This is a genomic window from Capnocytophaga cynodegmi DSM 19736 (assembly GCF_000379185.1).
Taxonomy (GTDB): Bacteria; Bacteroidota; Bacteroidia; order Flavobacteriales; family Flavobacteriaceae; genus Capnocytophaga; species Capnocytophaga cynodegmi.
On sequence record NZ_KB900734.1, the window covers coordinates 98,840 to 156,510 of the forward strand.

The following is a 57,671-nucleotide window of genomic DNA, read 5'->3' on the forward strand; positions in this document are numbered from 1 at the left end:
GAAGATGGAACCAGTGCGGAAGAAACATTAAGCGAAGGAGAAATCACATTTATTACTTTTCTATATTACTATCAAAAAATAAAAGGAGGTGATACGGCGGAAGAGGTCAATGAAGACCGAATTTTGGTTATTGATGACCCCATTTCAAGTTTAGATAGTAATATATTATTCATTGTAAGCACTTTGATTAAGGATTTAATAAAAGAAATGAAAAGAGACGATTATGTTGGAAGTATAAAGCAGATTCTAATACTCACGCATAATGTTTATTTTCATAAAGAGGTCTCTTTTATGGATAAAGGTGCTGATTCTGATAAATTGAATTTCTGGATTTTGCGCAAAAATGGCAATGTTACCAATATTCAAGCCTATGGGAAACAAAATCCTATCCAGTCCTCCTATGCAATGCTGTGGAATGAATTGAAAAATGAAAATTTATCATCAACTTTAACCATACAAAACATAATGCGTAGGATTTTAGAGAATTATTTTAAGGTATTGGGTAACTACAAAAATGAAGAAGATATAATACAGCTTTTTCCCAATATACAAGAACAACAAATTTGCAGGTCTTTATATCATTGGATAAATGATGGCTCTCATTGTTTTTCTGATGCTTTGGAAATAGATGACCAAAATGTTACAATTGATGTGTATAAAAAAGTATTCAAAGCTATTTTTGAATATACAGAGCAGGAAGGACATTACAAAATGATGATGGGAAATTAATTTATTATAAAAATTTTTCTTACCTTTACAATCAAATAATTCACATTGATAATCCAATATTATTTTTTTTCAAAATAACCTTAGTAGGAAAGAAAATAACCTCTATAGAAGTCAATATTAACCACGTAGGAAACAAAATAATTCCCGTAGAAGACAAAATTATCCTCGTAGGAAGCAAAATTAACTCTGTAGGAAAGAAAATGAACCTCGTAGGAAACAAAATAAAGTACATAGAAAAGAAAATGAACTAATTTATCAATATAAAACATTAAATAATTATGACAAATCGTTATGTAACCCTTGAAAACTTCCGTAATTACGGAATTATTTTCAAAAATATCAACGAAAATGATATTTTGAAAACTGAATTAGCTGAATATGGCTATGATGATACCGAAATTGCCAAAGGAAAAGCCCTTTATGATGAGGCTTCACAAAAGTTAGATATCAATAAAACCGAATCTGCTGAAGAAAAAATGGCTTATGAGGTCTTTGACAAACTATTTGAAGAACTCAAAAAGACCTATGCTACCGACCGTAAGAAGGTAAAAATCATTTTCAAAGACGATGAACGTACCCTAAGTGCTTTAGCAGTGAAGGGAGCTGCAAGTATACGCATCACAGCGTTGCTCAACGATATGGACACGCTGTACAAACAACTCAAAATGAAGGAAACACTCCTAACACCTCTCAAAAGGCTGAAAATAGACGAAGCTCACATCGACACACAACTTGCTAAATTTGCTCAGGTAGAAAAAGCATACGCCAATTATATCAAAGAAAAAGGCGAAAGCCAACAAGCTACCAAAGACAAGGATAAAGCCTTCTCTGAACTTGAAAAATGGGTGCGAGAGTTTTACGCCATTGCTAAAATCGCTTTGGAAGACAAACCACAACTTTTGGAAAGTGTTGGAAAACTCGTCAGAGGATAATCATTCTAACTTTGTCAAAGCCCAAAAATTTTAACAAAGGATTAAACTATCAAAAGAAGAATCACACTAAATAACAGAAAATGCAACAATATCACGATTTATTACGACACATTTTAGAACACGGACACAAAAAAGAAGATCGCACTGGAACAGGAACTATTAGCGTATTCGGCTACCAAATGCGGTTCGATTTAAGCAAGGGATTTCCCGTTGTTACCACCAAAAAACTACATTTAAAATCTATCATTCACGAACTTCTTTGGTTTTTAAAAGGAGATACCAACATTAAGTATCTCTCTGACAATGGCGTTCGCATCTGGAATGAGTGGGCTGATGAAAATGGTGATTTAGGTCCTGTGTATGGGCATCAGTGGCGTAATTGGAACAACGAAGATATTGACCAAATCAAGCAAGTAATCGAAACCATCAAGAAAAACCCTGATAGTCGTCGTATTATTGTGGCGGCTTGGAATCCTTCTGTATTGCCCGACACTTCAAAATCCTTTTGTGAGAATGTTGCCAACGGAAAGGCCGCTTTACCTCCGTGCCACGCCTTCTTTCAGTTCTATGTGGCAGACGGAAAACTTTCCTGTCAGCTTTATCAACGTAGTGCTGACGTGTTTTTAGGGGTACCTTTCAACATAGCCTCGTATGCCTTATTAACAATAATGGTGGCTCAAGTTTGTAAGCTAGAAGTTGGCGAGTTTGTACACACTTTTGGAGATGTTCACATTTATAACAATCATCTTGAACAAGTAAAATTACAACTGAGTCGTGAGCCACGTCCTTTACCTACAATGAAGCTCAATCCAGAAGTAACCGACTTGTTTTCTTTTAAGTATGAGGACTTTACACTGGAAGGTTACGACCCTTATCCTGCCATAAAAGGAGAAGTTTCTGTCTAAAAGCAAATTACAGAAAAATAATAAAAAATGTATTGAGAAAGATTGTTGTCATTTCCCAATACATTTTTTAGTAATTACTATCTTTTATTCTGTTTTCTAAAAATTTTTATTACAGGTCGAAGCCAATATCTTTTCGGAAGTACATCTTATCAAAGTGAATTTTTTCAATATTTTCGTATGATTTCTGCAATGCTTCCTTAAAGTCTTTCCCGAACGAAGTAACGGCAAGTACTCTCCCTCCTGAAGTTTGTAATTCGCCCTCTTCTATAGTGGTTCCTGCGTGGAAAACAATACTTCCTGTCACATTTTCTATTCCCGAAATTCGTTTTCCTTTTTCGTAATCTTCTGGATAACCTCCTGAAACCATCATTACCGTAGTTGCACTTTGCGGAGTGATAGCAAGAGAGACCGTATTTAAGGTTTGTGTTTGTAAAGTTTTAAAGATTGGCACTAAATCACTTTCAATACGAGGCAGAACTACTTCTGTTTCAGGGTCACCCATACGAACATTATATTCAATCACGTAAGGTTTGTCCTCAACTTTAATAAGCCCAATAAAGATAAATCCTTTGTATTCAATGTTATCCTTCTGAAGCCCTAAAATAGTCGGTTTTACAATACGAGTTTCTACTTTTTCCATAAAACTGGCGTCAGCAAAAGGAACAGGAGATACAGCACCCATTCCGCCTGTATTTAACCCTTGGTCGTTCTCTCCAATACGTTTATAATCCTTGGCAGTAGGCAATAATTTGTAGTTTTTGCCATCGGTAAGCACAAAACAACTTAATTCTATTCCGTCTAGGAACTCCTCAATAACAACCTTTTGACTAGCGTTACCAAACTTTTCATTGAGCAACATATTTTTCAGCTCGGTTTGGGCTTCATTTAAATCGTTAATAATCAATACTCCTTTACCAGCTGCCAACCCGTCTGCTTTCAAAACATAAGGAGGTTGCATCGTTTCCAAAAACTTACATCCTTGTACTATAGTTTCTTTGGTAAAACTCTCATATTTAGCCGTTGGAATACTGTGACGTTGCATAAATTGCTTAGCAAATTCCTTACTTCCTTCCAATTTGGCTCCTTCTCGTGATGGCCCCACTACCTGAACGTGTTGTAGTTGTGCATCCGTTTTGAAGAAATCATAAATTCCCTGTACTAAAGGGTCTTCTGGACCTACCACAACCATTTCAATTTGTTTGTCCAGCACTAATTGCTTTACTTGCTCAAAATTAGTAGGATTTATATTTATGTTGGTAGCTATTTGGTGTGTTCCGCCATTTCCAGGTGCAATATATAAGTTCTTGCATTGATTACTCTGGCTAATTTTTAGAGCAAAAGCGTGTTCACGTCCGCCAGAACCCAAAATTAATATATTCATAGTATTTTTATTAAACAGATTAATGGTTGAAAAATATAAAAATTTGAAATAATTAAAGAAAAACTAATCTTTATCTTCTATTTTACAAATAGGAATAGGATTCATTTTATGTTGATTGTTCTTATTCAATCGTTTGTAAATCTGAAAGACTTCTTTCTCACGTCCTGAAAAATCATCAGTAGTTTTGCCTTTCTCATCTTGTAACATTGCCCATTCCAGCTCATCATACGAGGCTTTGAGTTGGTCTTCGTCGCTTCTGTCATCGCCAAAAAGCCCATCGGAAGGTTTTGCCTGAAGAATTGATTTCGGAATATTCAAATATTTTCCTAAAAGATAAACTTCACTTTTCATTAAATCAGCAATCGGGCTAACATCTACGCCTCCATCGCCATATTTGGTAAAAAAGCCAACGCCAAAATCTTCTATCTTATTCCCTGTCCCTACAACGATATATCCTTCTAACCCAGCAAAGTAGTAAAGTGTAGTCATTCTTAGTCTTGCTCGGGTATTTGCCAAAGCCATTTCGTAAGACGATTTGTCCGTCGGTGGAATTTGGGTTACGAATTGGTCAAAAACGGGAGTCAAATCTACTTCAAGGCTGGAAACATTGGTGTAGTTTTTCTTCAAAAAATCGATGTGTTGCTTGGCTCTTGATACGTGACTTTCAGCCTGATGTATAGGAAGTTCAAGACAAAGTGTAGGCAGACCTGTTTCAGCACAAAGCGTGGAAACCACTGCGGAATCCACCCCGCCTGAAATCCCGATAACCAGCCCTTTAACACTCGCATTTTCAGCATAATCTTTCAGCCACTTAACAATGTGTTTTGCTACTTTTTCTACGTTCATTGGTTTATTATTAAAAATTTCCCTTTTGGGAAAGGTCAAAAGTACAAAATCTTTTTGGTATCACAAGTTTGTAAGGAACTTCAACTCAACAAATTTTTATTTTTATGACTAATTTTTCTGTTTATTAGCTCTATTTTAAAAATAAAGTTTATTTTTGTTAGCAAATCATATATTTTAACTTATGAAAAAGGCTTTCTTACTACTCATTTTATTTTCAACACAAATTTTTGCACAAAAAACTTCTTTTGTTGTGGAAAATATTGAGATAAATTCACTTCTGAATGGAAGTTTGTACACTCCAGAAATTCCCAAACAGACAGATTTAGTTATTTTGATTGCTGGTTCAGGACCTACCGACCGCGATGGAAATCAACCTATCTTGAAAAACAATTCACTTAAGTTTTTAGCTCAGGAATTAGCTGAAAATCAGATTTCTGTATTCAGTTACGACAAACGTATTTTTGGATTGATGAAGCAAAATAATCTTAAAGAGGAAGAACTTTCTTTTAATGACTTTATTGAAGACGCCATTTTAGTAGCTGAATTTTTCGTAAAACAACAAAAGTACAAATCAATAACCATTGCTGGGCATTCCGAAGGTTCTCTTATCGGAATGATTGCTTCACAAAAAGCAAATGTTGACAAATTTATTTCCATTGCAGGAGCTGGTAACACAATTGATAAAGTTATTGAATATCAGATAGAAAAAAATTCTTCTTTTCTACTCAAACAAAGTCAAGAAATTCTTTCCGAACTGAAAAAAGGAAACATTGTAGAAGTACAAAACCCTATGTTACAAGGTGTTTTCAGAAAAAGTGCTCAGCCGTATATGATTTCTTGGCTAAAGTATGACCCAAAAACTGAAATTCAAAAACTAAAAATACCTATACTTATCACAAATGGAACTTCCGATTTGCAAATTCCTGTTTCTGAAGCAGAAATTTTAAAAGAGGCTTCACCTAATGCTAAATTCTGCATTATTGAACAAATGAATCACGTACTAAAAACAATAACTGATGATATTCAAAATATGCAATCTTACGGGAATCCTAATTTGCCTATTAATGCAACGTTAGTAAAAGAAATTACAACTTTTGTGAAACAATAAATAAAAAGTAGTGGGGCTTTTTCCTCAAATTGAATTCATTTATAAAATGTATTATCTTTGTCGCAAAGAGTTAGAATAAAAAATAAAATTTAGCATTAAGTAATCAAAAAAGATACTATAAATCAATACCATACAAATATGTCAATTCATAATTCCTTAAAAACCAATCTCCCTGTTATAACACCAGAAACTTCTGTTTATGAAGCTGTGGAATTACTGAAGCTACATCATTTGTCGCATTTACCGATATTTAATTTCGAAAATATGATTGGTTTGCTACCTCGTGAGGTTATCCTTTCTGCCCCTCACAATGAAAAAATCATTGATTATCTGTATGATATGGATATATTTTTCGCTAAGAAAGATGCTCGTTGGGAGGAAGTGATGGAAATTTTTGTAAAATATGATAGTAATATCGTTCCTGTCTTGAACGAGGAAAATCAATATTTAGGTTATTATCAGTTAGTTGACTTTATTCATTTGTTTTCAGAGACTCCTTTTTTAAGAGAGGTCGGTAGCTTTATTGTTCTGGAAAAAAATCAGGAGGAATATTCTTTCAGTGAAATTTCACAAATAGTAGAATCGAATCACGCCAAAATTTTAGGAATGTTCATTTCAGAAATTGCTAACGGAAAAGTTCACATAACGTTGAAAATCATTAGTAGTTCACTAACTGAAATTCTACAAACATTTCGTCGTTATCAGTATGCGATATTGGTTGAAAAAGAAGATGATTTTTATTTGCAGGAATTGAAAGAAAAATCGAATTATTTTGATAAATATTTAAACATATAGCAAAAATTACTTCCCATAATATCAAAATGAAAATAGCAATTTACGCACAACAATATTCCGAAAACTATAAAAAAGTATTTAAAGATTTGTTCGCTCATATTGAGCCTTCCGATGTTGTTTATATAGAACAAAAACTTTTTGATAGTTTACAACAAGAAGCAATACTTAATGATAGATATAAGTCTTTTAGCTGTTTTTCAGACCTTGACGCCTCTTTTGATGTAATGCTCACCATTGGAGGTGACGGAACTATTTTACGAGCAATTACTTTTGTTCGCAACTTGAATATTCCTATTTTGGGAATTAATGTTGGGCGACTTGGATTTTTAGCAACAGCCCAGAAAGATGAAATCCAAAACGTGTTTTCTGCTTTACGCACAAAAAATTATAAAATAGCAGAACGTTCTGTTATTGAAGCTGTTGTAAGTAGCGATGGGAAGCCTGTGAGTGAAATTAACTTTGCTTTGAATGAAATTACCGTAACCCGAAAGAACACAGCCTCAATGATTACCATTAACACAGAACTCAACGGAGAATTCCTAACCTCGTATTGGGCGGACGGACTGATTATTTCAACTCCTACAGGTTCAACAGGTTACTCACTAAGTTGTGGAGGACCTGTGATTATCCCAAATGCAAAAAATTTTGTAATTACTCCCATTGCTCCACACAACCTAAACGCCCGTCCGTTAGTTATTCCTGACGATACAGAAATTAAGCTAACTATCTCAGGAAGAGAGAAAAAATATCTGATTTCGTTCGACTCTCGGATTGAAACACTATTCAACAAAGTTTCTGTAACAATTCGCAAAGCTGATTTTTCGATAAAAATGATTCGATTGGAAGGAGAGAGTTTCATCAACACACTCAGAAACAAGCTCTTATGGGGAGAAGATAGCCGAAATAAAAATAATTAATCACAATCTATTATAACAAAGTATGCTCGAAAAACTAAAAAAACGTTGGAATCTTACTTCAAACACACAAGTTTGGCTCATTCTAATCACTTTTACAATTACAGGTTCGCTCTCTGCTAAAATATCACGACCTTTTTGTGATTACATTGGATTGAATTTTAATGATTTAAACCCTGTTTTGGCTTGGATTTTACGATTAATCATCATACTACCCATATACCAAATCACTCTGTTAATCGTAGGGACACTTTTAGGACAATTCCGATTTTTTTGGGAATTCGAAAAGAAAATGCTTGGAATCAGAAAACAAAAAATGTCAAATCAAAAACACCAATAACCGATGAAAAAATACCTTTCAATTTTATTTGTCCTAACTTCTTTCATTATTTTAGGACAAGGGAAAAAAATTTCCATACAAGATGCCGTTTATGGTTACATAACCGATAGCGATTCTCCTCAGGGATACTCTCTCCTTTATCCAGAAAATTACAATTCATTACAATGGATTGAAGGAACAAGTAACTACATCTACAACAGTGGTTCATCTTTCGAAATTGTTTCAGCAATGGGGCAAAAAACGAAATCTATCTCTGGTGAAGATATGGTAGCTGCATACTCAAAATTAAGGCAATTGCCATCAATTACGCACATTGACCAAAGCGAACTAATTTTTGAATTAGATAATGCCTTTCAGATTTATGATTATCTAAATAACAAACATTTAACTTCAATTAATTTCGCTTCTGGAGCGGAAAACAAAGATTTCAACAAACACAAAAAAGCCATTGCTTATACCATTGAAAATAATCTTTTTGTAGCTACTTCAGGTAATGAAAAAATAGAAGTTACAAACAATTCTGATAAAAATATTGTATCGGGACAGGCAATCCATCGTAGCGAATTTGGCATCAAGAAAGGAACTTTTTGGTCACCTAAAGGTAACTTTTTGGCATTCTACCAGAAAAACGAAACTAATGTTACTGACTATCCGTTAGTAGACATCAATACAACTCCCGCAAGTTCAAAATTAATAAAATATCCAATGGTAGGTCAAAAAAGTGAACAAGCTTCTATAGGTGTTTTTGATATTAAAACACACAAAACCATTTATTTAGATATTGACACTACCGATGAACATTATCTTACAAATCTTTCGTGGTCGCCCGACGAAAAATATATTTTGATAGCAGAAATTAATCGAGACCAAAATCATTATTGGCTCAACAGATATGATGCTTCTACAGGAAAAAAGATAAATACACTTTTTGAAGAAAAAAACAACAAATGGGTTGAACCTGAGTATCCTGCAACCTTTTTACCTAACAAAAATGATGAATTTTTATGGATGAGTGAACGCAACGGATTTATGAATATTTATCATTATAATGTCAACGGAAAGTTAATCAAACAAATAACTGATTTTAAATGGGTTGTACAAGATATTTTAGGATTCGACCCGAAAGCAAAGTTTGTATTTATCTCAGGAACAGGTAAAGATCCACGCGAAAAACATACGTACAAAATAGAATTAAAAAATCCGAAAAAAATTACAGTTTTAACGAAAGTTGCGGGAACACATAAAACGCAATTAAGCTCTGATACTAAATTTCTATTGGACTCATACAGTAGTATTTCAATTCCACAAAATATTGATATAATCAACACAGAATCAGGAATAAGTCAAAATATTTTAACAGCAAAAAATCCACTTGAAAATATTGCCATAGGCACTACTGAGCTTTTGGAAATTAAAGCCACTGACGGAACCACATTGTATGGCAAAATTCATAAACCTCAAAATTTTAATCCTACAAAAAAATATCCTGTTTTGGTATATGTTTACGGAGGTCCTCACGCTCAACTGGTTACCAATTCTTGGCTCGCTGATTCTTATCTTTGGATGCCTGTCTTTGCTGAGAATGAAGATTATATCGTTTTTACAATTGATAATCGAGGAAGTGCTAATCGTGGTTTCACTTTCGAAGGTGCCATTCATCGTAAGTTAGGCGATATGGAAATAAAAGACCAAATTGATGGTGTAGAGTATTTAAAATCCCTTCCTTACATTGATAGTTCACGAATTGCTGTTCACGGGTGGAGTTTTGGTGGATTTATGGCTTCGAGTTTGATGTTGCGTCACCCAAAAGTTTTCACCACTTCGGTTGCGGGAGGTGCAGTAACCGATTGGAAATATTATGAAATAATGTATGGAGAACGTTATATGGACACTCCTACGCAAAATCCTGAGGGTTACGAGAATAGCCGTGTGGGTAAATACTTAGATAACTTGGAAGGAAAGCTACTTTTTATCCACGGAAGTGTTGATGATGTGGTAGTTCCGCAGCACGTATTCTCACTTATGCAGGAATCCATCACAAAGAAAAAATTAGTAGATTTGTCCATCTATCCAATGCACGGACACGGTGTACGAGGCATTGACCACGTAAATTTGGTGCAACGTATTTTGGATTACATAAAAACAAACAACAAATAAAAGTTACAATGAGAGAAAAACGGAGTTACCTCTGTTTTTCTCTCTTCATTTATAGAAAAATCGTGATTCGAAAGAAAACAAAACGCACTTTACTCAAAATCTTTGGGCTATTCTCGTCTGTTCGGGGGTACAATATCTTGATGATTTGTATTGCTCAATATTTAGCATCGATTTTTGTCCTCTCCAAAGATATATCTATCCGTAGGGTATTGCTCGATGATAATCTTTTTATGCTGGTTGGGGCCGGAGCTTTGGCGATAGCTGGTGGATATATCATCAACGGATTTTACGATAAAGAAAAAGACCTCATTAACAAACCTTTAAAATCAATGATTGACCGTTTGGTGGGACAAAACACCAAATTAACTCTCTATTTTTTGCTCAATTTTTTATCTGTAATTGTAGCAAGTTATGTTTCTTTCCGAACGGTAATCTTTTTTTCGGGCTATATTTTTAGTATGTGGCTTTACTCACACCGAATAAAAAAAATTCCCTTTTGGGGGAATTTTACCTCAGCAATTTTAGCAATTGTTCCTTTTTTTGCGGTATTTATTCACTATAGGAATTTTGATAATGTAATCTTCATTCACGCACTTTTATTATTTCTTCTAATACTTACCAAAGAATTTATCAAGGATTTAGAAAACTTAAAAGGCGATTTGGCACATAATTATCATACAATTCCAGTAAAATATGGGGAAAAACGAGCTAAAATAACCATTACTCTCACTTCTTTATGCTGTTTTATTCCTATTTATGTACTAATTGTACATTTTAATGTTGGATATATGTCATATTACTTGATTTTTTCCCAAATTATGTTGCTTTTATCTCTCGTTATTTTATGGAGTAGTAGCTTTCGTAATCACTATATTTTGATTCACAATATTTTGAAGTTTGTGCTTATTGCTGGGATATTCAGTGTGGTTCTAATTGATTTAAGTTGGATTTCAAAAATAAAATAATTACCTGACAGACATCAATTTAGACACATACTTTCCTATTACATCAAATTCCAAATTCACGATGCTCCCTACTTTAATATTTTTAAAATTGGTATGCTCCATTGTATAAGGAATAATTACCACACTAAACTGATTTTCAAACGAATCTACCACCGTTAAGCTAACACCATTTATAGTAATTGAGCCTTTTTCAATGGTTACATTTCTGCTTTTAGCATCGTATGAAAACGTAAAACGTGTGCTTCCATTCTCATCTTCAACATTAGTACAAACACCTGTTTGGTCAACGTGACCTTGTACAATGTGTCCGTCTAAACGTGTATTGAGAAGCATTCCTCGCTCCAAATTCACGATTTCATTTACTTGCAAATTTCCAAGATTAGTTTTTGCAAGTGTTTCAGCAATGGCAGTCACTTTGTATATATTATCTTGAATATCAACAACAGTTAAGCAAACTCCGTTATGTGAAACGCTCTGATCTACTTTCAATTCCGAAGTAAATTTGCTTTTCACATACAAATGCAAGTTTGATTTTTCTGTTTCAACCCTTATAATTTTGCCTAAATCTTCAATAATTCCTGTAAACATATCTCTGTAAAATTAGTTTGAAAAAATACATCATAAGGTACAAAGGTAATAATAAGTTCTCAATATTTTTTGAAAAGAAAAAACTAAATTAATTTTCACATTTATTTGATTTTTTTCATAAAATTTCTATAAATTTGTAATCTAATTTTTTCACTAAAGTGAAATAATCATACCATTACTTATCAAGTAGAAAATAACATATCACAACTAAAACACAGATACTCTTCACGTAAAACCAGCTTGTAATTAATTCAAAAAAGTAGAGATATGAATGGGAAACTATTAGCATTACTTGTACTGACATTCAGTGTATTGTCTTTGTCAGCACAAATAAAAGTAACAGGAACTGTTACTGATGAGAATCAAAATCCTCTGCCAGGAGCTGGTATTTTGGTAAGAGGAAGTACACACGGAGTGAGTTCTGACTTTGATGGGAATTACGAAATAGAAGCCAAACAGGGCGACATACTTGAATTTAGTTTCATTGGATTCCAGACACAAACCCAGAAAGTAACATCTTCAGGCAAAACACAAACTATTAATGTCAAGCTTCAAGAAGACACACAACAACTTGATGATGTTATAGTCATCGGATACGGAACTCAGAAAAAGGAAAGTTTAACAGGAGCTTTGCAAACCATTAAGAAAGAAAAATTAGCTGACATTACCACTCCTTCTGTGGAAAATATGCTTAATGGAAAAGTCTCAGGGGTATTTGTTGCTCCTGGTTCAGGACGCCCTGGAGAAACTGGAGCTATCATTATTCGTGGTAAATCAACTCTGAACGGAAGTACTGCTCCTCTTTGGGTAATTGATGGTGTTATAGTAGGATCAGATGCAGGGTCTTTGAATCCTTCAGATATTGAATCAATGACCATTTTAAAGGACGCAGCTTCTACCGCTATCTATGGTTCACAAGGGGCTAACGGAGTTATTCTGATAACTACCAAAAAAGCCAAAGAAGGAAAATTACAATCACAAGTATCGGTACGACAAGGGGTTAGTATGCTTTCTAATGGTAATTTAGAGATGATGGACGGAGCTGAGTTATACGATTACTTCAATTCATTTTCAAATAAATCCAGTATCAGATTTACCCAATGGAATCCTGAATTACGCAATAGTAATTTCGATTGGTGGAAACAAGCTACAACAATGGGAATTGTGAAAGATTATAGTATTTCGGTAAGTGGAGGCTCAGAAGCACTTCGTTCTTATTTTTCAATTGGCTATTATGATGAAGAAGGAGCTGTAAAAGGATATGACTACAAAAAATACGATTTCCGATTAAAAGCAGATTATAAACCTTTCAAGTGGCTTACTATCAAACCAAATATTTCTGGCACAGTTCGAACTACTGATGATAGGCAACATTCGGTAGGGGCAATGTATTCAAATTTACCTTGGGACAGCCCTTATGACAAAGATGGAAATATCGTTCCACACCGTTCTTCACTTTGGGTGAATAGAAATTCAACTAACTATTTATATGATTTACAATGGAATTGGGGAGCAAGTAAGTTGTTCCAAGCAATGGGTGGATTGGATTTTGATGTTAAGATTAATGATTGGCTTACTTTTTCTTCGGTGAACAACTACAAATATATAAGTAGTTTTTCCAATAGTTATGAAGACCCTCGTTCATCAGGAGGAGAAAGTGTTAAAGGAAGAATATCTGAAGGACAAAATAATATTATACGCCGTTATACAAATCAGATATTGAAGTTTGATAAATCGTTTGACAAACATTCTATCAATGCACTTGTGGCCTATGAATATAACGACTATTGGGGAAAATCACTTTCTGCAGTAGGTACAGGTATCGTTCCCGATTTTTCAATACTAGATGTTACTACCAAACCAGAGAAGACAAAGGGAGGAATTTTGGAATGGGCTGTTCAATCAGTCCTTTCAAGAATTGTATATAGTTATGATAATCGATATGTTTTGGAGGGTTCTCTACGTCGTGATGGGGCTTCTAACTTTGGTACAAATGCCAAATATGGAACTTTCTACTCTGTCAGTGGAAGTTGGAATGTACATCGCGAAAATTGGTTCACTCCCAAATGGATAAATACACTTAAGCTTCGCGCATCGTACGGAACTGTAGGTAGCCGTCCTAATATTTTGTACCCTCAATATGACTTGTATTCGATATCAACATACGACACGGCACCGGGAGTTTTAATTTCACAGGTAGGAAATAAGGATTTAACTTGGGAAAGTACCGCTACTACGGGTGTTGGGCTTGATGTAACTCTTTTCGACAGAGTATCTCTCACATTTGATTATTACAACAAGGACATAAATAATATTCTGTATCCTGTTCCAGTTTCGGGACTTACAGGTGTAACTTCAATTTGGAGAAATGTAGGAAGCCTTGGCAATAAGGGAGTGGAAGCAACTTTAACTGCTTCAATCATCAAAAATGATAACTTACACTGGTCTGTTGATGCTAACTTTGGCAAAAATATCAATGAAGTAAAAAAATTATATGGAGATAGAAAAGAAATTATCATATCCGATGGGTTAGGCATCGCAGGTAGTACCAACAAGTTACTAAAACCTGGACTTGATGCTGATACTTTCTATATGGTAGAATGGGCGGGTGTTAATAAAGAAACAGGAGCTCCACAATGGTACAAAACAGTGAAAGATGCAGATGGTAATGAAACCCGTGAAAAAACCTCCAATTACGCTGAAGCAAATCAAGTTGCTGTGGGCAACGCTACACCTGATTTCTTCGGAGGTTTTGGAACTTCATTAACTTATAAAAACTTTAATCTGAGTGCTAATTTTGGTTTCTCATACGGAGGAAAAATCTATAACTACTCCCGAACAGAGTACGATTCTGACGGAACTTATACAGATAGAAATCAAATGAAACTTAAAAAAGGTTGGTCAAGATGGGAAAAACCAGGTGATGATGCTACACACCCTAAGGCTGTGTATGAGAATAAAAGTAACGCTAACAAAGTGTCTTCTCGCTTCTTGGAAGATGGAAGCTACTTAAAACTTCGCTCACTATCAATAGGTTATAATCTTGATTTATCTGCACATAAGCTTCCTAAGTTGTATTTTTCTCTTACAGGAGAAAACCTATTCTTTATTTCGGATTACTCAGGTGTTGACCCCGAAATACCTACCAGAGAAGGAACGGCTATCAATTCTGCTGGGCCATCAATTTATCCAGCAACGCGCAAATTTATTTTTGGAATAACCGCTAATTTTTAAAATAAACATTATGAAAAATATAATATATGCACTGATAATTACCATAGGATTATACTCTTGTGATATCGACAGATTTCCCCACGGAAGTATGTCTTCGGAAAAAATAAAAGGTGACCCCGATGGTTCACTTGATGGATTACTTAACGGCTGTTACGCACAGATGAAAGGTTGGTCGGATGTGATGCACCGCTGTGGCGAATATGCTGGCGACAATATGATGATTCGTGGAAGCTCCACTGACGCCTTTTATGAATTTATATCTTATTCACGTACACCTATCAATTATCGTTTACAATCTTTTTGGGACAGTGGTTATAAAGTAATTGCTCAGGCATCTAACATCATTAAGTTAATTCCAGAAGAAACAGCTTCTGATGAAACCAAAAGCAAATTAGGTGAATGCTACTTTTTGAGAGGAATGATGTATTTCTACCTTTCAAGGGCTTACGGGCGACCTTATTCTCAATCTCCTGAAACAAATTTGGGAGTACCCATAGTAAACGGAACCCCAGATGACCTTGTGAATTTGACACTTCCTGACCGTGCCACTGTTAAGGAAACTTATGAACAGGCCATCAAAGACTTGACAAAAGCAGAAGAGCTTATAACACGCGAGAGAGGAAATGCCTACGCTTCAAAAGAAGCAGCTCAAGCTCTTTTATCTAGAGTATATCTTTATATGTCAGGAACTTACGAAAATTCTAACACCAATTATGCTCAACTTTCTGTTGACTATGCTTCCAAGGTTATCAACTCTGGTAAATACTCTTTGCTTGATCGTCAATCTTTTATGAGATACAATACCTTAACACCAGAGAACAACAAAGAATCTATCTTCGTAGTAAAAAGAGTTGCTACAGAGTTTTCAGGATACGACCATTATTACGGAATTGGTGGTATGTACGCCAACATTGGAGGAATGGGTTGGGGAGAAATGTATGCCAGTGCCAAATACATCGATTTACTCAACGAAACAGGACGCAATGATTGGGCAAACAGAAAAATTGTTGATGCCCGTGCAAGTTTTATTGAACCTCAGTATGAAGTACCTGTCGATATAAAAGGATATAACGAAAAACATAAACAAAAAGTCTTCCGATTTATCCATAAAATGAAAAATGAACAAGGACAACATACTGGTTATGGATATATACAAGCCCCGTTGGATTACGATTATGAGAATAATGTATTGAAAACGCCTACTTGTTTCATCACGATTAACAAAGTGGAAACTCCGTTCACTCTTAAAGTTGTAGATGTTTCACAAGGAATGTATTCTATTGAATATGAAGGAGAAGTATATCAAGGAGTTATAGATGATTTGATGAAATTAAATCGTGCTTATCCTATGTTCTACATCACCAAATGTTCACGTGAGGGAGAAGATTCACATCTGCATTCACCTGTAATTTCTCGTTTAGCTGAAGTTTACCTGAACAGAGCTGAAGCAAATGCCAAATTAGGGCGTTATGGCGAAGCACTTGCAGATTTGAACACTATTCGTGAGCGTTCCATCATTGGTGGAGGTTATCCTTCTTTAGATGCTTCAAATGCCAGTGAATTGATTGATAAGGAACGTCAATTAGAATTAGCTTTTCAAGCTGAGCGTAGTTATGATGTGTTCAGAAATGGCAAACCTCTTAAACGTCACTATCCAGGCCCTCATAATGCACTACAAGATATTTCTGCAGATGATTACAGAGTTGTCTATTACATTCCGCAAACAGCGATAAATTCGTACCCAGGAACACTTACACAAAATCCTACGAAATAACTTTTTCTAAATAAAGCAGTTTAAATAAACAATAGCGATGTATCGCTATTGTTTATTTTTTATTTACACACAAATTACAAAAAATAAATGTTACCTTTGTGGCTAGATAAAATGAGTATGTAAACCAAAATTAAGTAATATGAATTTTTTAGATTTAGCGAAAAATAGATACACAACAAAAATTTACCAGAATAAAAAAATTTCTGAAGAAAAAATAAACGATTTAAAAGAGATTCTGCGTTTAGCTCCTTCCTCAATAAACTCACAACCTTGGAGATTCATCTTTGTTTCTGATGAAAACAAAAAACAAGAATTGGCAAAAGTTTCCTTTTTTAATGAATCAAAAATCAATAATGCAAGTCACTTAGTTGTATTCTTAGGATTTGATGACCTTGAAAAATTTGAAAGCCAAATTCGAAAGTGTTTACCAGAAGGACAAATCAATTATTACTTACAGAATGTAAAACCTAAAGGTGAGGAAGTTACAAAAAAATGGTTACATCGACAAGTGTATATTTCTTTAGGTTATTTTTTAAGTGCCTGTGCTTCAATGGGAATTGATAGTACACCTATGGAAGGAATTCAAATGGAGAAATACGATGAAATCTTACAACAAGATGGTTATAAAACACTTTTTGCCGTAGCAATCGGTTATCGTGATTCAAATGATAGCAATCAACCTGATAAAAATCCTAAATCACGTTTACCTCTGGAAGAAGTTATTTTTGAATTATAAAATCAAAAAAAGGAGTTAGAAAAGTTCTAACTCCTTTTTTGTATGTCAAATAAATTGCATTTCTTACAACCATTTTACTAAAGCAAAATCCTGACGATGTGGCAATAAATCATTTTTAGGGAATATACGTACTGCTAATTGTAACGAACCAGGATAATCCGTAACTACCTCAAGTACATAGACTCCTTTACTTCCTTCTTGCGAAACAGGTGTAAATTCCTTCTTATCCACTACCTTTATGCGTCCGTCTTTATCTTCTTTAGCAATAACTAATTCTACTCCAATATCGCTCACTTTCAAATCTCCAATATCTAAAGTAATTTGCCCTTTATAGTTTTTACCTATTGAGATAAGTTGTTTATTCTTATTTGGCGTAATTACCTCAACAACCTTGATATTATCCCACTCTTGGCTTACCTTGCGTTTCCAAGCTGAAATTTCTATTGCGGTAGCATAATTATTCTTTTTCAAACTTGCTGCACGTTCACTCATAGGATAATAGAATTGATTTTCGTAATCCGTTAGCATTCGTGTTGTTGTGAAGTTTACTGCTACTTTAGCAATTGTATTTTTGATGAAAGAACACCATCTTTGCGAGATTCCATCTCTGTCTTTTTCGTAAAAGGCTGGGGCTATCTCATCTTCAATGATATTGTAAATCGTTTCGGCATCCATCTCGTTCTGATATTCTTGGCTTTCATAGGCACGTTCCATTGGTAATGCCCAACCAGCATCTTCACGATAACCTTCTACCCACCAACCATCAAGTACACTGAAATGCATTACACCATTCATTGCTGCCTTTTCACCACTGGTTCCTGAGGCTTCTTGCGGACGTGTAGGTGTATTCATCCATACATCAACCCCTTGAACCATATGACGAGCCAATTCCATATCATAATTCGGAATGAAAAGAATTTTTCCTAAGAATTGTGGTAATTTTGATATTTCGACAATGTGTTTTATCAAATCTTGTCCTGCTTTATCCGCTGGGTGAGCTTTTCCTGCAAAAATAAACTGTACAGGACGCTCTGGGTTATTCACGATTTTATCCAATCGGTCAATATTTGTAAACAACAAATGTGCACGTTTGTAAGTTGCAAAACGACGAGCAAAACCAATTGTCAGAATATCTTTACGTAAATTTTCTTTGATTTCAATTAATTGTTTTGGAGAGAAATAGGGTGTATTCTTTTCTAAACGTAGTTTCTGCTCCACACGTCTTAAAAGTTTGGCACGTAGTTCAGTTTTTACTTCCCAGATACGTTTGTCTGAAACCTTATAAATTCCTTCAAAACTTTTTGGGTCATATGTATGTGTTTTAAAATCTTCACCAAAAACTTCATTTTCAATTTCTTTCCATAATCCTGCTGTCCAAGTTGGTTTATGTACTCCATTGGTTACATAGCTGATATGTAATTCTTCAGGCATATATCCAGGCCACAAATATTTGAAAATATCTCGGCTCACTTCTCCGTGCAGCCAACTTACTCCATTTACTTCCTGAGAAAGATTTGCCGCCAAATTACTCATCGAGAATTTTTCTTTCGGATTGTACAAATCTATCTTACCTAAGGCTAAGATTTGCTCCCAATTCACGTGTAATTTCTCCGTATAATTCTCGATATAAGCACGTAACATACCTTCTTCAAAGAAATCGTGTCCTGCAGGAACTGGTGTATGCGTGGTAAATAATGACGATGCACGAACTACCTCCATCGCTTCGGAGAATGATAAATTATCGTTTTGGATATATTCGCTAAGTCGCTCTAAACCAATAAATGCCGCGTGACCCTCATTACAGTGATAAACATCTGTATCAATGCCCAATTTACGCAACATTTTGATACCTCCTAAACCTAAGAGCATTTCTTGTTTCAAACGATTTTCCCAATCACCTCCATATAAGTGGTGTGTTACAGATCTGTCATCATCTCTATTATCTTCAAAATCAGTATCTAATAAGTATAATTCTATCCTACCTACATCTACACGCCAAACTCGTGCGTATAAGGTTCGTTGTGGTAGGTCAACCGATACAATTAACCATTTGCCATTAGGTTCAGTTACAGGAGTTACAGGGATTTTAGAAAAGTCTTGTGCTTCATAATCAGCCTCTTGGTTTCCTGCGGAAGATAACTTCTGTGTAAAATATCCGTAGCGGTACAACAAACCAACCCCTGTTATCTTTGTAGCTTTATCACTAGCCTCTTTCAAGTAGTCTCCCGCCAGAATTCCCAATCCTCCCGAGTAAATTTTTAGTGAAGAATGTAATCCATATTCCATACTAAAATAAGCTACGGAAGGGCTATCCATTTCTACCTTTTTTGCCATATAATGCTGAAAATCATCATATACTTTTGATAATTTTTTCATAAAAACAGCATCGTTTTCTAATTCTTTGTATCGAGAAAGAGAAATTGTATCAAGTAAAGCAATTGGGTTTTTGCGAGAGTCAATCCATTTTACGGGGTCGATACTATAGAACAACTCTGAAGCCTCGTTATTCCAACACCACCATAAGTTTTTGGCAAGTTCTTCAAGAGGCTGTAATGCTTTTGGTATCGCTCTGTGAATGATAATGTTACGCCAAACAGGAGTATTAACCATTTTACTTTTTTCTAAAGCTGAAGAGCCCTCAGTATCAATGTTTGGTAAATTGATTACTCGGTCTTCAATACTGGTTAAAGTAAGTTCATATGTTTTAAAATAGTGCTGACTTAAGTTCTTCCACAAAGCAATCTCTGAAACTTTACCCGCTGTTTCACGTAAAGTCTCAAAATCATCATCTTTCATTTGCAAAAGCGAAACTATATTTTTAGTAACTTCTGCTACTACATCTCCATAATTTCCATCATTACGCGAAATAACCTCAATGGCATTCTGTTTTTCAGAATAATATTGTTCTACCCATTTTCCGAATCCTGCTAATGACGTAGTTATAGTAGGAACCTTGAAAGCCAAGCTTTCCAAAGGTGTATACCCCCAAGGCTCATAATATGAAGGGAATACAGTTCCGTCTACTCCAATAAGCAAATCGTAATATGATAGATTAAACACTCCATCATTTCCATTCAGATAGCTTGGACAGAAAATCACTTTTACTTTGTCTTCCTTACGATTGAAAAGCTGTTGTTCGTGTATTCTTCTTAAAACCTGGTCATTATACGTATCTGATAAATAATGCGTAAGATGTTTTTGTTCATTTTCTTTAGCCTGTTGCGGATTCTCCAAGTTATGTAATAATCCTTGATTTACCCCTTCGTGAGCTGTAGGAATAAGAACGAAAGCAAGTACTTCTTTTTTATTTTTAGTACTTCTGTTTAAAGCTCCTAATGAGTCGATGAAAGCGTCAATTCCCTTGTTTCGAAATTCATATCTTCCGCTAATTGCCACAATTTTTGTATCTTCACTAACAGAATATCCCACAAGTGCTTGTGCAACCTTATGAAGTTGTTTCTTAGCTTCTTTGCGTTTTTTATCAAAAGTTTTCGTCGCTGGAACGATAGAATCTTCAAAACCATTTGGTGTGATAATATCTGTTTTTCGCCCTAAGAAATGTAATGCTTCATTGGCTGTAAGTTCACTAACGGTGGTAAAGGTATCAGCCGTTTTTGCTGCGGCTTTCTCCAAAAAATGTTTATGCTGAACACCAAATCGGTATGCCATTTCCTCAGGATTATAGCCTTTCATATTGTCATAAAGTGGATAGCCATTTCCTGCAATTGAACGCCCTACCACTGTTGCGTGCGTAGTGAAAACAGAACCTATCTTCGGCATTTTGTCCTCAATGTAAAGCACACCACTTCCTGTCATCCATTCGTGGAAATGGCAAAGTACATTCTCACGTGAAGCTGTATTGAATTTCACGTAACTTTCTATAACTTTTGCTGAAGCATATCCAAAAAGTACTGATTCTATGTAATCCCACGAACTATTGAGTGAATCCAACTTGTATGTATCCCAATAGTAACGCAAAATCTCATTTTTATTACTTATGTAACGAGCAAAATCAACCAAAATTACTATCGGATTGCCTGGTATATTCCAATTCCCCACACGAACACGTAGTCCTTCACTTTCTGCTTTGGCTTTCCAAGATTTGAATAAATCCTTATTCTCCACAAACTCCTTACTTTCAGTATGTTGCCATACATCTGGACCTATGAGAATATATTTATTTTTGAATTTCTTAGTGATACTCAACGCCTTAGTTGAAATAACGGTATGAATACCTCCTACTTTGTTACATACTTCCCAACTTGTTTCAAAAACATAGTCGGGGTTTAATGTTACTTTCTTTGTTGGCATAATTTAAAATATGTTGTTGCTATTATTAACTATTTTTTTTCAAGAGGTAAAGGTACAAATTAATATTTTCCTTAGCAAGAATAATAAGAAAAATTTACGATCTAAATAAAAAACAAAAACCACAGTTTTCACTGTGGTTTTTGCAATTCCTAATCCTTAAAAATATGAAAAATTTCCTCTATGAAGAAGATCTCGTGGTACCTCCAGGAATCGAACCAGGGACACAAGGATTTTCAGTCCTTTGCTCTACCAACTGAGCTAAGGTACCAGTTGTTTTGCTTTGCGAGTGCAAATATAGAAACTTTTTTACAACTTACCAAATAATTCTCAGAAATTTATATGACTTTTTACACAAAAACAATACTTTCAGCTGATTTTCAACCAATTGACTCAAAAATTTTCTCTGTGAAAATTTTTATTTCTCCCTTCAATTCACTTGCTTTATGATATATTTCAGAGATATCAATGTCCGAATTATCTGTCTCGAAAAAATAGCTTCCTTGAGGAATTGTTTTAAACACATTCTGCAATTTTTCGTTTGTAAGTAATTCCTTTCCGAAAGAAAGATATATTCCTTCTCTCAAAAGCATATCGCATACAGACTGATTCTTATTAAATCCGTGTAATATCCACATCTGACGAGGTCGAAACTTCTTTTTGCAACTAATTAGTTCACTGTATGCTTTTACACAATGAATGATGAGTGGCTTTTTCAGACTTTCCGATAATTCTATATGTTTTTTGAATATGATTTTTTGTAATTCCAGACTTTCGGAGACATTTTTGTCCAGCCCACATTCGCCAATAGCTACACAATTAGGATGTTCAGCAACATTCACGAGTGTGTTCCATTGCTTATTCCAATCTTCCAGATACCAAGGATGAATCCCGACAGAAAACAAATCGGTTGTATCAGCCGTAAATGGATACTCATTTCTTATAACAATGGTATCAGAGGACGATTTTTGCGTGTGCGAATGTACGTCTAAAAATTTCATTCTTTATTTTTGGTATCTATAATAATGGTAACAGGACCGTCGTTGCACAGACTAACTTTCATATCAGCCCCAAACTCCCCTGTTCCTATTTCTTTGCCTAAATCATTTTTAAGCTGACTTACGAACCTCTCATACAATGGTATCGAAATATCAGGTTTAGCTGCTTTGATGTAACTCGGTCTGTTTCCTTTTTTGGTAGAGGCGTGGAGGGTGAATTGCGACACTACGATAATTTCTCCGTCAATATCTTTGACAGATAAATTCATCACGCCATTTTCATCATCAAAAATGCGGAGATTCACAACCTTTAATGAAAGCCATTTCACATCTTCATCGGTATCGGCTTCCTCTATGCCAACCAAAATCAATAATCCTTTGTCAATTTTTGAAGTTACTTTATTTTCGATAACCACAGAGGCTTCCAACACACGTTGTATTACTATTCTCATCTGTACTTCCTACCTATTTTATTTATTCAATTATTTTCAATTACAAAAGTAAACCTTTTTTCGTTAACCCTACAATTTCTGAAAATAAAAAGAAGAGGAGTAAATACTCCTCTTCCGACGTAAATTATAAAACTTGAAAACACAATCCTTCTACAATCCCCAACGCAGACCGAAAGAAAGCGGATATTCCTTAATTGGGCTATTTCTGAAAAGTGGAACGAGACTATATTTTGTGTAGAAAACAACATTTCTGTAACCAATATGGGCTGACAATCCATACACCCAATCATTTGTACTTAATTTGTTGTAGCTCACTTCCTTGCTTCTGTTTCTGTTCTCGTTATAATACTTCACTTTTTGTTTGCTGGTTAATAATCCGCCGACATATGCCCCCACACCCAAACGGAATCCTCTGTTGTACTCCCTTTCTCTATAGTCGTAATGCCCGTCCAAGTTCATTTCCAAACTAATTGGAATTATTAAATACGTCGCTCGAAATTTCGACTTATACGCCTCATAGGGATATGGCTGTATCGAAGTTACGCCCTTATCATTAACGAAATACTCACTGCCTTTCATCTTCAATTTATTAATCATAAGAGAGTAGCCATAGTTGATACGAAGTAATTCATTGTCTCTGAATAGCCGTGTACTTCTACCCGCTCCTATTTCCAATGATTTTGACCCCCATACTTTGAATTTATCACTCCCAAAATTCCCTGCACTACTTAATGTATGAAATCCTAAAGCTATGTGAGACCCTGATATGGTACGTTTTGACTTTCTGGGAGTCGGAAAAATATTAATTTCTGTCCTTTCTCTATTCTTTTTACTTTTGGTTATCCTAACCAAGCCCAAAATATTTATATCTTGTACTTCTGTGTTGATAGTATCTGGATACTTCTGGCTATCTTCATTAGATATATTATTTGCTAATGTATCCGGTTCGGTTGAGAAAAGTGAGTCCAGCTTTTGCATTGCTCTATCAATCTCTTTTTCAATATGAATATTTCTATATTTTTGAATAGAATCCTGCTTGGAGAGTTTTTCCTCCATTATTTTTTGCTGCATTGCTCTATCTTCTTTCAACAGAAGTATAATTTTGTCCTTTTCTTTTTTAATTTTGTTCTGAATACTATCTTTTGCTTGTGAAGAAAGGCTCTTTTTCATTTTGTTGGCTGTGTATTCGGATATTTCTTTTTTCTTAGCCATTCTATCGATCACGATGATTTTCTCTGTCAGTAACTTTTTTTCTTTGTTAATGATAGAATCTATCCTTTCTTTTGATTTTTGAATTCTTTTGTTGTAATCGTCTTGTCCTACAATCATTTGTGGAAGAAACAGGAAGATAAATAAAATAAAGTTTATAATTCTCATATGTTATATATTTAAAAATTAGTTATCTCTTTTCATAGAATGAAGTGCGATTTTCAATTTGTCATACTCATCGTTCACTTTGTCAAAAAACAAACGAACTTTGTATCTAAAATATGACTTCTCAATATCTGAAAGTATCTTTTCAGCGTCTAAATTTTCTTCTATATATTTGTTCAACTTTGCTTCAGATGAGGCAACGAGTAGCAATTCATCAGGAGTAATATCGGTGAAGTACATCGTCTGAAAGATGCTATCAACACGCTGTTCAAAAATGGACTCTTCCTGAAGTGCTAAAAATATTTTATCTGCAGAAAAATCCTCTAAAACCTCATCTACATATGTTTTCGAAGAAGAAGAAATTTCATCTTTTAATATTTTTTTTGATTTATCATCCTTGAAGGGTTCTTTTCTGGTAACGAAGTCTACCTTATTGATTTGATAATGCTTTTCGGAAGTTATTGAATTTGTGTATTCTGTTTTGAAGCTATCTTTTTGTGTTTTGTGTAATTGAAAATCTTTAGTAGCGTTATTTTTTAGTGATTCTGAATTTTTATTAGCGATTGCGTATTCTTCTATCTGAGTATCTTCATCAAAAAAAACTCTATTACAGAATATCGCCATTGATAGTAAGGATACCATAAACGATGCGGCAATGTAATACATAAATTTTTGCTTTTTCTTCTTAACATAATGGTTATTCAACTGATTTTCCAACTGATTCCAGAATTCTTGTGTGGGTATAATCTTTCTATCCTCAAAGACATTTTTCACACGATTTTTCCAATTATTTTGCATAATGATATTTTTTATTAGTTAGTTTCTCTCTCAATAATTTCTTGCTATATGCCAGTTGCGATTTGGAGGTGCCTTCCGAAATACCCAATTCTTCTGCAATTTCTTTATGGCTGTACTCTTCAAATACATATAAGTTGAAGACCATTTTGCAACCTGACGGAAGCTCATCAATGAATGCTTGTAAATATTCTTGCTCAAACAATTGCTCACACGATATTTCCTCTACATCATCGTAGGAATTTTCCCAATCCAAATACATTACCTTTTGGCTTTTGCTTCTCAAAAAATCAATGGCTTCATTTACTACGATGCGTCTCATCCAAGCATATAGGTGTTCTTGTTCCTGATAGTCTTTCAAATGGGTAAAAATTTTGAAAAAAGCTTTTAACAGAATGTCCTCAGCAAAGTGCAAATCATTAATGTACAAACGGCACACACTCAACAAGGAGGAAGCATACGCCTCATAAAGCTCCTTCTGTGCCAAACGTTCATTTTGTTTTGCTCTTTCAATAAGATACTTTGTATCCGATTTCATTTTTATACTCTTCGACATTCTTGTTAAGTAATTCTATTAATCTTTTTTCTTATTTCATTCCTTTGTTAAGTTATTTTACCTCCTCGAAAGGCTATTTGTACTAATAAACGAAAAAAAGAAGACAAAGGTTGGAAAGAAATCTTTGAATATCAAAAAAGGCTACCCCTACAACAAGGATAACCTTTTCCTTTTATATGAAAAATTTAAAATTCAGTAATGATTTCAAGCAAATTTATAACTAAAATATCACAACACAAATCTATAAATTATAACTTACTCCAAAGGATAAGCTCATCAAATCGGGGTAACCAGGCACAAAGGACGTCGTCAAATCGAATCGCTCATTTAAAGCGTATTTGTATTCAAATTCTCCGCCATACCACAAAAACAAATACTGCCAACGACTTTCCTTGCTTCCTTTAAATACGTTCGGATTATGATAGCCCTCTAATTTTTGCCAATTCTTACGAAATACTAAAGTAGGACCTAAACCTCCTGATAATTTGTGTCTTTGAATTTCAAAAATCCTAAAGCGAATTCCAATATGCGAAAACCCACCGAACTGAACCGCACAATCAGCATAAACCCCTTGTGCAAATTTGATACTTATACCCTCATAAACAAATTTTTCAGCAGAAATAATCGCCCCCAAATTCAGAACAAAATAAGCATTCTCATCTAATTTATTAGGCATTAAATGAGCATTTTGCCTTTCTCCCAACGGATGGAAACTCAAACCAAAGAATTTTATTCCAATATTATCTTGCCCTAAGCATTGAGATGAAATTAATATTACTAAAACTATAAGGTATTTTTTCACTTTAACCTGATATGCAATTCGTCAAGCTGTGCGGAGTCAATCGGTGAGGGTGCGTCAATCATTACATCGCGTCCCGAGTTATTTTTCGGAAAGGCTATAAAATCGCGGATAGTTTCTTGTCCGCCCAAAATGGCAACCAATCTATCAAACCCAAAAGCCAAGCCTCCGTGTGGCGGTGCCCCATATTTAAAGGCGTTCATCAAGAAGCCAAATTGAGCCTCTGCTTGTTCAGGCGTAAAGCCTAACAACTCAAACATCTTCGCCTGTAATTCTTTATTGAAAATTCGGATAGAACCACCGCCTATTTCGTTTCCGTTCAGCACCAAATCATATGCGTTGGCACGTACCACAGCCGGATTGGTATCAAGCAAGGGAATATCTTCCGGTTTTGGAGATGTAAACGGGTGATGCATTGCAAAAAATCGGTTCTCTTCTTCGTTGAACTCCAACAATGGGAAATCTACTACCCATAGCGGAGCAAATTCGTCCGCTTTGCGTAAGCCCAAACGCTCGGCAAGTTCCATACGCAAGGCTGAAAGTTGCCCACGCACCTTGTCGGCTTTTCCTGAGAGAATACAGATAAGGTCTCCTGCCTTTGCCTCAGTGCGTTCCGCCCATTTTTGGAGGTCTTCTTCGCTGTAAAATTTATCCACTGACGATTTGAAGCTACCATCATCATTGCATTTAACATACACCATACCTGAAGCTCCTACCTGTGGGCGTTTTACCCATTCGATTAAAGCATCGATTTCCTTACGTGTGTAGCTGTTAACCCCGGGAACGGCAATCCCTACCACCAATTCCGCTTCGTTAAATACCTTGAAATCTTTGTGTTGTGCGATATCGTTAAGCTCACCGAACTTCATTCCAAAACGGATATCGGGTTTGTCGTTTCCGTAGGTTTTCATCGCTTCGGCATAGGTCATTCGTGGGAATTTCTCAATAGAGACGCCTTTTACTTCCTTCAACAGATGTTTTGTAAGTCCCTCAAAGGTATTGATGATATCTTCTTGCTCCACGAACGACATTTCGCAGTCGATCTGGGTAAATTCTGGCTGTCTGTCAGCACGTAAATCCTCATCGCGGAAGCATTTTACTATCTGAAAATATTTGTCTAATCCGCCGACCATCAAAAGTTGCTTGAACGTTTGTGGCGACTGCGGAAGAGCGTAAAATTCTCCCTCGTTCATACGACTTGGCACCACAAAATCCCTCGCTCCCTCAGGAGTTGATTTTATCAGCACGGGTGTTTCCACCTCAATAAATCCTTCTTTAGAAAGATAATTCCTCACTTGCATCGCTACCTCGTGACGGAAAATCAAATTGTTGCGAACTGGCGTACGACGAATATCCAAATATCTGTATTTCATACGAATATCTTCCCCACCATCAGTATTATCTTCAATGGTAAAAGGAGGAAGTTCCGATTTGTTCAATACGACCAATTCCGAAACCAAAATTTCGATTTCTCCGGTGGGAATATGATTGTTTTTAGCCTCACGTTCAATGACTTTTCCCGTTACCTGAATTACGTCTTCGCGAGAAAGTGTTGTAGCCAATTCCAACACGTTTTTGTTGGTACGTTCTTCGTCAAAAATAAGCTGAGTGATGCCATATCGGTCGCGGATATCCACCCAAACCATAAAACCTTTATTGCGGATTTTTTGTACCCAACCACTGAGGGTAATTTCTTTATTTACATCGGAAAGGCGAAGTTCGCCACAAGTATGTGTTCTGTACATTTTTAGAAATCTGTTTTACGACTGCAAAAGTAGCATTTTTTTAAGAATTGATGGCTTGAAAATGTTTTTTTCAGCAAACAAAATAAAAGCCACTTAAAAAAGTGGCTTTTATTGAAAAATTATTCTTCATCATTGTAATCATCATCTTCGAATTGGTCATCATCATCGACCTCTTGTTCTTCAGTTACTTTAGAGATAGTTTTTTTCCCTTTTTTAGGTTTATCCGAAGGGTCATTGTTTTTCAAAAACTCTCTGATTTTGGCTTCAAGTTCTTCTGCCAATTCAGGATTATCTTTCAAAAGAGCTTTAACAGTATCACGCCCCTGTCCTAATTTGGTTCCTTCATAACTGAACCAAGAACCACTTTTTGTGATAATGTTTGCATCTACTCCAATATCAATAATCTCACCAATTTTCGAAATTCCTTCGCCAAACATAATATCAAACTCAGCTGACTTGAATGGAGGAGCCACTTTGTTTTTTACAACTTTTACTTTAGTTCGGTTTCCGATAATCTCTCCGTTGGAATCTTTGATGGTCCCACCACCTGCTTTGCGAATATCCAAACGCACAGAAGCGTAGAATTTTAAAGCGTTTCCTCCCGTAGTAGTTTCAGGGTTTCCGAAACTAACACCAATTTTATCACGCAATTGGTTAATGAAAATTACAATACAATTGGCTTTATTGATGCTTCCTGTTATTTTTCGGAGTGCCTGTGACATTAATCGAGCGTGTACCCCCATTTTCGAATCCCCCATATCTCCCTCTATTTCACTTTTTGGAGTAAGGGCAGCTACAGAGTCAATAACAATTAAATCTACTGCATTTGAACGGATTAGAGCATCTGCGATTTCAAGAGCTTGTTCTCCGTGGTCGGGTTGTGAAACTAACAAATTGTTGATATCAACACCTAATTTGTGAGCATAAATTCTGTCAAAAGCGTGTTCAGCATCAATAAAAGCCGCAGTTCCTCCTGCTTTTTGAACCTCGGCGATTGCGTGTAACGTCAGCGTGGTTTTCCCTGAAGATTCAGGCCCAAAAATTTCAATTACTCGTCCCTTTGGGTATCCTCCAACCCCCAGAGCCATATCCAAACTCACTGAACCTGTTGAAAAAGTTTCAATTTCTTCAATAGTAGCGTCGCCTAACTGCATTACAGTTCCTTTTCCAAAGGTTTTATCAAGCTTTTCTAAAGTTAGCTTTAAAGCGTTAAGTTTCGCTTCTTGTGGGCTTACTTCTTTAGTATCTTTTTTTGCCATTTTTCTAATATTTTCTAAATCTGATTTATTGGGTTGCTAAGTTAGCATTTATTTTTAGAGAATACAAATCGTTGAGCAAAATCCTACAAAGAAAAACAGCTGCAAATTCACAGCTGTTTTCAAATTATAAAATTTAATCTCTTAATCTGCTAATATCGTTGCTCTGTTATTATTAAACTCCAGAGTGCCACCATTGATAGCCAGTAAAAACTCTTTTTTCTTATCCCCTTTCTCAAAACGAGAAGAAACATCTTCCCTTAGATGAATATCCCCGTACAATTTTATGTATCCTTTAGTTAAAACTGAAATGATTGCCGCGTGATTTTCTAACATTTGAAACTCTCCATTAATACCTGGAACAGATATAGCTTCCACTTCTCCTTTGTACAGAATCATCTCAGGGGTAACAATTTCCACTTTCATAAGTTATTCTTTTTTTGAATAATTATTGAGCTTCTGCTAACATTTTCTCACCAGCAGCAATAGCATCTTCAATACTTCCTTTTAAGTTAAAAGCTGCCTCTGGCAAGTGGTCTAACTCCCCATCAATAATCATATTAAAGCCTTTGATAGTGTCTTTAATATCTACCAAAACTCCTGGAATACCTGTAAATTGCTCTGCCACGTGGAACGGTTGCGACAAGAAACGTTGTACACGTCGGGCTCTAGCAACAGCCAATTTGTCTTCTTCTGAAAGCTCTTCCATACCCAAAATCGCGATGATATCTTGCAATTCTTTGTAATGTTGTAGCAATTTTTTTACGCGTTGAGCACATTCGTAATGCTCTTTTCCTAAAATTTCTGGCGTTAAAATTCGTGAAGTAGAATCCAACGGGTCAACAGCAGGATAAATACCTAACTCAGCAATTTTACGAGAAAGTACAGTAGTGGCGTCAAGGTGAGCAAACGTTGTTGCAGGAGCAGGGTCAGTTAAGTCATCAGCAGGAACATAAACCGCTTGTACCGAAGTAATTGAACCTGTTTTTGTTGATGTAATACGCTCTTGCATCGCACCCATTTCAGTAGCCAACGTAGGTTGATAACCCACCGCTGATGGCATACGACCTAACAACGCTGATACCTCAGAACCCGCCTGAGTAAATCGGAAGATATTATCCACGAAGAAAAGCACGTCTTTTCCTTGCCCATCACCTGCTCCATCACGGAAATATTCAGCAATGGTAAGCCCTGAAAGTGCCACACGAGCACGAGCTCCTGGTGGTTCGTTCATCTGACCGAAAACAAACGTAGCTTTTGATTCTTTCATCGCTTGTTTGTCCACTTTGCTCAAGTCCCAACCACCTTTTTCCATAGAGTGCATAAACTCCTCACCATATTTGATGATACCAGACTCTAACATCTCTCTCAAAAGGTCGTTCCCCTCACGAGTACGTTCTCCTACACCTGCAAATACGGAAAGACCTCCGTGTCCTTTCGCAATATTGTTGATAAGTTCCTGAATCAAAACGGTTTTTCCTACACCAGCACCACCAAACAAACCAATTTTTCCTCCTTTGGCATACGGCTCAATAAGGTCGATAACTTTAATTCCGGTGAAAAGCACTTCGGTTGAAGTAGAAAGTTCTTCAAATTTTGGAGCCTCGCGGTGGATAGGTAGTCCGTTAGCTCCATCTTTTGGAAGATTTCCTAACCCATCAATCCCGTCACCGATTACGTTGAATAGGCGTCCGTAAATATCTTTACCAACAGGCATTTGAATAGGATTTCCTGTTGCAATAACTTCAGTGTCACGGCTCAAACCTTCGGTTGAGTCCATCGAAATGGCTCTAACGACATCTTCACCAATGTGCGATTGCACCTCCAATACCAGTTTTGAACCATCTGCTTTAATAATTTCCAATGAATCGTAAATTCGAGGAAGTTCGCTCTCGGAAGCAAATACAACATCTACTACCGGCCCGATTACTTGTGATACTTTACCTTTTTGAGACATTACTTATTATGTTATCTATAATTTTAAAAATTTGACTTTATCAATGCAAATTGTACTGAATTGCATACAATTACCATTGTGGGCAAAGATATATTTTTTATCGAGAATAAAAAAGAAAAAAGTTAATTTTATTTTAAAATCAATTTTTGAAATAACAAATTTCACATAAAAACCTATGAGCAAATTATATACGAAGAAAAAGTTAAATCCCATCAGGATAAAAATATACCAACGGGATTTAACTTATACAGAAAAGCATATTTAGCTCATTACTAATTTTCTATATTCTTATTTCGAGAGACTTCCATACTGTCATAACCACCAGGAACGTAATATCCGTAAAAGCTCACTAAATCAGAATATAATGCTCCCGCAAACTCTGGAAAAATCGTAATTTCAAATTTCCCTGCACCTTTAAAATAAACCCCTGGTCTCTCCTTTTCTCCATAAATATATTGTTTGTAAAGACTCATATCTCCCCACCGATGTGTATATCTTTTACCTAACATAATTCCTGTCATTACTGAATCTACATACCCAGGAATAAAAATTTTGGAGCTTTCGTTATACGTATACAAACCATGAACAATTAAATTATTCCTATCCATATCAGAAAACTTTTTATACGTCCTTTGAATCATAAAATTATACTTTGTGGGAGTAGGATCTACAAGGAACTGGTCAATGAAACGAGCACTTTTTCCTGAGGTATTTGTTAAATCATTATTCAATTGTTTTGAAGCAATGGAATCTCTTCTTTTGAGAATAAACTCAATCGAATTTTCTACTGGATTTTTGTACATCATTTTCCGAAGTAATTCTTCTTCCTCCTCAGTAAGATCAATAAATTCAGCTTCTTCATTGAGATTAATGTATGTCGTATCCTTGTGTGCTTTTATAAAATCCTCGAATTCTCCGATACGGCTGTACATTAAAGCAATTTGATCTTTTGTTAAAGTATCTTGAAGTGTAAGTCTTGCAGGATCCACACCATTCGCTACCATAATTCCTCTAAGCCGCTCCAATAAAGCCCCTCTCTCTTCTTGCTGAGCTATATTCCCCATAACTTCCTTACTACAAGACACTAAGAAAGTAAAAAACAACAACATCATAGATAAAAAAACTTTTCTCATAATAATTCCCTTTTAAAAAATTTAAAAATTTGTTTTTGCACATTTTTTTTGAAGAAGACCCCAACCTGTAGCTCAGTTAAAGAATTTCCTTAATGATATAAATGAAATTTATTTCTTCGTGAAGTGATAAGAAGTATATCCCATAGGCATTTTGTTTTTTGGAATCTACACAAAGTTACAACAATTTATTTGAAACTAGCAAGTATTTTTCAATATTTTATGATTTTTTTATCACTTTATCTTAATACAACACTATTTTTAGTTTCTAAATGAATTTAGAAAACTTTTAGCTTACTTTATTTCAGAACAAACACAATAACAAACTCATTATCAATATAAATAAAATTACAAAGATTTCTATTTTATGAATTTTGTAATCATATTTTTGATATAATTGATTTACTATGTTATCTTTGACCTCAAATTATTTTTACAAAACATTGATTTTACTTAACTTATGATAGAAGACAAAAACCAACAGCGAACGAATTTGAGTGACTTGGGCGAGTTTGGGCTAATTTCGCACCTGACAAAAAACTTTGAAATTAAAAATTCATCTACGTTAAAAGGAGTTGGAGATGATGCTGCTGTAATTGATTTCAAAACAAAAAAAGCTGTTATTTCCACCGATTTACTAATCGAGGGAATTCATTTTGATTTGAGTTATGTTCCTCTGAAACATTTGGGTTACAAATCTGTGGTGGTAAATTTGTCAGACATTTTTGCGATGAATGCAAAAGCCACACAAATTACGGTTTCCATTGCTGTATCCAATCGTTTTCCGCTGGAGGCGTTGGAAGAACTCTACGAAGGCATTCGTCTTGCTTGTGAAATTTACAAAGTAGATTTGGTGGGAGGTGATACAACTTCATCTACACGAGGTCTTATCATCTCAGTTACAGCCATTGGCGAGGCGGAAAGCAAAGAAATCGTATATCGTGATGGAGCTAAAGAAAACGATCTCATTGTAGTTACGGGCGATTTGGGAGGTGCTTATCTTGGGCTACAAGTTTTAGAAAGAGAAAAGGCTGTTTTTCAGGTAAATCCAAACTCTCAACCTGACTTGGATATGTATTCCTATATTATTGAACGTCAGCTTAAACCAGAGGCAAGGAAAGATATTCCTCCTTTGCTCAGAGAATTGGGTGTTCTACCTACATCAATGATGGATATCAGTGATGGTTTATCGTCTGAAATTTTGCATATTTGCGAACAATCTGGAGTGGGTTGCCGTCTCTTTGAAGACAAAATTCCACTTGATCCACAAGTAATTAGCACCTGTGAAGAATTTAATCTGGATAGTACAACCATCGCCCTGAGTGGTGGTGAAGATTACGAGCTTTTGTTTACCATCTCACAGAAAGATTATGACAAAATTAAAGGCAATCCTAATCTTTCAGTTATTGGATACATTACAAACAAAGGACAAGGAAGATATTTAGTAACTTGTTCGGGAGAAGCGGTTGAAATCATCGCAAAAGGCTGGAACGCATTGAAATAAATGATACAAACTGCCCTTTATCTAACATACATTTACTATCGGAAGTTTTTTGTTAAAGGAGATTTACTCGCTGTAAGTCTCCTTCTGGGTGGTGTTTTATTTTCTCTATTCGCTATCTTTCAGAATTATGCAAACTATTACTTTTTGGTATTTATTTTTCTTTTAGGAACTGCTTCTCATCATTTGCAAAGAAGCTTCACAATCAATTTCATAAACACTTGGTAGTTTTTTGATAAATTTCTATACTTTTGTACTCAAAATTTTGATTTTTGACCTACTAAAATGGAACTCTCCACTATTGACATAACGCTACAGACCCTACCCGATTCGCCAGGAATTTATCAATTTTACGATAAAAACAACACCATTTTATATGTAGGAAAGGCAAGAAATCTCAAAAAAAGAGTGTCTTCTTACTTTCAAAAGCAACACGAATCGGGAAAAACACGACTTTTGGTCAAAAAAATAGCCCGAATCGAACATATTGTGGTTGCTACGGAAAGTGATGCACTACTTTTGGAGAATAACCTCATCAAAAAACACCAACCACGATACAATATTTTGTTAAAAGACGACAAAAGTTACCCGTGGATATGTGTCAAGAAAGAACGTTTCCCACGAATTTTCCAAACCCGACGCGTGATTAAAGATGGTTCACTTTATTTCGGTCCCTACACCAGCATAAAAACCGTTCGCACCTTGTTGGAGCTCATCAAAGAATTGTACCCGCTACGAAATTGCTCGTATGATTTATCTATACAGAATATTGAAAATCAAAAATTTAAAGTATGTTTGGAATATCACATCAAAAATTGTAAAGGAGCTTGTGAAGGACTGCAAACCGAAGCCAATTACAACCAAAATATTGCCGAAGTTATTGAAATTCTGAAAGGAAACTTTAAAGATGTTTTAAAACGATTTCGGGCTGAAATGATCACTTTGGCAAACGAATTACGTTTTGAAGAAGCACAGCAAATCAAAGAAAAAATTGATATTTTAGAAAATTATCAAGCAAAATCAACCATCGTAAGCTCAAAAATCAATAATGTTGATGTATTTTCAATAGTTTCAGACGAAGAATTTGGCTACGTAAACTTTTTGCAAGTGGCTTACGGGGCAATTGTTCGGGCTCATACCATCGAAATTAAAAAAAAATTGGAAGAAACCGACCGAGAACTTCTCGAATTAGCCATTGTGGACATTCGGGAACGTTTTTTTTCTAATTCCAAAGAAATTATTGTTCCTTTCGAGGTAACTTTATCCGAAAATTTACACTTAACTATTCCGAAATTGGGAGAAAAACATCAATTATTGGAACTTTCATTACGAAATGCGAAACTTTTCCGACAAGAACGCTTCAAACAAGTAAAAATCACTGACCCTGAACGGCATACCAATCGAATTTTATCACAAATCCAACGCGATTTACATCTTTCTGTGCCTCCCATTCACATTGAATGTTTCGACAACTCTAACATACAGGGAACCAATCCGGTAGCAGCTTGTGTGGTTTTTAAAAATGCGAAGCCGAGTAAAAAGGACTATCGTCATTTTAACATCAAAACGGTAGAAGGACCTAATGATTTTGCCTCGATGGAAGAAGTTGTTTATCGGCGTTACAAGCGTCTGTTGGAAGAGGAACAATCACTGCCTCAACTTATTATCATCGATGGTGGAAAAGGACAACTTTCATCGGCATTAAAGGCTTTGGACGATTTGAATTTGAGGGGAAAAATAGCCATCATCGGGATTGCCAAACGCCTAGAGGAGATTTATTTTCCAGAGGATAGCATTCCGCTGTATTTAGATAAAAAATCGGAAACGTTGAAGATTATCCAACAACTTCGTAATGAAGCACATCGCTTTGGGATTACTTTTCACCGACAGAAGCGAAGCAAGGCTGCTATCGTTTCGGAATTGGATAATATTGAAGGCATTGGAGAAAAAACCAAAGAGACTTTATTGAAGCATTTCAAATCCGTAAAACGTATCCGCGAAGCCAACCTTGAGGAACTTGAAAACATAGCAGGATATCGCGGAAAAAAAGTTTTTGAGTATTTTCATTCTAAATTACCCTGATGTTTTTCACACAAATGATATTATTCTGTTATATTTAGTCACAAAAATATATAAAATCATTGAAACATATTACAAAATATTGATTGTAACAAAAAATATCCTACCTTTGCAACATTGTTATAGAAAATTTTGAATACAAAAACAATTAAAAGAATTTATTATTGAAATTCCATTGAGTTGCGGTTATTCATTACAATATTAAAATTACTTTTTCCTATTTTTTACATTATTTTCTAGTACAAAAATAAGTCAGAGAACCTGAAACAGTGACTCTAAATTTGTAATCAGGATTACCAAAATAATTTAATAACAAAAACAAAATTTCAATGAGAGAAAAAGTTTTAACGTTGTTTGTGTTTTTGATGGGAGTTTTCTCTTACTCATTGTTAGCACAAACTTCATCAGTAAAAGGAGTTGTTACTGATTCAGAGGGAGTTCCTCTTCCTGGAGTGAGTGTTGTTGTTAAGAACAGTAGTCGCGGTATTTCAACAGATTTTGACGGAAATTTTGAAATACGTGCTGAACAAGGAGATGTTCTCGTCTTCAGTTCTTTGGGATTTGCAACACAGGAAAAAACTGTAGGAAAGGACAAATCGAAAACAATGAAAGTAATCCTGCAAGAAGAAGCACAAGCCATTGAAGAAGTGGTGGTAGTAGGATATGGTTCTGGAAGAAAAGTAGGAACTATAGTAGGTTCGGTAGCCAAAGTTGGAGGGAAAGAATTAGCTCAACGACCTTCAGGTAATGCTGTGGATGCTTTACAAGGAAAAGTCGCTGGTTTGCAGATTTTTACATCATCAGGAGAACCATCTGCCCTTTCATCGATAAGATTACACGGTGTTGGATCTTTGGGATCAAGTAGTTCTCCCCTTTTTGTTGTGGATGGAGTTCCTGTTTCTCAAGAAGCTGTACGTTCTCTGAATCAATCTGATTTTGAAAGTGTTTCAATTCTTAAAGATGCCTCAGCAACTTCAATATATGGTTCAAGAGCTGCCAATGGGGTAGTTTATATCACCACTAAGAGAGGAAAAACAGGTAAAGGTGAAATAATGCTCAATACGCAATACGGCTTCTCAAACTTAGCAAACAGAGAATTTTTTGACAATATGATGAATGCTGATGAGTTATCTAAGTTTTGGGTAGAAACTGGATATAGAACACAGAAGCAGGTGGATGAATTACGTGCAAAGTATCCATCAGACACTCGTTGGGACGAGACTTATTTCCAAAAAAATACTCCCACACAACAAGCCGACTTATCTATTTCAGGAGGAACAGATAAAACTCGTTACTACGTTTCAGGAGGGTATTTCAAGCAAAAAGGAATTATGTACCGATCAGGTTTTGAGCGATATACTTTCAGAAGTAATGTTGATACTCGTGTAAATGATTGGATGAAATTAGGAATTAACGCATCTGTTAACTACTATGATTATATAACTAATGCCTATACATCTAATGACCCAAATGGAGGATTATCGTTTTTAGCGCCACCTTTCTATTCACCTATTGATGAAAAAGGACAGCGATATGATTATATTCCTGGATGGAATAGATATCATCCGGAATATTTGGCTGAAAAAAATCCCTCTAATTATACAGGATTAGGAGTTATACCTACTGGTTTTATAGAGATTACGCCAATAAAAAACTTGACTTTCAAGACGCAGGGAGGTTTCGAGTTTACAAATGGTATCTATAGCTTTAATCGATTACCATCTTATGCTGGAGATCCTAAAAATGGTATAGCTCGCAGACGATCATCTCGTGATTTGAGAAAAACTCTAACCAATACGTTAGAATATAAATTTGATTTATCTAAAAATCACTTTATGGTACTACTAGGACACGAGGTAGTTAGTCAGGACGATCGCTCATTCCAAGCTGAAGGAAGAAAACTGATTGATGATAATTTGTTACTATTAAGGCACTCTACTACTGATAAAGAAATTACAGAAAATAGGTCTTTCAATATTACCGAATCCATATTTGGGCGTATAGAATACGATTATGATAGAAAGTACTTCTTTGACTTTTCATTACGTAGAGATGGGTCTTCCAAATTTAGCCCTAACAACAAATATGGAACTTTCTGGGCAGTTGGAGCAATGTGGAAGATGAAAAAAGAAAAATTCTTATCTGATATATCAGCTATAAATAATTTAGACTTAAAATTTAGTGCTGGTACTTCTGGTAACTCTGCCATTGGAGACTACACTCATCAGGCTCTTACATCAGCGAATCAATATGGAGGAAGTACATCTTGGGCTATAAGAGCTGCAGGAAATCCAAACCTTACTTGGGAAAATCAAGCTAAATACACTTTGAGTGTTGATGCTAGTTTGTTTAATAGAGCTTCATTAAGTTTAGAATTTTACAACAGAATTACTACAGATATGTTGATGGATATCCCAACAGCCTACACAACTGGTTTTTCTTCCATAAAACAAAATGTTGGAAAACTGCAAAACTTAGGTTTAGGGATGTCTCTTTCTGTTGATGTTTACAAAAATAAGTCGCATAAGGCTCATTTTAGCCCATATGTAACATTTAGTTATAATCGTGAAAAAGTATTGGAAATATTCCAAAATAGGGAAAGTTGGTATCGTTCGGGATACGGATATGGATATGTTGTAGGTCAACCAGTGAAATTTTTCTATCCTGTATTTAAAGGAATTAATTCAGAAAATGGAAATCCAGAGTGGTATCTTCCAAGTGAAAACATTGCTGAAGAAACTCGTGATGAAGCTAGAGTAGCAAATAGCTTTAATTCTGAAAGATTAACGCAAAATACAGGAATTAATAGATATGCTCCAATTAATGGTGGTTTTGGCTTCTCAGCAGCCTACAAAGCCTTATCATTACAGGTGGATTTTTCTTTCTCTCAAGGCAAATATTTGATTAATAATGATCGATATTTTTCTGAAAATCCAACGAGTTTCCAAGGATATAACCAAAGTAAGGTTGTGCAAGATTACTGGAAAAAGCCAGGTGATCAGTCTCGCTTTCCTAAGTGGGGAACAAGATTCACAGAGTTCGATACCCGACTTTTGGAAGACGCTTCTTTCATTCGTATGAAGAATGTTACCTTAGCGTATACACTTCCGAACGAAATACTTAAACAAGTAGGTTTCTTCAATGAAATTCGCTTTTATACCACAGGAAGAAACTTGCTTACTTGGACGAAATATACAGGTCCAGACCCTGAGATAGACTCAAATCGTGCTTTAGGGGCAAACCCCAACACAAGACAGTACGTTTTTGGCGTAGAAGTTAAATTTTAAATTCAAAACAATGAAATTATTTAATAAATTACACATACTAATAATAGGATTAGCTACTTTTACAAGTTGTGAAAGTTTAGATCAAGACCCTTATGAAGACTTGTCTACAAAATTAGCTTTTAAATCTGTAGAAAATGCAGAATACTGGCGTAATGGGTTTTATCGTAGTCTTAGAAGAGTTAGTTACGGAGATATAATGTTGCTTCCTGATGTTCAGTCCGATCTACTAAATGCAACTCTAAATTATGGAAATCGTAAAGGAGACTTACAAAATTGGAGTTTTAGAACAAATGATTCCTATATTTCTTCTGTGTGGAGTAACAGGTACTCTGTTTTGAATGATATTAACATATGTATTGAAAAATTCCCTACAATTCCTGTATCCTCCGATAAAGAAAAGGATAAACTTAATCGATTTTTGGGTGAAGCATATGCACTTAGAGCATACTATTTTTTCCAATTAACTGAACGTTTTAGCCCTAAGTATGACGTTTCAAATAAATCTACTGCCAACTTAGGAATACCTTTAGTTACAACTTTTGACATAACTTTACTACCTCCTAGAGCTACTCTAGAAGAAACATACAACCAAATTGAATCAGACATAGATAAAGCAGAGAAGTTATTGGAAAGAGCAGAAGGTGTTAAAGGCTCTAATTTCTTCACTTTAGATGCAGTAAAGGCACTGAAGGCACGTGTAGCTCTCACAAAAGGGGATTATGCAAAGGCTTATGTAGAAGCAAAAGCTATTGTAGATGCAGGAAAATACCCCCTAGTGAGTACTCAGGAAGCACTACAAAAAATGTGGCATAATGACGAAACTGATGAGACTATTGTTCAATTATTTTCCTCAAAACCTGATGAATTGCCATTATTGATGAGAGATTATTTAGTTTACGAAGCTAAAACAAAAAAATACAAACCAGATTATGTTCCTTCTAAATGGGTTGTGGATTTGTACGATGCATCAGATATAAGAAAATCTGTATACTTTAAGAATTTAACAATTGAAACACCAACTGGAAAAGATTATGATGTTACATTGGTATACAAATACCCTGGTAATCCTAATCTGTATTCTGGTTCCCCTTTGGAATATCACTCTCCAAAAATATTTAGAACAGCCGAATTGTATCTAATTGCTTCTGAAGCTGCCTATAAAAATGGAGATGAAGTAAATGCGGTTAAATACTTAAATGATTTGAGACAATCACGAGGACTCTCTGATGTAAAATCTTCTGGTATTAATTTATTCAACGATATAAAAGAAGAAAGACTCAGGGAATTAGCTTTTGAGGGAACTCGACTTAATGATTTAAAACGATGGGAAGAAGGTGTAAAACGTCATAGCCCCCAAGGAACTGAATATTTAGTGGTAAGTCCTAAAGACCAATACTACGAACTTGATAAACCTGCCAATGATTATCGCTTTACATGGCCTATTCCAAACCACGAAATGACAGTAAATCCAAATTTAAAACAAAATGAAGGTTACTAGCTAAAACTGAAAAACCGAGTTGAAATTCAACTCGGTTTTTTTTCAAAAAGGTAGAGAAGTTTTTCACCTCTCATATAAAACTAAAACTATATCCTAATTTTCAAACCAGCAAAAAGCGTTCGAGGAAGTGAAGGACCATAAATGTAAGTTGGGTCACGGTCGATGCCTTTATCAAAGTCTTTTTGGTAATCGTTAAATAAGTTTTTAACACCTGCACTCACTTCCATTGTAAAGAACTTATCAAATCTGAATTCGTAAGAAGTGTTAAGCCCAAAATCAAACATATTTGGTGTAGTTAAAAGCTCGTTTTTGCCCTCGTGTAATGTTTCCATTGAGCCTGTAAACACGGTTGTTAAATTGATAGTCCACTCATCTTTAGGCTTATAGGTTGCTGTCAAATTTCCGTATGCATTTGGCGAACGCAAAAGTTTGTCTGTCTCTGCAAGAACTTTTCCATTTTCATCTTCTGCCACTACTTGATTTTTGTCGTATTTTGAACTTTGGAAAGTAGCTCCCAATTGGAAAGCAAATTTTGGATTAGGGCTATATTTAAACTCTAAATTCACACCTTTTACAGTAGCTTTATCTCCATTTTGTTTCTCCTTGATATCTAATTCTTTTTCCTTACCAATAGAAGTATACACAAACGGATTGTGCAATCCAGTATAGAATCCTTCAATCATCGCAACAATTTGATGATCTTCGTGTGAGTGGTTGTACTCCAATGAAGCTGTAAAACTATCTGATGTTTCTTTCTTCAAATCTGGGGCTAACTGTACTCGGCGAACTTCTCCTGTGATTAATTCAGAATGAACATCTTCAGAATAAAATAAAGGAGCTCTGAATCCACGAGCGTACGAAGCTCTGGCAATTACTTCATCAGTTACGTTGTGCAACAAACTCGCTCTTGGATTAATTGCTGTTACTGATTTTTTTAACAGATTGGAGTTAATATTATCCAAACGCAAACCTGCCAAAACTTTAAAATTTGGAAGAATTTTCCAATCAGCTTGTGTGTACAATCCAAATATTTTTTGGTCTTGATTTACCGCAAGGATATCGGGATTACGTCTGGTTTCTGAAATATCATCGAACTTATATTCCGTTCCTGATGTCCATTGAATGCTTCCTTCTCCTACATAGATTTGAGCTGTGTGCTGTCCTCCAACTACCCAAATACTTTCACGAGTAACACCATAATTCAACGCCTCAACATCGTGAGTATTATTCTCAGTATCAAAGGCTCCGTAATAGTTATTTGCTTTGGTTCGTTGTCCACTAGCAAATACTGAAAATTTATGATTGTATGAAGGAGATAAATAATCATAGTTGATATTTCCTCCTACCATATCCGTACGGATGGATTCTGCAATATCTGCCAAATGTTCTGGAAGATCGAACTTATTACCTCCTCTACGATTTTCATTACCTACATTTAGCTCTCCTTCTAATTTTTTACGAGAATCAAATTCATTGAAAAATTTTGCTCCAACGTTGATATTTCTCAGTCTTGTAAGCTCTGAAAGGTCATCGCCATTAGCATCATAAGACTCACGAATACGATTCATTCCATAGAAAGAAATACCTCTTGTAAGATTTTCATTTACAATTGAGCCGTTGAACGATGATACGATATCTTCAGATTTTCCACCTATTAAAGCGGCTGAAACACCTGCTTGGGCTTCGTTTTTGGTTGGATTTTTAGTAATCACATTGATAGTTCCCGCAATGGCATTGGCACCAAATAAAGCTGAACCTCCTCCACGAATAACCTCAATTCGGTCAATCATACTTGCTGGAATTTGCTCCAATCCATATACACCATTCAATGAACCAAAAATAGGACGACTATCAATCAAAATTTGAGAATACGCTCCTCCTAAACCATTGATTCTCACTTGTGAAAAACCACAATTTTGGCAATTCACTTCAGTCCTTAAACCAGGTTGAAAAACAAGTCCCTCCATAAGGGTTGTTGCCCTTACATTTACCAAATCTTTTTGTCCTGTAACACTTACCAAAACTGGAGCCTCTTTTCTGTTCAATGCTGTTTTAGTAGCTGTTACTACCACTTCATCTATTCCCAAAACATCTTCTTTCAACTCGAAATTTCTTTCGATAATTTCACCTGATTTGATAGCAACTTTCTCTGTAACAGTAACAAACCCCAATGAAGAAATTCTTAAATTATAATTCCCTTCAGGAACATTTATTTCAAAATTTCCTTTTCTGTCAGAAATTACCCATTTCTTGTGATTTTTATTCTCCAAAACTACAGAAATTAACTCCAAAGGATTTCCGTCAGAAGAAATGTTTCCTTTTAAAGTTCCGTTTTGAGCAAAAGCCTTTATTCCCAAAAACAACAGGAATACAAATAAATAATTTTTCATAAAAATATTTGATTAAATTTTATTGAATAATTTTTTTCGGCAAATCTAAAAAATATATTCTACATACGAAAATATTGATTGACTAATTTTATTCTCATACAAATATGACACTGAATTTCAATAAAAAAGCTGAGAATACCTCTCAGCTTTTAGAAAAATTGAAAATCAATCCGTATTTTATTCTCCTCGGTACACTTCAACCCATTTCCCTTCAGTTCGGGTGTTATAACGATTGTTATACATCGCCTCAGCAAAAGTTCCTGGAAGATAATAGCGTCCTGCGTAGGAAGCATTTAACTTTAATTTTATAACTTTTACTTGGTTACCTTTCAATGGGAAATAAAAATTAGCTCTATCATCTCTGAAATCTGTATAATCAATGTATGAACTTTGTTCTGTATCTCCGTAATCTGTAAAGCGTGTATTGATAATTTCCCAACCCGACGGAATAATTTGTGTCAGAGCCACATTTTCAACAGGTTCGTTCGTTAAATTTTTGACCTCAATCGAAGCAATCAGTTCCGTACTCTGACGCAATTGACTCACATCAACCCAATTACCATTTTTATCTCGATATGTGGTTGTAATAGCCAATCCATTTTGCATTGGTAATTCTTTTCCTATAGGCAGTACACCACTTGAAATCAATCGTGCATAAAGCGTTTGTTTTGAAGTATTTTTAACTTGTAACAACTCCTTATCTCCTTTAACAGGTAATTCAACAGAAGCCATCGGTTCATCTGACTTAATATTTTCCGTTTTTCCTCTCAATGAATATGACGCTGAGAACGATTTCCCGCTTTTGTTGATTTCAACATATTTAGCCATTGCATAAAGAGCATACGCCGTAGTTTGTGTACTCATCCAATCGGAAGATGAAAGCCTATTAGCAATCTCTAAAGCCCAACGTGCAGCATCTTCTTTCTTACCAATTAGAAGCGCTGTTTCCAAAGCCATCGCCTTATTACGAACCTCGGAGCCATAGTAATAATAGTTGTCATAATCATCGTCAACTGCAACTGACTGGAACAGATTATTTGCGGTTTGCTTTTGTCCTGCAATTGCATAAGAAGCTGCCAATAAGCGTTTTGCATTAGATGAAATATCCTTAGTTTCACGTAATCGGTTCATTGCCCCCATATTAGGCTCTCCAGCCAGAGCCAATGTGTATAGGCGATATGCTTGAGCAAAATCATTTTGATATTGAGGCTCATAACGCCACTGACGAGCTTCATTATTTTGATAATCTAACCAATTTTGTTTACTACCTGATGGAAGCACATATCCTTTTTTCTCCGCAGAAATAAAGAAATGACCAATGTAAGAAGTTGCCCAATCATCAGCATAACTATTTCCTTTCCAGTAGGCAAATCCTCCATTAGGAAGTTGATTTTCGTGAAGTTTGCTAATAGCCGTAGTTACATTTCGTTGTACACTTTCTGCTTTTTCAGGCGTTAGGTTAATAAAATCAGATAAAAACAATTGCGGAAAAGCTCCAGAGGTAATCTGCTCACCACAACCGTGAGGATATGAAATTAAGTAACTCAACCTCTGATGTAAATTTACACCTGGGAAACTCGAAATTTCCAGCACAGTTTTAGCATTTTCACCAAAAACAGAGGCATTCAAACTCTGTGTACTACCTTCTGTAAGTACAGCATTTTGAACAAAATAAGTAACAGGATTTGGGTTGTACACATCCATTTCCACCTCATAGGTAGCCTTTTCACCACCCGAAACTGCTGTAATTTTTACCTTCCCGATACCCGTTTGTTGTGCAACTTCTAACTCAAAATAAGCCATTTTTTCACCCGCCGAATCAAATTGTAACGATTGTGATTTATTACCAACTATCTTGAAATGAGCATTCGTTTCCACAGAAATAGTCGCATTTCGGACACTTTTCTCCATAGCAAAAACCGTAACTGGAAGCGTAATTCTCTCACCTGGAACGGCTTTTCTTGGTAAAGAACCTAACAACGATAATGGGCTCACAACGGGAATATCCTTCTTCTCTGCACTTCCGAATGCGTTTTTAGCAACATCAGAAGCTACAACCATCACCCTTGCTGACCCTATATAATTTGGAATTTCAACATCGTGAACGTTTGTATTACCTTTCTTCAAGTTATATGGACCTTTAACAATTACAAAAGGTTTAAAACGATTTGCTTTTTGAGCATCAGCTCCTCCTAAATCTTCATCTCCTCCTATACTGAATGCCTGATTTACAGTACCTCCATAAGCTCCAATAACATCATTGTAAATATCCCAAGTCTTTACTCCCAAAGCTGTTTTTGAGAAAAACTTATTCCAAGGATTTGGCGTTTTGAATCGGGTTAAATTCAGTAATCCATCTTCTACAATTGCCAAAGTGTACGTCATTGGTTTACCGGACTTTTCACTGATTTTAACAGTCGTTTTTTGTTTAGGACGTAACACATCAGCCATCTGAATTACAGGATTCAACTGAGTTTCCTTGTCCACTACCGAAATTGGTAACACGCCATATAATCGTATTGGAGCATCATTTATCGAATTAGCGTGGGGCTGAAGTAAAGTCACGTACAAGTATACATTGGGAGCCATTTTTTCTGTAATAGGAATTTCATAACTGGTTTCAGCCGATTTGGTTTCTACCCAGTATGTTTCCAAAACATCATTGCCATTTTCTACAGAAATTAAAGCTCTTCCGCCCTCATCAGAAGGGAATGATATTTTCGCTTTTTCTCCTACATTGTATTCTTTCTTGTTGCTTCCTAATGAGAGCATTATGGCTTCCTCACTTGATGCTTTTCTTGATTTTCCTGACCAACTACCCCAATCGAAATAGACTGTAGTTCCACTTTTGTGACCACTTTGCTCATCTGAAAGTAATATAAAGTATCTTCCCCAATCTTCATCAGGAATTTTTAAATCGAATTTCGCTTTACCTCTTCCATCAGTTTCAATCACTTTTGTTGTATAAATCGCATTACTACTTGAACTATTGTAAGTTGAAATATTTTGATTAGAAGCATCCCACCACCAATTCCAACCTACTTTGTAAACGGTAACTGAGACGTTTTGCCCACGCAAAGGTTCTCCATTTTCGGAAAGAGTAGCTACCTCAAAAATGTGATTTTCTTCTGTATTGTAATAGTCGTACTTGTTGGCTTCTGGCAATCTTAATCCTACATAACTCTCATAAGGTGAGAAGGATGCTGTAGTCACATCTGTACTAAAATCCCCTCCACTTTCGTTGGCTTGTGTAAGGAAATTCACTCGCAACATTCCAGGAGCTTGTAATTCATTGGCTTTAAAATAAAAATTAGTTTTTCCTCGACTATCAGTTCGTCCTTCGTATACAGAAATTTCCTGGTTTTCAAACTGATAGGCTTCATTATTAAAAATATATTTTTCATACCCTTTGAAAGCCGTTTCCTTTGGATAGAATTTTGCCTTAACACTCACTTGTGTGTTCCCTGCAGGTGAGCCGTGCAACCAGAGTACTTGCAAGTTAGCATTAGCTCCATTGGCTGAAATTAGCTTTTCGTTCAAGCTATTTTCGATCTTCAATCTATTAGGTTTGATGGTTTCTATTTTTATTGATTTATGGAATTTTGCTGCTCCTGCCGAAATACTCACATTCCAATTTCCCGTTGGGGCTTCAGGTGATGTTTTCAATCCAAAAACGTAGTGATTTACAGGATTACTACTCTGTACACGTTCTGCAATTACTTTTCCATAAGGATCTGTAAATTTGAGCTTTATAGGTAATTTTTCAGGCAACTTTTGAGCAAAATCATTCAAAACAAATCCCACGTGAATACTATCACCTGGACGCCAAACACCTCTTTCCGCGTAGATAAATCCATTCAACCCTTTTTGCAAACGCAATCCATCTACATCATATTTACTAACCGATTGAGGAGCTGCATCATCCATCTTTACATATGTGGTATTGTTATCTTTTTTGACCTTTGCAAAAAATGCTCTGTTCGAAATATCAAACTTAACAATTCCATCGCCATCTGTTTTACCTTCTTGTATTTTTTGTTGCTGATAATCAAAAACTTCTACAACAGCACCACTTACAGGCTCTGTATTTAAAATATTATTAACAACTACTACGAAATTATTGTTTTGTCCTTTCTTAACAATCACTCCCAAATCACTAGCTAAAACATTAGTTCCCAAAGTTTTATTATAAAAATAATCGTCACAAGGATTATCACTGCTTCCCCAGTAATAGTAGTCTTCTTCATAATCTTCTGGCTCATTTTCAAGAGGTTCTTCTTCAAAAGATAAATCAAGAGGTTCATTCTCTGAGCCACAAGCATAAAGGGAATAATTTTTCTTCATTGTGAATTCTACTCGATAAATAGCCCCTGGCTCTGGCGTGATAACTGATGATAAATCAAGCGAATATGTATTCCATTCTTTCAATGGTGAAAGTGCATTTTCAGAAAGCTGAATTACCTTTTTAGCAATAGGTTTCCCAACTCTTTGCAATCCGTAATTTGAACCTAAACTATTTTCCTGCAAAAACTGAAGAATATTATTTTCATAAATACGATAAACAACAGCGTTTACAGCTCTTAAATTAATCGCTTGAAAATGAATTTTTAAGTTCTGAGAACTTGGTAAAATTGTTCCATTTTTTACAAGTCGGATTTCGGGTTTTTGTTGTAAAAAACTAATATCAAACGTTTTAGAATCACCAATGCGTTTGCCATAAACACTACGTATCCCCTGATTAACAAATACCTGAAAATCACCCTCATCAGAGGCTTCACGGAAAACTTTTAGAACGTTTCCGTTTACACTGTATTTTAATTCTGTGTCTGTATTACTGAGATTTACCAATCCGTTGAAATTCTGATTTTTTTCAAGAGGTTCCGAAAAATTAATGGTAAACGATTGATTTGATGAACTTTCCGTTTTTGCAGAAATAGCTTTAAAAGTACCCTTTTCAGGAATTAAAGTTGAAAAAGGGAGTAAATTTTCGGAAGGTACATCGTTTGCATTCCACGAAACTTGCAATGTTTGCTCATTATCCAAGCGTGGAATACTATCAAAAACAATAGAAAATTTATTGCTACTACTCTGAGAAAGAAATTTTACAGCTATTTTCTTATTTCCCAGCTTTGCAGAAATTATTTTTTTTGCTTTTTCATATGATATTTTATCGCTGGAAAGCAACTCCGCATTCAAAAAATACAAATTTTCATTGTATGATTGCAAATCTCCTTCTTTGATTTTGTAACCTTGTTGTAAAGTTTTTATCGAAAAATTAAATATTTCCAATCCTTCAGAAACTGAAAATAACTTCTTGAGATTGAATGAAACTTTGTATTCAGTATCTTGTTCCAGACGTTTTTCAGGAATAAATTCTACTTCATAAGGATTCAAGCAAATTACTTTTCCTTTTACTTTCGGAGAAACTTCAAACAAATCCAAGTCATTGATTTTAGCTATCTTTTCTTGAGAAATAGCTTCATTAAAAAGTAACTTGAAACTGGTTTCAGCAGAAACAATTCCACTGGTAAATCCTGATATATAGTCCTTGTACAACAGCGGATTACTATTGAAAATAGCCGTATCTTTTTTACACGCAAATAACGTTAAAAGAGCAGCTAAAAATAAAATTACTTTCCTCATAATCTATATGCTTATTTTGAATGGGTAAAGATACAAAAAGTACAAAAAATTATCATTTTATTTCAAAAAATAATTTTTCAGTATAATCATCTTTTATTTTTGTTACGGAAATCTTATCTTTGTGGTAAATAATCAAATTTTGAGATGACAAAACTAAGTGTAAATATTAACAAAATCGCCACTCTTCGAAATTCCCGTGGGGGAAATGTTCCCAACTTATTAAAAGTGGCTACTGATGTACAAAAATTTGGAGCAGAAGGAATTACAATTCACCCTCGCCCTGATGAACGACACATTCGTTACCAAGATGCTTTTGATTTGCTAAATGTTGTAGTTACAGAATACAATATTGAAGGGAATCCAATTCCAAAGTTTATGGATTTAGTGCTGAAAGTGAAGCCTACACAAGTAACGCTTGTTCCTGATGCTGATGACGCTATTACCTCCAATGCTGGTTGGGACACCATCAAACACAAAACATATTTGACGGAAATAATTGCCGAATTTAAGCGTAATGGCATACGAACCTCATTATTCGTTGACCCTGTGGAAGCAATGGTAACAGCTGCCGCTGAAACAGGAACGGACCGCGTAGAACTTTATACAGAAAGTTATGCGACCGAATACGAACAAGGAAACAAAAAAGGAATTGAGCCGTACGTAAAAGCAGCTTTGGAAGCTCAAAAAGTAGGTTTGGGACTTAATGCAGGACACGATTTGAGTTTGGAAAACATCAAATTCTTTAAAGAAAATATCCCAAATTTGCTGGAAGTATCAATCGGACACGCACTCATCAGTGAGTCACTTTATTTGGGACTGGAAAACGTAGTCAATTTATATTTGAATAAACTCAAATAAAACAAAAACTCCAAATTGATTTTACAATTTGGAGTTTTTTATATCTTAGAACCAATTTTGCCAAGGTATTCTTGACAAGAAACATATCAAACCTAAGGCATAGAAAATGGCTATTTTTCCAAAAGCACGATTATCCGTAGGCTGTTTTTTGTGTAATGACCAACCAATGGTAATGAGTGCAACACCAATAACAATCATTAAAGGATGTTCCAAAAGCAATTTACGTAAATAAGAATCTCTCATAACTCCACCTGCTTTCCAAGCATTAAACAAAGGAGAAGTTACATAAAGAATTACACCTATAAGTAATTGAATATGTGAAAAAATAAGTGCGTAAAGACCTAATCTTAAATCTTTTGCCGTATATTTTCTCTTACCAAAAAAGCCAATGATTGCGTTTACTGTTGCTGCAAGAAGCACCAAAAGTACTGCATAAGCAAACCAAGAATGAAGCTGAAGAATTGTACTGTACATAATGAATTATTTAGTTCGGGCAAATATAGATGATTTAAGTTAAAAAACGAAAGCCTGAATATCATTTTTTCAAAAATTCAGGCTTCAAAAAGATAATAAGATTGAAAGTAAATTTAAAATGTCACTCTTGTTGATTCCGTTTTAGAGGTTTTCAACAATTGTATCTCTATCAGATTCTACTTGATAAACAAATCTAATTTTTTTATTTTCATTAGGTTTCAAATTTATTTTCCACTTCAAACTTCCCTTTTCCTCATCAAAAGTAGCTTCCTTAGCTTCTGTTAATAAAACTTTTATAGTTTTCTCTGTACTGACAGGAACTTGGTCTTCGATTTCAATGGTTATCGCTTCTTTTTTATTGTTTTGTACACTAATTTCATAAGTGAATGTTTGTATTTTTTTGGAACTTAATGATTTATTTTCCGTATTTTTTGAAATCAATTTTCTTTCAGTGACAATCCTTTTGTCTTTTCCTAAACTTAATACAAGTTTTTTGTCTGCATTTTCAGGATTAATATTTGTTTTCCCGACATACATTCCTTCAAAAATAAGACTTGCCTCGCCAGAAAGAAGATTGTATTTACCATAATTTTCGATATTTCCAATCAAATATGCTCCCAAATCATATTTTGGAGCTACGTAATACTGATACGTTGCAGGAATTTCTAAACTTTTGAGTGAAACACTATGTTTTTTTCCGTTTGAAAGAATTGTATAAGGCAAATCAATATCAAAAACTACATTGAATTGTGTTTCACCCACCACTACTGCATCATCTAATGACTTATCTTCCAGAATCATATCCTCTTTGGCGACTTCAACAGATTCAAGTTCCATTGTTTGCATATTTTTCTGAAAAGCCGCCTTTTCTCTCCTTACATTGGAGATTTCTTGAAGCATTACTTTGGCAGAATCATTTTTTCTGGAGTGTATAAACCAAGTATTTAAAGTTGGTGCTTGTGTATGGCTATTAACATAACCACTTGACAATACGATTTTTACATCATTCCAATCGACTCCTGTGTTTTGAGTTACCGCCGCATTGTACTTCAACATAATTGGTGTGTTAATTTTTTCGGAACGAACCTCGTAAAACGGATTCCAATGAGCCTGATAAGAAATATAATTAAGTTGAAAAGGAATTTTTCCTGCGTTTTCATTAATCACTCTAAGTATTAATTTGCCTCTATTGTTCGTATTTTGGGAAGAAATTGCTCCCAACCGAAATTTCAAAGAATTTAATTTTTTTTGCAGTTCTTTCCCTTTTTCAGAAATATTTTTAATCTGATTTTCAAGTTCATACCTTTTATTTTTATAAAAATCAAGCAGTTTTGATAACTCCGCAGCATTTACATTTGCCCCTGAAAGTTGTTGATTTTTATCCAATAGCTCAACCGATTTTATAATAGAATTCTCAAGAATTTTATTCTTTGTTATCTCTTTTTCAACAGCCTGAATACTATCATAAATTGGACGGACAGATTCAGGTATATAACTTTCTTCATATCCTGTAATCGCCTGATTTGTAAACTGAACCGACAAAATTATAACCTTAGAAGTTGATTTTATTTGTATGGAATTTTCGTCTAAATAATTTGCAACATTGCTAATCACAATCTCGGAAGTTCCTTTGGGCAAAGCAACATTGGCTACCTGCTGAATTTCAGCCCCATTGAAATAAAGTTGCACTTTCTCGGCTTTTGCATTGGTGAAAATGGGAGCCTGTGCATATAACAAATTTGTCAAACAAGTGAAAACGACAAAAAAGATAATCCCTACATTTTTATTCATCTCTCAAAAATATTAAAATAACCTCATTCTGGAAGTATGCAATAAGTATGCCTTTTTGACAAAATAGAAAATTATATACATTATTTTTTTATCAATTTTCCTCAAATTAATTTTCTTTTCTGAAAGATTTCTTATATCTTCGTGCAAATAATCAAAAAATATTTTACAATGAAAAGAATTTTATTAACACTAACACTTTTATTTACAACATTCTACGCCTTCTCTCAAGCAAAAGACGATTTCAAAAAAGACACTCAAAAGCTAATTTCAATAGTAAGTGGAGCTTCTTTTGATGCCGTAACTACTTCTCTAAAACAATTTATTCCCGCAGATAAGTTTCAAGATGCAGAGAAAGAGATAAAAGCATTAATGCCTGAGCTTTATGAAACTATGGCAAAAATTTATATGGAAGAATTTACCCATAATGAAATCAAAGAATTACTGAAATTCTACGAAACTCCAATTGGTAAAAAAATGGCAGAAAAAACATCTGTTCTGACTCAAAGAGGAATGACCGAAGGAGCAAAATGGGGACGAGAAAGATTAACTCCTATTATTCAGAAATACAATAAATAGTTAGAAAAAAGACAGTAGCAGGTTCTTCACAAACCACGCTACTGTCTCTACCTAAAAATGATTTATATGGCTTCTATTTTGCTCTAATCGCACACGAATCTATCTCAGAAACGCGCAAAGTATTGACTTTTCCTTTACCCTGTATTGGCATAGCTGCCAAACTAATCATAATATCTCCCATATTCACGTAACCCTTTTCATTAGCGATATGATTCACGTCCTCAATGGTTTCATCAGTTGATACAAATCTATCGTAATAGAAAGTTGTAACCCCCCAAAGTAGACTCAACTGCGTTAAGATGCGTCTGCTTGACGTAAATACTAATATGTGCGAATTCGGACGATATGACGAAATTCGATAAGCTGTATATCCACTATTTGTCAGGGTAGAAATAACTTTAGCATTCATTTCGTTCGCCATTGTAGCTGCGTGATAACAAATGGAATTAGTTACATAACGTCCCGAACGAACAAAAGGCGTACGCATAGGTACTTTAATCAATTCTGATTCTTCAACACTCTTGATAATGCGACTCATTTGTTCTATTACCTGTACTGGATAAGCTCCCACAGAGGTTTCCCCAGAAAGCATCACTGCATCAGCACCATCCATCACGGAGTTTCCTACGTCGTTTACCTCAGCACGTGTTGGAGTAAGACTTGAAATCATACTCTCCATCATTTGTGTAGCAATAATTACAGGAATATGATATAATTTTGCTTTATGTACTAACTCTTTTTGGATTAGAGGAACTTCTTCCGCTGGAATTTCCACACCCAAATCACCACGCGCAACCATAATTCCGTCGCAGTTAGCCATAATTTTATCTATGTTTACTAATGCTTCCGGTTTTTCAATTTTAGCAATAATTGGGATTCTGTTGCTTGAGTTTTCATTTATCAAATCTTTCAAATCCTGAATATCAGCAGGATTACGAACAAATGAAAGTGCAAACCAATCTACTTCTTGTGAAATGGCAAACAGAGCATCTTTTATATCTTTTTCTGTAAGAGCTGGTAATGAAACATTTGTATTAGGAAGGTTTACTCCTTTTTTTGATTTCAACGGACCTCCTTGAATTACCTCAGCCTCAACTTCATTCTCTTTATTTGTTGAAACTACCTTAAAGATAAGTTTTCCATCATCAAGCAAAATTCTCTCACCTGGATTTACGTCTTTAGGAAATTCTTTGTAGTTCATATACACTCGCTCCTGATTACCTGTGAAAGGCTCTCCCGTCGCAAAGGTTATCTTATCACCTGGATTTACAATAATTCCTTCTTCCATAACCCCAACACGTAATTTAGGACCTTGAAGGTCAGCTAAAATTGCTGTGTTATATCCATATTCTTTATTGACAGAGCGAATCATATCCACGCGTTTCTTAACATCTTCATAATCAGCGTGTGAAAAATTGATACGAAATACATTCACTCCCGCCTGCATCATATCTTTAATTACATCTCTGGTATCTGTAGCAGGACCTAAAGTAGCTACAATTTTTGTCTTTTTTGTACTTAACATTCTTGAAATATTAATTTGTGTTTTGAACTTAATGTGTCTATATCTATTTTATAAATTGCTGAAATATCTGTAATTGTAGCAATCTTCTTTATAATTTCTTTTTCGTTAAATCTCCCTTCTGGATTTATTTTGAGAAAAAAATCAACTTTTCGTTGATTATCAATCAAATAATTAACAAATGTGGTTGCTTCAAACAAAGATGTTTCCTTCATTTTAGTTTCTGTAAAAGACTTATTAGCAATGCAATTCCAATTTATCCTTGATGACTCATCGCACCAATGATAATAGGAAAAATCGGCATTAGTTTCTGCTCCCACAAAAGTCTTTTTCTTGGAATCTTTTGACAACTTTATTTTCAAAATCTTGTTGAGAAAATAAACCAAACGATAATCCTTCATTGTGGTATGAATTGCCATCAGTCTGAAATCGTCGTCTAAATAATTTCTTGATAGTCTGTGTATAATCATAGCACAATGTTTAACGCAACAAAAGTACGAAAAAAAAGACAATCGCCAACTAACCTCACATAATTAACAATTAGTTAATTTTTTCGTTTTCCATTGAAAAAATGAATGCTTTTTTGTGAAAATTACGAATTATCTTTTCTTTCGTTTCGCTTTCTATTCTTTCTTCTGAGGAAAAACATTGCTAAAGAAGCAATTGCAAAAGCAATATAAAGATAAAAAGATTGTTTTTGCTCTGTTTGCCAATATTCTACTGCCAAATAGATGGAAATAGCACAAACTGCTAAATAAGCATACTCAAAAAAAATTCTTGCGTTCAAAATTCTGAATGATTTAAAAATTTGTAATTTATTCCTGATTTTCCTTATCCTCAATGGCTAAAATTCCTGTGGTTTTGTGAGCTTTTACTGTTGAAAATTCCTTGTCAAAATCCATTCCAACACCTTTTGTAAGCGTTCCTTTAATAGAATCCGTAAATACAAACTCTTTCTCTGTGAAAACCCAATCTTGCTTTTGATCCCAAAAAAGTTGAGAAGTTTCGAGCTTTTTGCCATCAAAAGTTGTCAAAACAACACTATCCCGAAGCTCCACCATTTGTGAATTGTTGTAAATAATTCCGTACTTAGCTTGTACTGTGTTTTGATTATTTTTGTTATCAAAAAAATCAACCTTCACGCCTTCAGGAAATTCCCAGTAAGGAAATTGTTGATTGGAAAAATCTCTATTCTGTGGACTTGTAATAATAGCGACCACCTTTGTAGAATCCGTGTAAACCAACCTGAAGTTAAAAACTTCGCCTTGAGGAAACTTACGAACAACATTCATTTGCTGAAGACTTTTCAAATCATTTTTACACGAAAAAAGTATTGCCATACAACAAAGTACGGCAATGCTTTTCAATTTATTTTTAGATAACACAAAAAATTTCATTTTATTATAGTGCAGGGACTTTCACAGATTGTCCTACCCAGCATTTGAAACTGATAGTTTTCCCAGCCATTCCTGACTCAAACACATCAACTTTTGACGGAGCCAACGCATCATAGTGTTTTGCTAAGCTCTCTAATCCTCCTTTACGTGCTGTACTTGCTGCTAACCAATAGATTGCACGTTTTTCAAAAGAAGTACTTCCACACTCATTAGCACTATCTGCATAAGCCTTAGCCATTATACGATACGCATCAGAATTTGAAGGGTTGTATTTCAACGCTTCCTGAGCGTACTTAACTGCTCCTGATTTTGAATGCTTTGAAGCAATCTTAGTTAAAATTTTTGATTTTTTAAGATTGTCACTCTCCAATCGTACAGACTCATTGTAGTACTCAACTGCTTTTGAAGTGTTTTTATTTTTGTCATTTAGCACCCCTAAATAATATGCAGATGAAGCAGAAGGAGACAACTCGTGCAAAGAACCAACAATTTTCACAAAAAGCGGATCACTTGTACAATCTTTATCAGACATTTTTCCAGCAGCTCTCCTTAACCAAACTTCATTCGTTTTGTTTGCTTCAAAGTTTTTGCTGTAAAGAGGAATTAAATTGTCACAATCAGCCAATCTTCCCAATTTAGCGTCAATACTTTCTCCTATAAGCTCATAGTTATCAACACGTTGGCGAGAAGCTTCTAATATTTTCTTATCCTTAGCACTGATTGTTCCTGCCTCTTCTTGTGCGATGTATTTGTTAATTGTTTCAGACAAATGGTTTTTTTCATCTTGAATTTTCTCAACCACATCATCATATGTATCAAAAACATCTTGTAGTGGCTTTTTACCTTCTTCGTGTAAAGAAACTAATACTGAAAAATACAAGTACAATGCTTTTTCATTTTTAAAGTTCTCTTTATCTTCCTTGAATGCTTTGCTAAGCAAATCGTACACTTTTTCTTTCTCCTCAGAAATTAATAGTGATTGTTTGATACGCATTTCAGTAACTCCCATTCGAGTAGGGAAATACTTATTGTAATCTTCGTAAAGTTTAAGCAAATCTTTCACAAAATTTTCTTTCTCTGCTCCAGTACTTTTATCTATTTTGTGTTTTAGGATAGCTTCTCCACGTACGTAAACAGCAGCATTGATACTTGGGCACTTTTCATAAACGGACTTCCAAACAGGATACGCAGCATCGTACCGCTTTGCTTTTGCGTCTTCATTGAAAATTGATAAATTCTGTTGAAGTTCCTGATCTTGTTTGCAATCCTGAGCTTGTGCACCACCCACGTAAAAAACACTTACTAAAAATGCCGCTAGTAAAAATCTCTTTTTCATCTTTCGTTGTTTTTTATTGTTCTTATTGATATTTAGTTCTTTGGAACCATCTGTCATTTAATGTGATTCCTATTTTAAGATTAAAGTAATTTTCTTTTATCAGGTTTTGTTTTAATGTTCCTTTTTGTCCGAATTCAAACCCTGTTGTTATGTTTGAAAATCCTCTTACTGGAAAACTTAATCCAAAAGATATGCCAAAGTCATCAATTGATTGATTATTTAACATAATTCCTGTTTTTTCGTAACGAAATCCAGCCCTGTATGTAACTCTTTTCCAATAACTTGAAATAGAATTATGTTGAGGAATATAAAATCCTCCTACTGCAATTTTGTATCCGTTTTCGTAATTTACATTCGTTGTTGAAAGAAAAGGATTTGAGAATTTTTCTGTATTAGAATGTGTATACTCTACTCCAGCAAACCACTGCAAGTCTTTACCTACACCAAAGCCTATTTCAAATTGAGAAGGTAGTATGAGCTTTGTTTCCTTTAGTCCGATTGCCTCCAAGTTTTTCACTTGGGTTTCCTTGGCAATTAAGTTGGCT

Annotated in this window: 43 protein-coding genes and 1 tRNA gene (2 of these 44 running past the window's edge); 18 read left to right on the top strand and 26 right to left on the bottom strand. The window is 35.0% G+C overall.

Features of this window, described 5'->3' with window-relative positions; translation table 11 throughout:
• The 3 genes from YW9_RS0109075 to YW9_RS0109090 form a co-directional block, all read left to right on the top strand.
• On the top strand, nt 1-729 hold the 3' portion of the coding sequence (locus YW9_RS0109075; protein ID WP_018279854.1) for an AAA family ATPase. It extends 1,488 nt beyond the left edge of the window; 729 of the gene's 2,217 nt are visible here — the last part of the coding sequence; its start codon lies beyond the left edge, outside the window; the stop codon is at nt 727-729.
• A 278-nt stretch (nt 730-1,007) separates the two neighbouring features.
• Nucleotides 1,008-1,661, top strand: a complete 654-nt coding sequence (locus tag YW9_RS0109085; protein WP_018279856.1) for a hypothetical protein — start codon at nt 1,008-1,010, stop codon at nt 1,659-1,661.
• A gap of 80 nt (nt 1,662-1,741) precedes the next feature.
• A complete protein-coding gene (locus tag YW9_RS0109090) occupies nt 1,742-2,566 on the top strand; it encodes a thymidylate synthase (protein WP_018279857.1) in 825 nt (274 codons plus the stop codon).
• A 109-nt stretch (nt 2,567-2,675) separates the two neighbouring features.
• Here YW9_RS0109090 and purD read toward each other — a convergent pair whose 3' ends face one another.
• Both purD and nadE read right to left on the bottom strand, forming a co-directional pair.
• A complete protein-coding gene (purD, locus tag YW9_RS0109095; protein ID WP_018279858.1) occupies nt 2,676-3,947 on the bottom strand; it encodes a phosphoribosylamine--glycine ligase in 1,272 nt (423 codons plus the stop codon).
• A gap of 63 nt (nt 3,948-4,010) precedes the next feature.
• Nucleotides 4,011-4,793 carry an NAD(+) synthase gene (gene nadE, locus YW9_RS0109100; protein ID WP_018279859.1) on the bottom strand — a complete coding sequence of 261 codons (783 nt, stop codon included), beginning with the start codon at nt 4,791-4,793 and terminating at the stop codon, nt 4,011-4,013.
• Nucleotides 4,794-4,974: 181 nt separating this feature from the next.
• Between nadE and YW9_RS0109105 the strand changes: the two genes are divergently transcribed.
• The 6 genes from YW9_RS0109105 (at nt 4,975) to YW9_RS0109130 (ending at nt 11,072) form a co-directional block, all read left to right on the top strand.
• Nucleotides 4,975-5,901, top strand: a complete 927-nt coding sequence (locus YW9_RS0109105; protein ID WP_018279860.1) for an alpha/beta hydrolase — start codon at nt 4,975-4,977, stop codon at nt 5,899-5,901.
• Between the two features lie 138 nt (nt 5,902-6,039).
• The gene (locus YW9_RS0109110; protein WP_026193935.1) at nt 6,040-6,696 is read left to right on the top strand and encodes a CBS domain-containing protein; all 657 of its coding nucleotides are present in this window, start codon (nt 6,040-6,042) and stop codon (nt 6,694-6,696) included.
• Between the two features lie 26 nt (nt 6,697-6,722).
• Nucleotides 6,723-7,613 (top strand): NAD kinase, encoded by an 891-nt coding sequence (locus tag YW9_RS0109115; protein WP_018279862.1) that lies wholly within the window; start codon nt 6,723-6,725, stop codon nt 7,611-7,613.
• A 22-nt stretch (nt 7,614-7,635) separates the two neighbouring features.
• On the top strand, nt 7,636-7,950 hold the full coding sequence (locus tag YW9_RS0109120) for a DUF6787 family protein (RefSeq protein WP_018279863.1): 315 nt from the start codon (nt 7,636-7,638) through the stop codon (nt 7,948-7,950).
• 3 nt (nt 7,951-7,953) lie between these two features.
• On the top strand, nt 7,954-10,107 hold the full coding sequence (locus YW9_RS0109125; protein WP_018279864.1) for a S9 family peptidase: 2,154 nt from the start codon (nt 7,954-7,956) through the stop codon (nt 10,105-10,107).
• A 140-nt stretch (nt 10,108-10,247) separates the two neighbouring features.
• The gene (locus YW9_RS0109130) at nt 10,248-11,072 is read left to right on the top strand and encodes a geranylgeranylglycerol-phosphate geranylgeranyltransferase (protein WP_018279865.1); all 825 of its coding nucleotides are present in this window, start codon (nt 10,248-10,250) and stop codon (nt 11,070-11,072) included.
• On the opposite strand, the gene YW9_RS0109135 is transcribed toward YW9_RS0109130, so the two are convergent.
• Nucleotides 11,073-11,660 (bottom strand): riboflavin synthase, encoded by a 588-nt coding sequence (locus YW9_RS0109135; protein ID WP_018279866.1) that lies wholly within the window; start codon nt 11,658-11,660, stop codon nt 11,073-11,075.
• Nucleotides 11,661-11,927: 267 nt separating this feature from the next.
• On the opposite strand from YW9_RS0109135, the gene YW9_RS0109140 reads away from it, so the two are divergent.
• From YW9_RS0109140 to YW9_RS0109150, 3 genes are all read left to right on the top strand, one after another.
• A complete protein-coding gene (locus YW9_RS0109140; RefSeq protein ID WP_018279867.1) occupies nt 11,928-14,894 on the top strand; it encodes a SusC/RagA family TonB-linked outer membrane protein in 2,967 nt (988 codons plus the stop codon).
• 10 nt (nt 14,895-14,904) lie between these two features.
• Nucleotides 14,905-16,668 carry a RagB/SusD family nutrient uptake outer membrane protein gene (locus YW9_RS0109145; RefSeq protein ID WP_026193937.1) on the top strand — a complete coding sequence of 588 codons (1,764 nt, stop codon included), beginning with the start codon at nt 14,905-14,907 and terminating at the stop codon, nt 16,666-16,668.
• A gap of 139 nt (nt 16,669-16,807) precedes the next feature.
• On the top strand, nt 16,808-17,404 hold the full coding sequence (locus YW9_RS0109150) for an NAD(P)H-dependent oxidoreductase (RefSeq protein WP_018279869.1): 597 nt from the start codon (nt 16,808-16,810) through the stop codon (nt 17,402-17,404).
• 63 nt (nt 17,405-17,467) lie between these two features.
• Here the strand turns inward: YW9_RS0109150 and glgP are convergent, their stop codons facing one another.
• From glgP to YW9_RS0109225, 13 genes are all read right to left on the bottom strand, one after another.
• Entirely contained in the window at nt 17,468-21,718 is a 4,251-nt protein-coding gene (gene glgP / locus YW9_RS0109160) for an alpha-glucan family phosphorylase (protein WP_155848763.1), read from the bottom strand.
• Nucleotides 21,719-21,910: 192 nt separating this feature from the next.
• Nucleotides 21,911-21,983: transfer RNA gene (locus YW9_RS0109165), tRNA-Phe, on the bottom strand.
• A 109-nt stretch (nt 21,984-22,092) separates the two neighbouring features.
• A complete protein-coding gene (locus YW9_RS0109170; protein WP_018279872.1) occupies nt 22,093-22,713 on the bottom strand; it encodes a TatD family hydrolase in 621 nt (206 codons plus the stop codon).
• Nucleotides 22,710-23,162: a D-aminoacyl-tRNA deacylase gene (dtd, locus tag YW9_RS0109175; protein WP_018279873.1), complete on the bottom strand. Its 453-nt coding sequence runs from the start codon at nt 23,160-23,162 to the stop codon at nt 22,710-22,712. The genes YW9_RS0109170 and dtd overlap by 4 nt, the downstream gene beginning before the upstream one ends.
• 150 nt (nt 23,163-23,312) lie before the next feature.
• Nucleotides 23,313-24,539, bottom strand: coding sequence for a hypothetical protein (locus YW9_RS13160; RefSeq protein WP_155848764.1), 1,227 nt, complete (start codon nt 24,537-24,539; stop codon nt 23,313-23,315).
• Between the two features lie 18 nt (nt 24,540-24,557).
• Nucleotides 24,558-25,334, bottom strand: a complete 777-nt coding sequence (locus YW9_RS0109185) for a hypothetical protein (RefSeq protein WP_018279875.1) — start codon at nt 25,332-25,334, stop codon at nt 24,558-24,560.
• The gene (locus tag YW9_RS0109190) at nt 25,324-25,869 is read right to left on the bottom strand and encodes an RNA polymerase sigma factor (RefSeq protein ID WP_018279876.1); all 546 of its coding nucleotides are present in this window, start codon (nt 25,867-25,869) and stop codon (nt 25,324-25,326) included. Before YW9_RS0109190 ends, YW9_RS0109185 begins: the two co-directional genes overlap by 11 nt.
• 259 nt (nt 25,870-26,128) lie before the next feature.
• A complete protein-coding gene (locus YW9_RS0109195) occupies nt 26,129-26,605 on the bottom strand; it encodes a hypothetical protein (RefSeq protein WP_147269755.1) in 477 nt (158 codons plus the stop codon).
• A gap of 80 nt (nt 26,606-26,685) precedes the next feature.
• Nucleotides 26,686-28,431, bottom strand: coding sequence for an aspartate--tRNA ligase (gene aspS, locus YW9_RS0109200; RefSeq protein WP_018279878.1), 1,746 nt, complete (start codon nt 28,429-28,431; stop codon nt 26,686-26,688).
• 119 nt (nt 28,432-28,550) lie between these two features.
• The gene (gene recA, locus YW9_RS0109205; RefSeq protein ID WP_018279879.1) at nt 28,551-29,690 is read right to left on the bottom strand and encodes a recombinase RecA; all 1,140 of its coding nucleotides are present in this window, start codon (nt 29,688-29,690) and stop codon (nt 28,551-28,553) included.
• Between the two features lie 141 nt (nt 29,691-29,831).
• Nucleotides 29,832-30,113, bottom strand: coding sequence for a hypothetical protein (locus YW9_RS0109210; protein ID WP_018279880.1), 282 nt, complete (start codon nt 30,111-30,113; stop codon nt 29,832-29,834).
• 22 nt (nt 30,114-30,135) lie between these two features.
• The gene (atpD, locus tag YW9_RS0109215) at nt 30,136-31,644 is read right to left on the bottom strand and encodes a F0F1 ATP synthase subunit beta (protein ID WP_018279881.1); all 1,509 of its coding nucleotides are present in this window, start codon (nt 31,642-31,644) and stop codon (nt 30,136-30,138) included.
• 272 nt (nt 31,645-31,916) lie between these two features.
• The gene (locus tag YW9_RS0109225) at nt 31,917-32,777 is read right to left on the bottom strand and encodes a hypothetical protein (protein ID WP_155848765.1); all 861 of its coding nucleotides are present in this window, start codon (nt 32,775-32,777) and stop codon (nt 31,917-31,919) included.
• 457 nt (nt 32,778-33,234) lie between these two features.
• Between YW9_RS0109225 and thiL the strand changes: the two genes are divergently transcribed.
• From thiL to YW9_RS0109245, 4 genes are all read left to right on the top strand, one after another.
• The gene (thiL, locus tag YW9_RS0109230; protein WP_018279884.1) at nt 33,235-34,278 is read left to right on the top strand and encodes a thiamine-phosphate kinase; all 1,044 of its coding nucleotides are present in this window, start codon (nt 33,235-33,237) and stop codon (nt 34,276-34,278) included.
• A 282-nt stretch (nt 34,279-34,560) separates the two neighbouring features.
• Nucleotides 34,561-36,357, top strand: coding sequence for an excinuclease ABC subunit UvrC (gene uvrC, locus YW9_RS0109235; protein ID WP_018279885.1), 1,797 nt, complete (start codon nt 34,561-34,563; stop codon nt 36,355-36,357).
• Between the two features lie 326 nt (nt 36,358-36,683).
• Entirely contained in the window at nt 36,684-39,641 is a 2,958-nt protein-coding gene (locus YW9_RS0109240) for a SusC/RagA family TonB-linked outer membrane protein (protein WP_026193938.1), read from the top strand.
• Nucleotides 39,642-39,741: 100 nt separating this feature from the next.
• On the top strand, nt 39,742-41,139 hold the full coding sequence (locus YW9_RS0109245) for a RagB/SusD family nutrient uptake outer membrane protein (protein WP_167933632.1): 1,398 nt from the start codon (nt 39,742-39,744) through the stop codon (nt 41,137-41,139).
• 86 nt (nt 41,140-41,225) lie between these two features.
• On the opposite strand, the gene YW9_RS0109250 is transcribed toward YW9_RS0109245, so the two are convergent.
• Entirely contained in the window at nt 41,226-43,529 is a 2,304-nt protein-coding gene (locus YW9_RS0109250; protein ID WP_026193939.1) for a TonB-dependent receptor, read from the bottom strand.
• A 177-nt stretch (nt 43,530-43,706) separates the two neighbouring features.
• The gene (locus tag YW9_RS0109255; protein ID WP_018279889.1) at nt 43,707-49,172 is read right to left on the bottom strand and encodes an alpha-2-macroglobulin family protein; all 5,466 of its coding nucleotides are present in this window, start codon (nt 49,170-49,172) and stop codon (nt 43,707-43,709) included.
• A gap of 144 nt (nt 49,173-49,316) precedes the next feature.
• Here YW9_RS0109255 and YW9_RS0109265 point away from each other — a divergent pair, with 144 nt between their 5' ends.
• The gene (locus YW9_RS0109265; protein WP_018279891.1) at nt 49,317-50,030 is read left to right on the top strand and encodes a pyridoxine 5'-phosphate synthase; all 714 of its coding nucleotides are present in this window, start codon (nt 49,317-49,319) and stop codon (nt 50,028-50,030) included.
• Nucleotides 50,031-50,075: 45 nt separating this feature from the next.
• Here the strand turns inward: YW9_RS0109265 and YW9_RS0109270 are convergent, their stop codons facing one another.
• Nucleotides 50,076-50,504: a hypothetical protein gene (locus YW9_RS0109270; RefSeq protein ID WP_018279892.1), complete on the bottom strand. Its 429-nt coding sequence runs from the start codon at nt 50,502-50,504 to the stop codon at nt 50,076-50,078.
• A gap of 141 nt (nt 50,505-50,645) precedes the next feature.
• Complete coding sequence (locus YW9_RS0109275; RefSeq protein WP_018279893.1) at nt 50,646-52,295, bottom strand: DUF4139 domain-containing protein; 1,650 nt, start codon at nt 52,293-52,295, stop codon at nt 50,646-50,648.
• 168 nt (nt 52,296-52,463) lie between these two features.
• On the opposite strand from YW9_RS0109275, the gene YW9_RS0109280 reads away from it, so the two are divergent.
• Nucleotides 52,464-52,871 (top strand): DUF2059 domain-containing protein, encoded by a 408-nt coding sequence (locus YW9_RS0109280; RefSeq protein ID WP_026193940.1) that lies wholly within the window; start codon nt 52,464-52,466, stop codon nt 52,869-52,871.
• A 73-nt stretch (nt 52,872-52,944) separates the two neighbouring features.
• Here the strand turns inward: YW9_RS0109280 and pyk are convergent, their stop codons facing one another.
• The 6 genes from pyk to YW9_RS0109310 form a co-directional block, all read right to left on the bottom strand.
• Nucleotides 52,945-54,396, bottom strand: coding sequence for a pyruvate kinase (gene pyk / locus YW9_RS0109285; RefSeq protein WP_018279895.1), 1,452 nt, complete (start codon nt 54,394-54,396; stop codon nt 52,945-52,947).
• Complete coding sequence (locus YW9_RS0109290; RefSeq protein ID WP_018279896.1) at nt 54,390-54,863, bottom strand: IPExxxVDY family protein; 474 nt, start codon at nt 54,861-54,863, stop codon at nt 54,390-54,392. The genes pyk and YW9_RS0109290 overlap by 7 nt, the downstream gene beginning before the upstream one ends.
• 122 nt (nt 54,864-54,985) lie before the next feature.
• Entirely contained in the window at nt 54,986-55,180 is a 195-nt protein-coding gene (locus YW9_RS0109295) for an LPXTG cell wall anchor domain-containing protein (protein WP_018279897.1), read from the bottom strand.
• 28 nt (nt 55,181-55,208) lie between these two features.
• Nucleotides 55,209-55,790, bottom strand: a complete 582-nt coding sequence (gene lptC, locus YW9_RS0109300) for an LPS export ABC transporter periplasmic protein LptC (protein ID WP_018279898.1) — start codon at nt 55,788-55,790, stop codon at nt 55,209-55,211.
• Between the two features lie 4 nt (nt 55,791-55,794).
• Entirely contained in the window at nt 55,795-57,126 is a 1,332-nt protein-coding gene (locus YW9_RS0109305) for a hypothetical protein (RefSeq protein ID WP_026193941.1), read from the bottom strand.
• Nucleotides 57,127-57,148: 22 nt separating this feature from the next.
• Nucleotides 57,149-57,671, bottom strand: partial view of a porin family protein gene (locus tag YW9_RS0109310; protein ID WP_018279900.1) — the 3' end only. It continues 761 nt past the right edge of the window; only the last 523 of its 1,284 coding nucleotides appear in the window; its start codon lies off the right edge, out of view; its stop codon occupies nt 57,149-57,151.

Coding starts and splice junctions, on each gene's coding strand:
- YW9_RS0109085 (WP_018279856.1), top strand. CDS start 1,008: ATGACAAATCGTTATGTAACCCTTGAAAACTTCCGTAATTACGGAATT.
- YW9_RS0109090 (WP_018279857.1), top strand. CDS start 1,742: ATGCAACAATATCACGATTTATTACGACACATTTTAGAACACGGACAC.
- purD (WP_018279858.1), bottom strand. CDS start 3,947: ATGAATATATTAATTTTGGGTTCTGGCGGACGTGAACACGCTTTTGCT.
- nadE (WP_018279859.1), bottom strand. CDS start 4,793: ATGAACGTAGAAAAAGTAGCAAAACACATTGTTAAGTGGCTGAAAGAT.
- YW9_RS0109105 (WP_018279860.1), top strand. CDS start 4,975: ATGAAAAAGGCTTTCTTACTACTCATTTTATTTTCAACACAAATTTTT.
- YW9_RS0109110 (WP_026193935.1), top strand. CDS start 6,040: ATGTCAATTCATAATTCCTTAAAAACCAATCTCCCTGTTATAACACCA.
- YW9_RS0109115 (WP_018279862.1), top strand. CDS start 6,723: ATGAAAATAGCAATTTACGCACAACAATATTCCGAAAACTATAAAAAA.
- YW9_RS0109120 (WP_018279863.1), top strand. CDS start 7,636: ATGCTCGAAAAACTAAAAAAACGTTGGAATCTTACTTCAAACACACAA.
- YW9_RS0109125 (WP_018279864.1), top strand. CDS start 7,954: ATGAAAAAATACCTTTCAATTTTATTTGTCCTAACTTCTTTCATTATT.
- YW9_RS0109130 (WP_018279865.1), top strand. CDS start 10,248: ATGATTTGTATTGCTCAATATTTAGCATCGATTTTTGTCCTCTCCAAA.
- YW9_RS0109135 (WP_018279866.1), bottom strand. CDS start 11,660: ATGTTTACAGGAATTATTGAAGATTTAGGCAAAATTATAAGGGTTGAA.
- YW9_RS0109140 (WP_018279867.1), top strand. CDS start 11,928: ATGAATGGGAAACTATTAGCATTACTTGTACTGACATTCAGTGTATTG.
- YW9_RS0109145 (WP_026193937.1), top strand. CDS start 14,905: ATGAAAAATATAATATATGCACTGATAATTACCATAGGATTATACTCT.
- YW9_RS0109150 (WP_018279869.1), top strand. CDS start 16,808: ATGAATTTTTTAGATTTAGCGAAAAATAGATACACAACAAAAATTTAC.
- YW9_RS0109170 (WP_018279872.1), bottom strand. CDS start 22,713: ATGAAATTTTTAGACGTACATTCGCACACGCAAAAATCGTCCTCTGAT.
- dtd (WP_018279873.1), bottom strand. CDS start 23,162: ATGAGAATAGTAATACAACGTGTGTTGGAAGCCTCTGTGGTTATCGAA.
- YW9_RS13160 (WP_155848764.1), bottom strand. CDS start 24,539: ATGAGAATTATAAACTTTATTTTATTTATCTTCCTGTTTCTTCCACAA.
- YW9_RS0109185 (WP_018279875.1), bottom strand. CDS start 25,334: ATGCAAAATAATTGGAAAAATCGTGTGAAAAATGTCTTTGAGGATAGA.
- YW9_RS0109190 (WP_018279876.1), bottom strand. CDS start 25,869: ATGAAATCGGATACAAAGTATCTTATTGAAAGAGCAAAACAAAATGAA.
- aspS (WP_018279878.1), bottom strand. CDS start 28,431: ATGTACAGAACACATACTTGTGGCGAACTTCGCCTTTCCGATGTAAAT.
- recA (WP_018279879.1), bottom strand. CDS start 29,690: ATGGCAAAAAAAGATACTAAAGAAGTAAGCCCACAAGAAGCGAAACTT.
- YW9_RS0109210 (WP_018279880.1), bottom strand. CDS start 30,113: ATGAAAGTGGAAATTGTTACCCCTGAGATGATTCTGTACAAAGGAGAA.
- atpD (WP_018279881.1), bottom strand. CDS start 31,644: ATGTCTCAAAAAGGTAAAGTATCACAAGTAATCGGGCCGGTAGTAGAT.
- YW9_RS0109225 (WP_155848765.1), bottom strand. CDS start 32,777: ATGAGAAAAGTTTTTTTATCTATGATGTTGTTGTTTTTTACTTTCTTA.
- thiL (WP_018279884.1), top strand. CDS start 33,235: ATGATAGAAGACAAAAACCAACAGCGAACGAATTTGAGTGACTTGGGC.
- uvrC (WP_018279885.1), top strand. CDS start 34,561: ATGGAACTCTCCACTATTGACATAACGCTACAGACCCTACCCGATTCG.
- YW9_RS0109240 (WP_026193938.1), top strand. CDS start 36,684: ATGAGAGAAAAAGTTTTAACGTTGTTTGTGTTTTTGATGGGAGTTTTC.
- YW9_RS0109250 (WP_026193939.1), bottom strand. CDS start 43,529: ATGAAAAATTATTTATTTGTATTCCTGTTGTTTTTGGGAATAAAGGCT.
- YW9_RS0109255 (WP_018279889.1), bottom strand. CDS start 49,172: ATGAGGAAAGTAATTTTATTTTTAGCTGCTCTTTTAACGTTATTTGCG.
- YW9_RS0109265 (WP_018279891.1), top strand. CDS start 49,317: ATGACAAAACTAAGTGTAAATATTAACAAAATCGCCACTCTTCGAAAT.
- YW9_RS0109270 (WP_018279892.1), bottom strand. CDS start 50,504: ATGTACAGTACAATTCTTCAGCTTCATTCTTGGTTTGCTTATGCAGTA.
- YW9_RS0109275 (WP_018279893.1), bottom strand. CDS start 52,295: ATGAATAAAAATGTAGGGATTATCTTTTTTGTCGTTTTCACTTGTTTG.
- YW9_RS0109280 (WP_026193940.1), top strand. CDS start 52,464: ATGAAAAGAATTTTATTAACACTAACACTTTTATTTACAACATTCTAC.
- pyk (WP_018279895.1), bottom strand. CDS start 54,396: ATGTTAAGTACAAAAAAGACAAAAATTGTAGCTACTTTAGGTCCTGCT.
- YW9_RS0109290 (WP_018279896.1), bottom strand. CDS start 54,863: ATGATTATACACAGACTATCAAGAAATTATTTAGACGACGATTTCAGA.
- lptC (WP_018279898.1), bottom strand. CDS start 55,790: ATGAAATTTTTTGTGTTATCTAAAAATAAATTGAAAAGCATTGCCGTA.
- YW9_RS0109305 (WP_026193941.1), bottom strand. CDS start 57,126: ATGAAAAAGAGATTTTTACTAGCGGCATTTTTAGTAAGTGTTTTTTAC.